Origin of the sequence: Castellaniella sp. (assembly GCF_049650445.1) — a bacterium.
Classification (GTDB): domain Bacteria; phylum Pseudomonadota; class Gammaproteobacteria; order Burkholderiales; family Burkholderiaceae_B; genus Castellaniella.
Genome location: NZ_JBASAD010000038.1, coordinates 56,753 through 114,423, shown reverse-complemented (window position 1 = coordinate 114,423; position 57,671 = coordinate 56,753). Strand labels below are relative to the sequence as shown.

The 57,671-nt window shown below is 66.0% G+C and carries 48 protein-coding genes (2 of these 48 running past the window's edge); 21 read left to right on the top strand and 27 right to left on the bottom strand.

Annotated elements, in window-relative coordinates; translation table 11 throughout:
* The 6 genes from WA983_RS14210 to WA983_RS14185 all read right to left on the bottom strand — a co-directional run.
* Positions 1-485 carry the 5' portion of an iron transporter gene (locus WA983_RS14210; protein WP_424252236.1) on the bottom strand. It extends 52 nt beyond the left edge of the window, so only the first 485 of its 537 coding nucleotides appear in the window; the start codon lies at positions 483-485; the stop codon falls past the left edge of the window.
* Positions 486-624: 139 nt separating this feature from the next.
* Positions 625-1,197, bottom strand: coding sequence for a polyhydroxyalkanoate synthesis repressor PhaR (gene phaR, locus WA983_RS14205; protein WP_424252238.1), 573 nt, complete (start codon positions 1,195-1,197; stop codon positions 625-627).
* Positions 1,198-1,199: 2 nt separating this feature from the next.
* Positions 1,200-1,937 (bottom strand): acetoacetyl-CoA reductase, encoded by a 738-nt coding sequence (gene phbB, locus WA983_RS14200; protein WP_376814278.1) that lies wholly within the window; start codon positions 1,935-1,937, stop codon positions 1,200-1,202.
* Between the two features lie 35 nt (positions 1,938-1,972).
* Entirely contained in the window at positions 1,973-3,595 is a 1,623-nt protein-coding gene (gene phaC, locus WA983_RS14195; RefSeq protein ID WP_424252240.1) for a class I poly(R)-hydroxyalkanoic acid synthase, read from the bottom strand.
* A 173-nt stretch (positions 3,596-3,768) separates the two neighbouring features.
* Complete coding sequence (gene pgeF / locus WA983_RS14190) at positions 3,769-4,554, bottom strand: peptidoglycan editing factor PgeF (protein WP_424252242.1); 786 nt, start codon at positions 4,552-4,554, stop codon at positions 3,769-3,771.
* Complete coding sequence (locus tag WA983_RS14185) at positions 4,535-5,401, bottom strand: RluA family pseudouridine synthase (protein WP_424252250.1); 867 nt, start codon at positions 5,399-5,401, stop codon at positions 4,535-4,537. Before WA983_RS14185 ends, pgeF begins: the two co-directional genes overlap by 20 nt.
* Before the next feature lie 199 nt (positions 5,402-5,600).
* On the opposite strand from WA983_RS14185, the gene WA983_RS14180 reads away from it, so the two are divergent.
* Positions 5,601-6,407: an outer membrane protein assembly factor BamD gene (locus WA983_RS14180; protein ID WP_424252252.1), complete on the top strand. Its 807-nt coding sequence runs from the start codon at positions 5,601-5,603 to the stop codon at positions 6,405-6,407.
* A gap of 33 nt (positions 6,408-6,440) precedes the next feature.
* On the opposite strand, the gene WA983_RS14175 is transcribed toward WA983_RS14180, so the two are convergent.
* The gene (locus tag WA983_RS14175) at positions 6,441-8,432 is read right to left on the bottom strand and encodes an ATP-dependent DNA helicase (RefSeq protein WP_424252244.1); all 1,992 of its coding nucleotides are present in this window, start codon (positions 8,430-8,432) and stop codon (positions 6,441-6,443) included.
* Between the two features lie 114 nt (positions 8,433-8,546).
* Here WA983_RS14175 and WA983_RS14170 point away from each other — a divergent pair, with 114 nt between their 5' ends.
* Positions 8,547-10,913: a Tex family protein gene (locus WA983_RS14170; RefSeq protein WP_424312219.1), complete on the top strand. Its 2,367-nt coding sequence runs from the start codon at positions 8,547-8,549 to the stop codon at positions 10,911-10,913.
* Positions 10,914-10,926: 13 nt separating this feature from the next.
* On the opposite strand, the gene WA983_RS14165 is transcribed toward WA983_RS14170, so the two are convergent.
* Positions 10,927-11,592 carry a TetR/AcrR family transcriptional regulator gene (locus WA983_RS14165; RefSeq protein WP_424248755.1) on the bottom strand — a complete coding sequence of 222 codons (666 nt, stop codon included), beginning with the start codon at positions 11,590-11,592 and terminating at the stop codon, positions 10,927-10,929.
* A gap of 212 nt (positions 11,593-11,804) precedes the next feature.
* Here WA983_RS14165 and WA983_RS14160 point away from each other — a divergent pair, with 212 nt between their 5' ends.
* From WA983_RS14160 to WA983_RS14110, 11 genes are read left to right on the top strand one after another with little or no spacing between them, the layout of a single operon-like run.
* Positions 11,805-13,280: an efflux transporter outer membrane subunit gene (locus WA983_RS14160; protein WP_424312218.1), complete on the top strand. Its 1,476-nt coding sequence runs from the start codon at positions 11,805-11,807 to the stop codon at positions 13,278-13,280.
* Positions 13,281-13,285: 5 nt separating this feature from the next.
* Positions 13,286-14,362, top strand: coding sequence for an HlyD family secretion protein (locus WA983_RS14155; protein WP_424312217.1), 1,077 nt, complete (start codon positions 13,286-13,288; stop codon positions 14,360-14,362).
* Between the two features lie 4 nt (positions 14,363-14,366).
* Complete coding sequence (gene rbbA / locus WA983_RS14150; RefSeq protein ID WP_424312216.1) at positions 14,367-17,159, top strand: ribosome-associated ATPase/putative transporter RbbA; 2,793 nt, start codon at positions 14,367-14,369, stop codon at positions 17,157-17,159.
* 1 nt (position 17,160) lies between these two features.
* The gene (locus WA983_RS14145; RefSeq protein ID WP_424312215.1) at positions 17,161-18,291 is read left to right on the top strand and encodes an ABC transporter permease; all 1,131 of its coding nucleotides are present in this window, start codon (positions 17,161-17,163) and stop codon (positions 18,289-18,291) included.
* A 22-nt stretch (positions 18,292-18,313) separates the two neighbouring features.
* The gene (locus WA983_RS14140; protein WP_424246872.1) at positions 18,314-18,445 is read left to right on the top strand and encodes a hypothetical protein; all 132 of its coding nucleotides are present in this window, start codon (positions 18,314-18,316) and stop codon (positions 18,443-18,445) included.
* A complete protein-coding gene (locus WA983_RS14135) occupies positions 18,442-19,647 on the top strand; it encodes an acetate/propionate family kinase (protein WP_424246874.1) in 1,206 nt (401 codons plus the stop codon). Before WA983_RS14140 ends, WA983_RS14135 begins: the two co-directional genes overlap by 4 nt.
* 51 nt (positions 19,648-19,698) lie before the next feature.
* A complete protein-coding gene (locus tag WA983_RS14130; RefSeq protein WP_424246876.1) occupies positions 19,699-19,866 on the top strand; it encodes a hypothetical protein in 168 nt (55 codons plus the stop codon).
* Positions 19,867-19,920: 54 nt separating this feature from the next.
* Positions 19,921-20,532 carry a TetR/AcrR family transcriptional regulator gene (locus WA983_RS14125; RefSeq protein ID WP_424248900.1) on the top strand — a complete coding sequence of 204 codons (612 nt, stop codon included), beginning with the start codon at positions 19,921-19,923 and terminating at the stop codon, positions 20,530-20,532.
* Entirely contained in the window at positions 20,529-21,683 is a 1,155-nt protein-coding gene (locus tag WA983_RS14120) for an efflux RND transporter periplasmic adaptor subunit (protein ID WP_424248898.1), read from the top strand. The genes WA983_RS14125 and WA983_RS14120 overlap by 4 nt, the downstream gene beginning before the upstream one ends.
* Entirely contained in the window at positions 21,680-22,882 is a 1,203-nt protein-coding gene (locus WA983_RS14115; protein WP_424248896.1) for an ABC transporter permease, read from the top strand. Before WA983_RS14120 ends, WA983_RS14115 begins: the two co-directional genes overlap by 4 nt.
* 5 nt (positions 22,883-22,887) lie before the next feature.
* Positions 22,888-23,598 (top strand): ABC transporter ATP-binding protein, encoded by a 711-nt coding sequence (locus WA983_RS14110; protein ID WP_424248894.1) that lies wholly within the window; start codon positions 22,888-22,890, stop codon positions 23,596-23,598.
* A gap of 36 nt (positions 23,599-23,634) precedes the next feature.
* Here WA983_RS14110 and WA983_RS14105 read toward each other — a convergent pair whose 3' ends face one another.
* From WA983_RS14105 to WA983_RS14080, 6 genes are all read right to left on the bottom strand, one after another.
* Positions 23,635-24,588, bottom strand: coding sequence for an FAD:protein FMN transferase (locus WA983_RS14105; RefSeq protein WP_424312214.1), 954 nt, complete (start codon positions 24,586-24,588; stop codon positions 23,635-23,637).
* Positions 24,569-26,779, bottom strand: coding sequence for a PepSY domain-containing protein (locus WA983_RS14100; protein ID WP_424248890.1), 2,211 nt, complete (start codon positions 26,777-26,779; stop codon positions 24,569-24,571). The genes WA983_RS14105 and WA983_RS14100 overlap by 20 nt, the downstream gene beginning before the upstream one ends.
* 5 nt (positions 26,780-26,784) lie before the next feature.
* Positions 26,785-27,261: a DUF2271 domain-containing protein gene (locus WA983_RS14095; protein ID WP_424248888.1), complete on the bottom strand. Its 477-nt coding sequence runs from the start codon at positions 27,259-27,261 to the stop codon at positions 26,785-26,787.
* A 35-nt stretch (positions 27,262-27,296) separates the two neighbouring features.
* Positions 27,297-27,731 carry a PepSY domain-containing protein gene (locus WA983_RS14090; protein WP_424248886.1) on the bottom strand — a complete coding sequence of 145 codons (435 nt, stop codon included), beginning with the start codon at positions 27,729-27,731 and terminating at the stop codon, positions 27,297-27,299.
* A 222-nt stretch (positions 27,732-27,953) separates the two neighbouring features.
* Entirely contained in the window at positions 27,954-29,231 is a 1,278-nt protein-coding gene (locus WA983_RS14085) for a CaiB/BaiF CoA transferase family protein (RefSeq protein ID WP_424248884.1), read from the bottom strand.
* Positions 29,232-29,236: 5 nt separating this feature from the next.
* Positions 29,237-30,424, bottom strand: a complete 1,188-nt coding sequence (locus WA983_RS14080; RefSeq protein WP_424248882.1) for an acyl-CoA dehydrogenase — start codon at positions 30,422-30,424, stop codon at positions 29,237-29,239.
* 116 nt (positions 30,425-30,540) lie between these two features.
* On the opposite strand from WA983_RS14080, the gene WA983_RS14075 reads away from it, so the two are divergent.
* On the top strand, positions 30,541-31,482 hold the full coding sequence (locus WA983_RS14075) for a LysR substrate-binding domain-containing protein (RefSeq protein WP_424248880.1): 942 nt from the start codon (positions 30,541-30,543) through the stop codon (positions 31,480-31,482).
* Positions 31,483-31,519: 37 nt separating this feature from the next.
* Here WA983_RS14075 and WA983_RS14070 read toward each other — a convergent pair whose 3' ends face one another.
* The gene (locus tag WA983_RS14070; RefSeq protein ID WP_424248878.1) at positions 31,520-32,881 is read right to left on the bottom strand and encodes an aspartate aminotransferase family protein; all 1,362 of its coding nucleotides are present in this window, start codon (positions 32,879-32,881) and stop codon (positions 31,520-31,522) included.
* Positions 32,882-32,943: 62 nt separating this feature from the next.
* On the bottom strand, positions 32,944-34,431 hold the full coding sequence (locus tag WA983_RS14065; protein WP_424248876.1) for a PLP-dependent aminotransferase family protein: 1,488 nt from the start codon (positions 34,429-34,431) through the stop codon (positions 32,944-32,946).
* A gap of 630 nt (positions 34,432-35,061) precedes the next feature.
* Between WA983_RS14065 and gabT the strand changes: the two genes are divergently transcribed.
* The 5 genes from gabT to WA983_RS14040 all read left to right on the top strand — a co-directional run bounded on the left by gabT (position 35,062) and on the right by WA983_RS14040 (position 40,713).
* Positions 35,062-36,321 carry a 4-aminobutyrate--2-oxoglutarate transaminase gene (gene gabT, locus WA983_RS14060; protein WP_424248875.1) on the top strand — a complete coding sequence of 420 codons (1,260 nt, stop codon included), beginning with the start codon at positions 35,062-35,064 and terminating at the stop codon, positions 36,319-36,321.
* 69 nt (positions 36,322-36,390) lie between these two features.
* Positions 36,391-37,482, top strand: a complete 1,092-nt coding sequence (locus WA983_RS14055; protein ID WP_424248873.1) for an ABC transporter ATP-binding protein — start codon at positions 36,391-36,393, stop codon at positions 37,480-37,482.
* A gap of 35 nt (positions 37,483-37,517) precedes the next feature.
* The gene (locus tag WA983_RS14050) at positions 37,518-38,561 is read left to right on the top strand and encodes an ABC transporter substrate-binding protein (RefSeq protein WP_424248871.1); all 1,044 of its coding nucleotides are present in this window, start codon (positions 37,518-37,520) and stop codon (positions 38,559-38,561) included.
* A gap of 66 nt (positions 38,562-38,627) precedes the next feature.
* Positions 38,628-39,863, top strand: coding sequence for an ABC transporter permease (locus WA983_RS14045; RefSeq protein WP_424312213.1), 1,236 nt, complete (start codon positions 38,628-38,630; stop codon positions 39,861-39,863).
* Positions 39,864-39,873: 10 nt separating this feature from the next.
* A complete protein-coding gene (locus WA983_RS14040) occupies positions 39,874-40,713 on the top strand; it encodes an ABC transporter permease (RefSeq protein ID WP_424247773.1) in 840 nt (279 codons plus the stop codon).
* 49 nt (positions 40,714-40,762) lie between these two features.
* On the opposite strand, the gene WA983_RS14035 is transcribed toward WA983_RS14040, so the two are convergent.
* The 6 genes from WA983_RS14035 to WA983_RS14010 all read right to left on the bottom strand — a co-directional run bounded on the left by WA983_RS14035 (position 40,763) and on the right by WA983_RS14010 (position 49,582).
* Positions 40,763-41,446, bottom strand: coding sequence for a TorF family putative porin (locus WA983_RS14035; RefSeq protein ID WP_424312212.1), 684 nt, complete (start codon positions 41,444-41,446; stop codon positions 40,763-40,765).
* Positions 41,447-41,504: 58 nt separating this feature from the next.
* Positions 41,505-42,845, bottom strand: a complete 1,341-nt coding sequence (locus WA983_RS14030; RefSeq protein ID WP_424312211.1) for a tryptophan--tRNA ligase — start codon at positions 42,843-42,845, stop codon at positions 41,505-41,507.
* A gap of 33 nt (positions 42,846-42,878) precedes the next feature.
* Positions 42,879-43,970: a cell division protein ZapE gene (gene zapE / locus WA983_RS14025; RefSeq protein WP_424250924.1), complete on the bottom strand. Its 1,092-nt coding sequence runs from the start codon at positions 43,968-43,970 to the stop codon at positions 42,879-42,881.
* A 10-nt stretch (positions 43,971-43,980) separates the two neighbouring features.
* Positions 43,981-45,408, bottom strand: coding sequence for a dihydrolipoyl dehydrogenase (gene lpdA / locus WA983_RS14020; protein ID WP_424250922.1), 1,428 nt, complete (start codon positions 45,406-45,408; stop codon positions 43,981-43,983).
* Between the two features lie 61 nt (positions 45,409-45,469).
* Positions 45,470-46,663, bottom strand: coding sequence for a 2-oxoglutarate dehydrogenase complex dihydrolipoyllysine-residue succinyltransferase (gene odhB, locus WA983_RS14015; protein WP_424312210.1), 1,194 nt, complete (start codon positions 46,661-46,663; stop codon positions 45,470-45,472).
* Between the two features lie 39 nt (positions 46,664-46,702).
* Entirely contained in the window at positions 46,703-49,582 is a 2,880-nt protein-coding gene (locus tag WA983_RS14010; protein WP_424247248.1) for a 2-oxoglutarate dehydrogenase E1 component, read from the bottom strand.
* A 327-nt stretch (positions 49,583-49,909) separates the two neighbouring features.
* Here WA983_RS14010 and WA983_RS14005 point away from each other — a divergent pair, with 327 nt between their 5' ends.
* Entirely contained in the window at positions 49,910-52,204 is a 2,295-nt protein-coding gene (locus WA983_RS14005; RefSeq protein WP_424312209.1) for an NADP-dependent malic enzyme, read from the top strand.
* A 91-nt stretch (positions 52,205-52,295) separates the two neighbouring features.
* Here the strand turns inward: WA983_RS14005 and WA983_RS14000 are convergent, their stop codons facing one another.
* Positions 52,296-53,258, bottom strand: coding sequence for a GlxA family transcriptional regulator (locus tag WA983_RS14000; RefSeq protein ID WP_424247245.1), 963 nt, complete (start codon positions 53,256-53,258; stop codon positions 52,296-52,298).
* 148 nt (positions 53,259-53,406) lie between these two features.
* On the opposite strand from WA983_RS14000, the gene WA983_RS13995 reads away from it, so the two are divergent.
* On the top strand, positions 53,407-54,066 hold the full coding sequence (locus tag WA983_RS13995) for a cysteine hydrolase family protein (protein WP_424247243.1): 660 nt from the start codon (positions 53,407-53,409) through the stop codon (positions 54,064-54,066).
* A 70-nt stretch (positions 54,067-54,136) separates the two neighbouring features.
* On the opposite strand, the gene gltA is transcribed toward WA983_RS13995, so the two are convergent.
* The 4 genes in view from gltA to sdhA are tightly spaced (at most 17 nt apart) and all read right to left on the bottom strand, a layout consistent with a single transcriptional unit that may run on beyond the window.
* On the bottom strand, positions 54,137-55,432 hold the full coding sequence (gltA, locus tag WA983_RS13990; RefSeq protein ID WP_424312208.1) for a citrate synthase: 1,296 nt from the start codon (positions 55,430-55,432) through the stop codon (positions 54,137-54,139).
* Positions 55,433-55,449: 17 nt separating this feature from the next.
* Positions 55,450-55,713, bottom strand: a complete 264-nt coding sequence (locus WA983_RS13985; protein WP_424249562.1) for a succinate dehydrogenase assembly factor 2 — start codon at positions 55,711-55,713, stop codon at positions 55,450-55,452.
* A gap of 9 nt (positions 55,714-55,722) precedes the next feature.
* Positions 55,723-56,439, bottom strand: a complete 717-nt coding sequence (locus tag WA983_RS13980) for a succinate dehydrogenase iron-sulfur subunit (RefSeq protein ID WP_424249564.1) — start codon at positions 56,437-56,439, stop codon at positions 55,723-55,725.
* Positions 56,440-56,452: 13 nt separating this feature from the next.
* A protein-coding gene (gene sdhA / locus WA983_RS13975) for a succinate dehydrogenase flavoprotein subunit (RefSeq protein ID WP_424249566.1) crosses the window boundary here: on the bottom strand, positions 56,453-57,671 show its 3' portion. Its footprint extends 557 nt past the window's final position; only the last 1,219 of its 1,776 coding nucleotides appear in the window; its start codon lies off the right edge, out of view; it ends in the stop codon at positions 56,453-56,455.

The following is a 57,671-nucleotide window of genomic DNA, read 5'->3' as shown; positions in this document are numbered from 1 at the left end:
TCGAAGGGCTTGAACCACGGCGCGACACCGGTTTCCTTGTCGACGTGGCGACCGAAATGGTTGTTGTGCGCGGTTTCGGGCGAACCAACGATGAAGGTCAGATTGTATTTGCCCGGGCCTTCGAGCTTGACGTTGTCGCCGTAGTGCGGACCGTCGTTGGCCACCATGGGCATCAGGTCACCCTTCAGGACCTTGTCGCTGCCCTGCTTCTGCAACACGTACTGGATGTTCAGGTACGGTGCCCAGGCGCCTTCGGGCAGACCGTTCTTGTTGTCTGCCGTGGCGTGAATGTCGGCTTCCAGGTGGATGTCGGAGTCCTTCGCTGCGCGCATCATGCCGTCCGGTTCCATTTCGACCGGCTGCAAGTAGACCGCCGCCACTTCCAATCCATGGATCTCGCTCGGTTTGCCGATGGGATATTCGGCCGCCAGAGCGGAAGTGGCCAGGCCGATGCCGGCCAGTGCGACGAATAACTTGCTCACCATGAATGATCTCCGTGTTAGTAAGAAGAATGATTCTCGTTAATATAGCACCAGGAAACCGTCCAGCCATGAAGGTGGATCAAGAAAATTCGAGATCGGTTCGGAGATCGGGATGCGGCCGGGCGTTGCACCCGGCCTGCGATCACTTTTTCTTTTTTCCACCCTCGGGTGGCTGCCCGGGGAAAGGAAAGGCGGAGAACATGGAGCGCGTCTGGTCCTGCATCTGGTCCTGCATCTGGACGAACAGACTGCGGCTTTGCTCGATGTAGTTATTCATCATGTTCTGCAGGGCCGGCGTCTGCATGTTCATCAACTGGGCCCAGGCCTCGGGGCCGAAATGCTGCTGATACAGGCCCTGGGACTGTTCGGTCATCCGGTCCTGGATGTCCATCAGCACCTGGATGTTCTTTTCCAGGAACGTGCCCATCACGCCCTGCATGGCGTGGCCGTAGAAACGGATGATCTGCGCCAGCGCCTCGGCGGAAAACATGGGTACGCCGCCGGATTCCTCTTCCAGAATGATCTGGAGCAGGATGCTGCGGGTGAGGTCGTCGCCGGTCTTGGCGTCGACGACCTTGAACACCGTACTGTCCAGGACGAGCTGCTTGATGTCGGCCAGCGTGATGTAGGCACTGGACTGCGTATCGTACAGACGGCGGTTCGGGTATTTCTTGATCAGCCGTTCCGCCTGAGGGGGAGTCGTGTTCCGTGCCATGATCAGCCCATATGCAGGCCGCCATTCAGGGAGAAGTCCGCCCCGGTGGCAAAGCCTGAATCATCGGATGCCAGCCAGGCAACAATGGAGCCGATTTCTTCCGGCGTACCCAGACGCTTGACCGGGATGGTGGCGACGATCTTTTCCAGCACGTCGGGGCGGATGGCCCGGACCATGTCAGTGCCGATGTAGCCTGGGGAAATGGTGTTGACGGTGACGCCCTTGCTGGCGACCTCCTGGGCCAGCGCCATGGTGAAGCCATGGATGCCTGCCTTGGCGGTGGAGTAGTTGGTCTGGCCGAACTGGCCCTTCTGGCCGTTGACCGAACTGATGTTGATGATCCGCCCCCACTGGCGATCCACCATGTCATCGATGACCTGCTTGGTCACGTTGAACAGGCTGTTCAGGTTGGTGTCGATGACGGCGCGCCAGTCTTCCTGGTTCATCTTGCGAAAGAGGCCGTCGCGGGTGATGCCGGCGTTGTTCACCAGCACGTCGACCGGACCGAATTGTTCCTTGATCTTGACGAAGGCCTCGACCGTGGAATCCCAGTCGGACACGTTGCCGACCGAAGCGTTGAACTTGTAGCCCAGCGCAGCCTGCTCGGCCAGCCACTTGGCATGATCCCGGCTGGGTCCGCAACCGGCCACCACCGTGAAGCCTTCTTTTGCGAGACGCTGGCAGATCGATGTTCCGATGCCGCCCATACCCCCCGTCACGTAAGCCAGTTTGCCGCTCATGATGTTCTCCTGTTTGAATTGCTCTCGACTTGAATTCAGACTGCTTTGACCTTGACATAGCGCCCGGGTGCGGGCTCTATGGCTGGGTATTTGCGATTGCCCAGGGTACGGCGGGCTGCCCGCCAGACCCCGGAATGTCCGGCCAGCCAGTCCAGCCAATCGGGCCACCAACTGCCCTTGGCATGGTCCGCCTGCTCGAGCCAGGCCTCGGGATTGCCCGGCGGCGTGGCGCCCTGATTCCGGGACCAATACCCCCGCTTGCCGCGTTCGGGCGGATTGACCACCCCGGCGATGTGACCGGATTCACCCAGCACGAAGCGCAGCGGTCCGCTGAGCAAGCGAGTCGAAGCGTAAGCCGAGGTCCAGGGCACGATGTGGTCTTCGCGCGAAGCGTACAGATAGGCCGGCATGTCCAGGGCACGCAAATCGACCCGTTCGCCGCAGACGCGCAACTGACCGGTTTCCAGGCGATTTTCCAGGTAGGTGTTGCGGAAATACCAGGTGAAGAACGGTCCCGGCAGATTGGTGCCATCGGCGTTCCAGGACAGCAGATCGAAAGCGCGCGGCGATTCGCCCATCAGATAGTTGGAACCCACGTAGTTCCAGACCAGTTCCGAGGGCCGCAGGAACGAGAAGGTGGTGGACAGCTCACCCGCCGTCAGCAGGCCGCCCTCGCCCAGTTGCTGTTCACGCACGCGGGCATGTTGCTCGTCGACAAAGACGTCGAGGATGCCGGTCTCGCGGAAATCCAGGAACGTGGTCAGCAAGGTCAGCGCCGCCACCGGGTCTTCGCCCCGGGCGCGCGCCACGGCCAGCGCAGTGGACAGCAACGTGCCGCCGACGCAGAAGCCCAGGGCATTGATCTGCGACTGGCGGGTCACGTCGCGCACGACCTGGATGGCCTGCAGCACGCCGTCCTCGACGTAGTCGTCCCAGGTCTTGAGTTCGATGCCGTCCTGGTCTCCGTGCAGCGGATTGCGCCAGGACACCATGAAGACCTCGAAGCCGGCTTGCACGGCATGCTGCACCAGAGAATTGGCCGGCTGCAGATCCAGAATGTAGTACTTGTTGATGCAGGGCGGCACCATCAGCAAGGGCCGCTGGCGGACTTTCGCCGTCTGAGGCCGGTACTGGATGAGCTGGATCAGGGGATTTTCGTAGATCACCGTCCCCGGGGTCATGGCCAGGTTTTCGCCTGGCGCGAAGGCGGATTCGTCGGTCTGCGTGATGCGGCCCCGCGTCAGGTCGCGCATCAGATTGGCCAGCCCCCGCTGCAGGGATTCACCCCCGCTGTCGGCCATGGCTTTCAAGGCGTCAGGATTGGATGCCAGGAAGTTGGACGGCGACGCGGCCTCTATCCATTGCAAGACCGAAAATTTCAGGCGTTCGCGGGCGGTGTCTTCCAGATCGGCGGCCTGCGCCAGACGCTGCAATGCGTCGGCCATGATGAGATAGGCGTGCGCCGAGAAGAGCGCATGGGGATTGCCGGCCCAGGCGTCCGACGAGAAACGGCGATCGGTGGGCGGCGTCAACGCCCCCTGTCGGAACCGGTCCAGCAGCGACTGCCATGCCTGAGTGAATTCTGACTGAATGGCTGCCAATTGAGCGGGAGCGACCCCGGGCGCCGCACGCTTTTGTGTTGTGTTCCGATCAGCCATTCACCATCCCTTGTACCGCCAAGACCCCGAAATCGTCCGGAACCTACCGTTAGTCTATTCTGTCATTCTGGAAAATAGCGTCAATTCGGGTAAGTCGCTAGCCTGAACAAGCCCCCTGCCGGTACCGGCATCGATCAAATATTGATATAGATCAAAATGACGGCCGCCCAGAGTCACACCAGATACGCCAGGGTCGCCTGCCGGCCCGAACCCGGATCGCGTCGATGAGAAAAATATCGATCCGCTTGCGTCCAGGTGCATTCACCGCTGGACTCGACTCGGGCAACACCAGCCCGCAACAGACGGGCGCGCGCCAGGCCTGCCAAATCGGCCAGCCAACGCTCGTCATGCTCCGTTTGAAGCACAAAAAAATCTGCCGATCCGGCATCCTGGTCCAGGAAAGCGGCCCTCACTTCCGGGCCGACCTGAAAGGCCTGCGGCCCGATGCCCGGGCCGATCCAGGCGCGCCAGCCGCGCGCCTGGGGCGCCCGGCGGCGCAGGGCGTCCAGCGTGTTTTCCAGCACCCCGGCCACCAGCCCGCGCCAACCCGCGTGGGCGACACCCAGCACGGTGCCGGCTGCGTCCGCCAGCACCACCGGCAGACAATCGGCGGTCATGATCGCCAAGGGCCGGCCGCGCTGAGCCGTCACGGCGGCGTCGGCGCACGGAACGATGGCGACGTCGAAACCCGGGGTGGACGCGGCATTCGCATCGAACACGGCCGTGCCGTGCACCTGCTCCAGCCAGAGCGGCTCGTCCGGCAGGGCGCGCCGCAGCCGCGCGCGGTTTTCCCGCACGGCCGCCGGGTCGTCGCCGACATGCGTACCCAGGTTCAGACTGTCCCGAGGCGCCGGACTGACGCCGCCGACGCGCCAGGTCGAGAAATAGCGCACCCCGGTCCAGGGTTCACCGGTCACGCCCCGCAGACCGGGGGCGGGCTCAAGCAGCGTCGTCGCCATTGCGTTCCCAAAGAATGCCGTCCTGCACACGGCGGAAATCATCCGGCAGTTCCGCCGTATAGGCGCAGGACCGCCCGCTGACGGGATCGTCAAACCCCAGGGCGCGCGCATGCAGCATCTGACGCGTGGCGCCGGCCTCCAGCCGCCCGCCGTACAGGGTGTCGCCCAACAGCGGATGCCGCAAGCGGGCCATATGGACGCGAATCTGATGCGTGCGTCCCGTCTCCAGGCGACACAGCACCTGGGACACGACGAGCTCGCCGCAGCGCCCGATGCTCCGGGACGCGTAATGAGTGATGGCGGGCTTGGGCGCCACCGGGCGGTCCGAACTCATGCGGACCGGCACCCGGGCATCGCGGCCGATCGGCGCATCCACCGTGCCCTGCCCCGACAGCGCGCCATGCACCAGTGCGCAGTATTCGCGCCTGACCGTACGCGCCTGCAGCTGGCGCACCAACTGCGTCTGGGCGGTTTCCGTGCGGGCCACGACCAGCAGGCCCGAGGTGTCCTTGTCCAGCCGGTGGACGATGCCGGCGCGGGCCACGCGGGTCAGCTCAGGATAACGGAACAACAGACCGTTGAGCAGCGTGCCGTGCCAGTTGCCTGCGCCCGGATGGGTCACCAGACCAGCGGGCTTGTCCACCACGATCCAGTCCGGGGAATCATCCACGACGCGAAAGGCCACGTCTTCGGGAACGAAGGCCAGGTCCTCGGGCGCCTGTTGGGGCCAGACCCGGATCAGCGCGCCAGGCCCTACCCGGGTGCGGATCTTGCCCATGGCACCGTCGACCTCGACGTGTCCGTCCTCGATCCAGGACTGCAAGCGGCTGCGCGAATGCTGCGGCATCAGGCGCGCAAGCGTCTTGTCCAGCCGGTCCGGCAGGACCTCGAGCGGCAGGTGAAACACCTCGGGCGCGTCGGGGCCGGAGTCTTCGGTGGCGATATCCGTGTACGGCATGGCGACAAATCATATAATCTGCCGACAATGCTAACACCTTGATCAAGGACGTTCCGTGCCCGCGCATGCTTTCGTGTTCCCCAAAGCCCTGTCAACCCACCTCCGGCTGATCCTGGCTTGCCTGTGCATGGCCCTGGCGGCGGGCTGCAGTTCGACCAAAGGCAACGTCGATCCGACCGCAGGCTGGAGCGCAGAACGCCTCTACAGCCAGGCCCGTGCCGACATCAGTTCGGGTAGCTGGAGCGAGGCCCGCAAGAACCTGGAGGCCCTGGAGGCCCGCTATCCTTTCGGCATTTATGCGCAGCAGTCCCTGATCGATCAGGCCTACGTCAACTGGAAGGACGAGGAACCCGAACAGGCCAAGGCTGCGATCGACCGCTTCATGCAGCAATATCCGAACCACCCCGGCACGGACTACATGCTGTACCTGAAAGGCATGATCACCTTCACGCCGCCCAGCGCCGTCCTGTCGAGCTTCACGCGCCAGGACCCCAGCGAACGCGACCCCAAGGGCCTGCGCGAATCCTACGAAGCCTTCAACGAACTGATCAAGCGCTACCCTGACAGCCGCTACACGCCGGACGCCCGCAAACGCGCCGCCTGGCTGGTCAACACCATCGCCGAAAACGAAGTCCACATCGCCCAGTACTACTACGAGCGCGGCGCCTACGTGGCGGCGGCCAACCGCGCCCAGACCGTGGTCACCGACTTCGAAGGCGTACCCGTCGCTGAAAAGGCCCTGTACCTGATGATGCTCAGCTACGACAAGCTGAACCTGCCGGACCTGCGCGACGACGCCAAGCGCGTGCTCGACCACAATTTCCCGGACAGCAAGTACTACAAGCAGGGGCTGGACGAGTCCGTCAACCACTGGAACCCGATCAACTGGTTCTGAGGGTTCTTTGGACGAAGCAGTCGAACGGTCGAATTAATATTCGGCCGTTTTTTCTGCTGCAACGACCGGCGGATTCGCCAAAAATTCCAGCGCCACTCCGGCATCCCGGGTGCGGGCAAAAGGCGGCAGGCCCTGCCACAACAGCCGCCCATAGGGCTTGTCCACCAGACGGCCGTCGCCCACCATCAATACCCCCCAATCGGTTTCAGACCGGATCAGGCGCCCCGCGCCCTGCTTGAGCAGCAACGCCGCCTGCGGCAACTGGTATTCCATGAAGGGATTGCCCCCCTCGGTCCGGCAGGCGTTCAGGCGGGCTTCCAGCACCGGATCGTCGGGCGGTGCGAACGGCAGCTTGTCGATCGCCACCAGCGTCAGCGCATCACCCGGCACGTCGATGCCTTCCCAGAAGCTGGTGCTGCCCACCAGCACGGCATTGCCGGCCGATCGAAAACGGTCCAGCAGCACGCCGCGCGAGGCCTCGCCCTGGCGCATCACCGGCCGGTCCGAAGACAGCATGCCGCGCAGCAGGACGTCGGCGACGCGGTCGACCGCCCGCAAGGTGGTGCACAGCACCAGCACCCCGCCCGAGCAGGCGTCCACCAGCGGCAGCAGGGCCTGTGCAAAGGCCTCCGTGAAGCCGGGGTCGCTGGGCCAGGGCAGCGTCTTGGGCACGTACAGCAGGCCCTGCGCCGGATAATCGAAGGGCGAGGCCCAGCTTCGCGTTTCGGCGCTGCTCAGTCCCAACTGGCGCTGGAAGTGCTGAAAATCGCCACGTACCGACAGCGTGGCCGAGGCCAACACCCAGGACTGCCCCGGCCGCCGGAACCCGGAAAAGATCCGCGCCACCGACAAAGGCGCACGCTGCAAACGCACGGAGTGCGTGCTGTGCTCGATCCAGCGCACGGCGGCTTCGTCTTCCTGTTCAGCTTCGCCGCGCCCGGGATGCGCCCACTGCCACAGCCGGGCACGCAAGGTGCGCGCCGTGCGGGCCGCTGCCGCCAGGTCCGGGTGGCGTTCTTCCTGGGTGCCCAGGGATTCGGTCAACACATCCAGGGCCTGCGCCAGTCGGTCCAGAGACTGGTCGAAGGCCTCGGCCTCGGGGATCTGCTCGAAGGTCGCACGTCCACCCGGCAGCTTCCCCACCGGGGCGCTGACCAGGCGCAGGTCGCGCGCCGCTGCATCCAGCGCCTGGCACAGTTCGCTCCAGCGAACGGTTTCGCGCGCATGGGCCAGCCCGGCCGCCTCGGTCTGGCGAGCGCAGTCCAGCACCTGATGCAGCGACAGGCTCTGTCCCAGAAAACGGGTGGCGGTATCGGGCAGTTGATGCGCCTCGTCGAACACCACCAACTGGGTTTCCGGCAGCAGATCGGTGATGCCTTCTTCCCGCAGCGCCAGATCGGCCATGAACAAGGCATGGTTGACCACCACCACGTCGGCGTCCTGGGCGTGACGGCGCGCTTTCAGCAGAAAGCAATCGCGCACGAAGGGGCAGTCCTGGCCCAGGCAGTTTTCCCGGGTCGAAGTCACCCGGCTCCAGATGTCGGCGGTTTCCGGCACCTCTGGCAGATCTGCACGGTCACCGCTATCGCTTTCCCGGGTGAAGCGGCGGATGGCGCGCAACTGGGGCATCTCGTCACGCGATTTCAGGCCGCGCTCATCCTGCTCCAGGCGCTCCAGGTGGTAGTGGCAGACATAATTGCCACGTCCCTTGAGCAGCGCCACATCTACCGGCAGGGCCAGGGCGGCCCGCAGGCGCGGGATGTCGCGACGGAACAATTGGTCTTGCAGCGTCCGGGTGCCGGTGGACACCAGCACCTTGCCGCCCGACAGAAAGGCCGGTGCCAGATAGGCCCAGGTCTTGCCCGTGCCCGTGCCGGCCTCGGCGATCAGCACGCCGCTGCTGTCCAGGGTGTCGCGGATGGCCTCCGACAGTTCGAGCTGGGCCGCGCGCGGCACGTAGCCCGGCAACTGGCGGGCCAGCGGGCCGTCGGGGCCGAAGATTTCGGCAAGATCGTTGGAAAACATGGTGCGAGGCGCGGCGTGGAGACGGTTCAACCTCCGGATGATACGCCAGGCATTCCAATCCGGCGGGCCGGGTGTGGCAAAATGCGCCGCTTGTACCGGCACTTTGCGACACTCATGATGACCAGCCCCGACTCCCAGACCCATGCCGTCGATCCCGCCCGCATCCTGCGGCTGCTGACGGCGGAACTCGATGCCCGCCCCGCCCAGATCGCGGCGGCGGTGGACCTGCTGGATTCCGGCGCCACCGTGCCCTTCATCGCCCGCTACCGCAAAGAAGTCACCGGCGGGCTGGACGACACGGTGCTGCGTCAGCTGGAAGTGCGCCTGCTCTACATCCGCGAACTGGAAGGCCGCCGCGTGGCGATTCTGGACTCCATCGCAGGCCAGGGCAAACTGGACGACGCCCTGCGTGCACAGATTCTGGAAGCCGACAGCAAGCAGCGGCTGGAAGATCTGTACGCCCCCTACAAGCCCAAACGCCGCACACGCGCCCAGATCGCCCGCGAGGCCGGTCTGGAGCCCCTGGCCGACGCCCTGCTGGCCGACGCTGCAGCCGACCCCGAAACCCTGGCGGCGGGCTACCTGAACGCCGAGGCCGGCTTCGAGGACGCGCGTGCCGCCCTCAATGGGGCACGCGACATCCTGGCCGAACGTTTCGCGGAAAACGCCGCGCTGCTGGACACGCTGCGCACCGAACTCTGGAACGGCGGCCGGATCTATGCCCAGGTCGTAGCCGGCAAAGAGACCGAGGGCGCGAACTTCCGTGACTGGTTCGACTTCAACGAAGCCCTGCGCACCCTGCCCTCGCACCGCATCCTGGCCCTGCTGCGCGGTCGCCAGCAAGGCGTCCTGGATCTGCGTCTGGGACTGGATCCCGAGCGCGAGGCCGAGACGCCGCACCCCTTCGTCGCGCGCGTGGCCGGTCTGCTGGACCTGGACGCGCGCTTCGATGCCCGCGCCACGCCCCGCCAGCACTGGCTGGCCGAAGTCTGCCGCTGGACCTGGCGGGTCAAGTTGCTGACCGGCTTCGAGACCGAACTGATCGGCCGGCTGCGCGAAACAGCCGAGGCCGAGGCCATCCGCGTGTTCGCCGCCAATCTGAAGGACTTGCTGCTGGCCGCGCCCGCCGGGCCGAAGACCGTGCTGGGCCTGGACCCGGGCATCCGCACCGGCGTCAAGGTCGCCGCCATCGACGCCACCGGCAAGCTGCTGGAAACCGCCACCATCTACCCCTTCGAGCCACGCCGCGACGTCGAGGGCAGCCTGAAGACCCTGGCCGCCCTGGTCGCACGCCACAAGATCGACCTGATTGCCATCGGCAACGGCACCGCCTCGCGCGAGACCGAACGCCTGGCTGCCGCACTGCGCGAACGCCACCCCGAACTGACGTTCGAACGCGTCGTCGTGTCCGAGGCCGGCGCCTCGGTCTATTCGGCCTCCGAACTGGCGGCCCTGGAATTCCCCGAACTGGATGTCAGCCTGCGCGGCGCGGTCTCCATTGCCCGCCGCCTGCAGGACCCGCTGGCCGAACTGGTCAAGATCGAGCCCAAGGCCATCGGCGTGGGCCAGTACCAGCACGACGTCAACCAGCGCGAACTGGCCCGGTCCCTGGATGCCGTGGTCGAAGACTGCGTGAACGCCGTCGGCGTGGACGTGAACACGGCTTCGGCGCCACTGCTGACGCGTGTGTCGGGGCTGAACCAGTCCCTGGCGCGCAACATCGTGCAATGGCGCGAGGCCAACGGCGCCTTCCGCAACCGCAAGGCGCTGCGCGACGTGCCCCGTTTCGGCGACAAGGCCTTCGAACAGGCCGCCGGCTTCCTGCGGGTACCGGGGTCCGACAACCCCCTGGACGCTTCGGCCGTACACCCCGAGGCCTACCCCGTGGTCGAGCGCATCCTGCTTAAGGCCGGCCAGCCCGCCGCAGCTCTGATGGGCAACGCCGACTCCCTGAAAGGCCTGTCCCCGGCGGACTTCACCGACGAGCGTTTCGGCCTGCCCACGGTGCGCGACATCTTTGCCGAACTGGAAAAACCGGGCCGCGACCCCCGCCCCGAATTCAAGACGGCGAAGTTCAAGGAAGGCATCCAGGACATCAAGGACCTGGTCCCCGGCATGATGCTGGAAGGCGTGGTCAGCAACGTCGCCAATTTCGGGGCTTTCGTGGACATCGGCGTACACCAGGACGGTCTGGTGCACGTGTCCGCCCTAGCCGACAAGTTCGTCAAGGACCCGCGCGACGTGGTGCGCGTGGGCCAGACGGTGCAGGTGCGCGTGCTGGAAGTGGACGTGGCGCGCAAGCGCATCGCCCTGAGCATGCGCAAGGACGATCCCGAACCCCGCACCTCGGGCGGCCCTGCCGGCTCAGGCGCGGGACGGCCGGGCGGACGCCCCGGCGGCCCGCGTGGCGGACGCAACGACAAGCCGGTCAGCGCGCCTCAGGGCGCCATGGCCGAAGCCTTCGCGCGGCTGCGCAAGTAGGCGCCGACCGGCCTCAGGCCGGATCGGGCGTCAGCAGCTCCAGCAGCAGGCGGCGGTGGGCCGCCCGCAGCCGGGGCATGACGTCGCGCACGTGCTCGTCGCTCTGCAGCATCCTCAGGACGGCCGCCAGCAGAATGGGCGCATGGATGAGCTGCACCATATCGGTCAATGCGCTGTCGCGCAAAGCGCCGCCCTCGACCGCACGCCGCACCATGGCCTGCTGGCTATGAAGCAGCCGGAGATGGTCCGCGCGCCAGTCCTCGATGGCCTGCCGGACCCGCGGCCCCTCTGCGATCAGCAAGTGCAGCGTGCGGATGAAGCGATCATCTTCCAATCGCGCGTAGGCGTTTTCCAGGAAACCATCCACCAGCGCAGCCAGGGACGGCTGGGCGGGCGGGCGAACGTCGAACAGCAGGTTGGGCAGCAGCATGCGCCGCATCAGCGCCTGGAACACGGCACTCTTGCTGTCGAAATGCGCGTACAGGCCGCCCTTGGACAGGCCGGCCCGGGCGGCGATATCGTCCATCCGCGCCGCACCGAACCCCCGTTCCGAGAACTCATGCAAAGCCGCGTCCAGGATCTGGTCGCGGCGCTCGTGAGCGGGCAGGCGCCGGTTCCTGGGCGTACGGCGTGCGGCGCCCGACGGCTGGCCGGCGGCGTGCTGGGTCGGGGACGGCATGTTCGGCATAACGGTTGATTCTGGAAGGAAAGTTCGTCGGAGTCCTTGATCTTGATCAGGGCCGATCATCTAATTATCGACTAAAAAGTCGTTAAGGAGAATCGCCATGTCACCCTCTCCAGACATCCAAGCCACCGACACCCAGGCCGCCCGGCCCTGGGCGACGCCCCCGGGCGCTACGTACTGGAAACCTGACCCCCATGCCCCGCCCCATGCCAAACCGACTGAAACCGATCATCCGCACCCTGGGCGCCGCCAGCCTGCTGTTGGCCCTGACGGCCTGCGTCAACCTGGCTCCCCGGACCGAAACCCCGCCCCCGCCCGTGGCCGACGCCTGGCCGGACGACACAGAAACAGCTACCGTCCGCGCGCTGCACGACCTGAACTGGGCGAACTACTTCCAGGACAGCGACATGCGCCGGCTGATCGGCCTGGCGCTGGAGCACAACCGCGACCTGCGTCTGGCCGTGCTGCGCGTGCGCGAGGCCGAGGCCGCCTACCGCATCCAGCGGTCCGACCTGGCGCCATCGGTCGGCGCCCAGGGAAGCGTCGAACGCAGCCGCGTGCCGGGCGATCTCAACGTCACGGGCCAGTCCCGGGTCCAATCCCAAAACCAGGCCAGCATCGGCCTGACCCACTGGGAAATCGATCTCTGGGGCCGGATCCGCAATCTGCAAGAGGCCGCGCTGGACGACTGGCTGGCCACGGACGCGGCCCGGCAGGCCGTTCAGGTGGCGCTGGTGCGCCAGGTGGCCGATTCGGTGCTGGCGCTGCGGGAACTCGACCAGCGCGCCTTCCTGGCGGACGAGGCCGTGCGCAACCGCAGCCAGTCCCTGGACATTTTCCAGCAACGCAAGGCGGCCGGCTCATCCTCGGAACTTGAACTGACCCAGGTGCGGACCCTGCTGATCCAGGCCGAGTCCCTGAGGGTCCAACTGAAACAGGAACGGGCCGCCGCCGCACACGCCTTGACACTGCTGACGGGCACCTACCCCGGGATCGCGCCGACGCGCAGCATCGATCTGGAGGCCACCCGGCTGACCCGGCTGGAACCCGGCCTGCCCTCCGAAGTCCTGCTGGCGCGCCCGGACATCCAGGCCGCCGAGCATCGGCTGCGATCCGCGCACGCCCGCATCGGTGCGGCGCGCGCCGCCTTTCTGCCGCGCATCGCCCTGACGTCGGGCCTCGGGACGGCCAGCGCCGAACTCGACGGGCTGTTCGGTGCCGGCAGCCGGGCCTGGACCTTTGCGCCGGCCATCGAAATCCCGATCTTCACGGCCGGTCGCCTGCGGGCCAATCTGGATGTGGCCGAGGTCCGGCGCGACATGGCGGTGGCCGCCTACGAGCAGAACATCCAGACCGCCTTCCGCGAAGTGGCCGACGCCCTGTCGGCTCGCCAGGGACTGGCCGAGCAGATGGACATCCAGGCTCGCATGTCGCAGACCCAGGCGCAACGGGCGGATCTGGCCCAGTTGCGCTATGACAGCGGTGCCGCCCCCTATCTGGAAGTCCTCGATGCCCAGCGCGATCTGCTGACGGCCCAGCAGCAACTGGTCCAGAGCCGCCGCGCCTGGCTGTCGAGCCAGGTGGCCCTGTATGCCGCGCTGGGCGGCGGCGCCGGCCAGGGTCCGGGCACTGCCGCGACGGCCGCAGGCCACTCCGCCCCCTCCACCCACACCAACCCCTGAGCGACATGCACCTGACCGACACCCTCAAGAAATCCCTGCCGCTGATTCTGGTCGCCGCCGTGGCTGCCGGCGCCTACGGCGCGTGGCGCTGGTCCCAGGACCGCGGCCCCGGTCCCGGCTTCATGCAGGGCAACGGCCGCATCGAAGCGACGGAAATCGACATCGCCACCAAACTACCCGGCCGGGTCGACCAGATCCTGGTCGACGAGGGCGACTTCGTCAAGGCGGGCCAGACTCTGGCCATCATGAACCCTGATTCCCTGCAGGCGCAGTTCGACGAAGCCCGGGCCCGCCAGCGCCAGGCCGACCACGCCGTCGTCGCGGCCCAGGCGCAGGTCGCCCTGCGGGAAAGTGACGTCGCCACGGCGCAGGCCATCGTCAAGCAGCGCGAAAGCGATCTGTTCGCCGCCCGGCAGCGCCTGAACCGATCCAGTTCGCTGGTCAAGCGCGGCGGTGCCTCGCAGCAGGAGCTGGACGACGACCAGGCCCGGCTGCACAGCGCCGAGGCCGGCCTCGCCGCCGCTCGCGCCCAGGTGGTGTCGGCCCAGGCCGGCGTGTCGGCGGCCCGGGCCGATCAGGTGGGCGCCGAATCCGCAGTCACGGCGGCGGCCGCCACGGTGGCACGCATCCAGGCCGATCTGGAGGACAGCCGCCTCAAGGCGCCGCGCGAAGGCCGCATCCAGTTGCGCGTCGCCCAGCCCGGCGAAGTCCTCGGCGCGGGCGGCCGCGTCCTCAACATGCTGGACCTGGCCGACGTCACCATGACCTTTTTCATGCCCGAGGCCGCCGCCGGGCGCCTGGCAATCGGCAGCGAAATCCGCATCGTCCTGGACGCTGCCCCGCAGTACGTGATCCCCGCTGCGGTCTCTTTCGTCGCCAGCCAGGCGCAGTTCACGCCCAAGACCGTGGAAACCGCCAGCGAGCGCCAGAAGCTGATGTTCCGCGTCAAGGCCCGCATTCCGGCCGACCTGCTGCTGAAGCATCTGGAGCAAGTCAAGACCGGCCTGCCCGGCGTGGCCTGGGTCCGCACCGATCCGGCGCTGCCCTGGCCCGAATCCCTGACCGTCCGCCTGCCCGGGTGAGCACATGACATCGCCTGCTTTCGCGGCCCGGGTCCGGGGACTGGATCACCGGTACGGCCGGACTCGCGCGCTGGACGGGATCGACCTGGATGTGCCGTCCGGCCAGATGGTGGGGCTGATCGGCCCGGACGGCGTGGGCAAATCCACGCTGCTGTCGATCCTGGCGGGCGCCCGGGTCATTCAGCAAGGACAGGTGGAAGTCCTGGATGGGGACATGGCGCAACGAGCCCATCGGGATCGCGCCTGTCCGCGCATCGCCTACATGCCGCAAGGTCTGGGCAAGAACCTGTACCCCACGCTGTCGGTCGAGGAGAATCTGCAGTTCTTCGCCCGGCTGTTCGGCCACGACGCCGCCGAACGACGCCGGCGCATCGACGACCTGACCCGCAGCACCGGTCTCCATCCGTTCCTGTCGCGCCCGGCCGGCAAACTGTCGGGCGGCATGAAGCAGAAGCTCAGCCTGTGCTGCGCCCTGATCCACGATCCGGACTTCCTGATCCTGGACGAACCCACCACCGGCGTCGATCCGCTGGCCCGCGCCCAGTTCTGGGATCTGATCGCCCGCATCCGCGCCGGCCAGCCTCGCATGACGGTCATCGTGGCCACGGCCTACATGGACGAAGCGCAGCGCTTCGACTGGCTGGTCGCCATGGACCAGGGCCACATCCTGGCCACCGGCACGCCCGCCGAACTGCTGGCCGCCACTGGCCAGAAAACCCTGGAATCGGCCTTCATCCACCTGCTGCCGGCCGCCCGGCGCACCGGCTACGCCCCCGTAGAGATCCCGCCGCTGCCCGAGGACGGCGCGCAGGACATCGCCATCGAGGCGAACGATCTGACCATGCGCTTCGGCGATTTCGTCGCCGTCGATCACGTCAGCTTCCGCATCCGGCGCGGCGAGATCTTCGGCTTCCTGGGCTCGAACGGCTGCGGCAAATCGACCACCATGAAGATGCTGACGGGGCTGCTGCCCGCCAGCGAGGGCCGCGCCTGGCTGTTCGACCGCGAGATCGACCCCAACGACCTGGACGTGCGCCGCCGGGTCGGCTACATGTCCCAGTCGTTCTCGCTGTACGGCGAACTGACGGTCCGCCAGAACCTGGTCCTGCACGCCCGCCTGTTCCACGTCGCGCCGGAACGCATCGGCGAGCGCGTCCGGACCATGGCGGAGCGCTTCGACCTGGGCGAAGTACTGGACATGCTGCCCGACAGCCTGCCGCTGGGCATCCGCCAACGGCTGTCGCTGGCCGTGGCGATGGTGCACGAGCCGGAACTGCTGATCCTGGACGAACCCACGTCCGGCGTGGACCCCATTGCCCGCGACGACTTCTGGCGCCTGCTGATCACACTGTCGCGCCGCGACCGGGTGACGATCTTCATTTCCACCCACTTCATGAACGAGGCCGAGCGCTGCGACCGCATGTCCATGATGCACGCGGGACGCGTGCTCGACAGCGACCGGCCCGCCGAACTGGTGCGCAAGCGCGGTGCCGGGACCCTGGAGGAGGCCTTCATCGGCTACCTGCTGGAGGCCAGCGGCGAGTCCGCGACACCGCCCGGGACCGGCGCGCCCGGAACGCCCGGGACCGATGCACCGGCCACGCCGCCCGGCTCCGGCGGCCAGGAACCCGCCGTGCCGGCGCGGCCCATCACCCGCGCGTCCCGCATCCCGGCCTTCAGCCCGGCCCGCCTGCTCAGCACCATGCGACGCGAATCCATGGAACTGCGCCGCGATCCGGTGCGCGGCACGCTGGCCCTGCTCGGATCCCTGGTGCTGATGTTCGTCATCGGCTTCGGCATCAGCATGGATGTGGAGAACCTGCGCTTCGCCGTCCTGGACCGCGACGACAGCACCATCAGCCGCGACTACGTGCTGAACCTGTCCGGCTCGCGCTATTTCGTCGAGCATCCCCCCATCCTCGACGAGGCCGACATGGACCGCCGCATGCGCAACGGCGAACTGTCGCTGGCCATCGAGATCCCGCCCGGCTTCGGTGCCGACCTGCTGCATGGACGCACCGCCGACATCGCTGCCTGGATCGACGGCGCCATGCCGCAGCGGGCCGAGACCATCAAGGGCTACGTCCAGGGCATGCACCAGCACTGGCTGATGCAGCAGGCCCGCGAGCGCCTGAGCATGCCGGTCGGCCAGCCGGTCAGTCTGGAGACCCGGTTCCGCTACAACCCGGACGTACGCAGTCTGCCGGCCATGGTGCCGGTGGTGATCCCCCTGATGCTGATCATGCTGCCCGCCATGCTCACCGCCCTGGCCGTGGTGCGGGAAAAGGAAATCGGCTCGATCATCAATCTGTACGTCACGCCGGTGACCCGTGCCGAATTTCTGCTGGGCAAACAGATCCCCTATATCGGACTGGCCCTGGTGAATTTCGCCGCCATGTGCCTGCTGGCGGTGACGGTGTTCGGGGTGCCGATCAAGGGCAGCCTGTTCACGCTGGCGCTGGCGGCCACGGTCTTCTGCATCACCTCGACCGGTCTGGGCCTGCTGGCGTCGGCCATGACGCGCAGCCAGATCGCTGCCATGTTCTTCACCATGATCGCAACCCTGATTCCGGCGATTCAGTTTTCCGGGCTGCTCGACCCGGTCAGTTCCCTGGAGGGGCTGGGCCGGCTGATCGGCGAGACCTACCCGGCCGCCTACATGTTCACCATCAGCCGCGGCATCTTCAACAAGGCGCTGGGGTTCCGGGAACTCTGGCCGTCCATCTGGCCCCTGGCGCTGTCGATCCCGATCATCCTGGGCGGCGCGATCGCGCTCCTTCGCAAGCAGGACCGCTGACATGAAGCACCGATCCCTCGAAACGATCCTGCGACTGGGCGTCAAGGAACTCTGGAGCCTGTGGCGCGACCCGGTCATGCTCGTGCTGATCGCCTTTTCCTTCACAGTCTCGGTCTACACCGCCGCCACGGCCGTCCCCGAAACCCTGCACCACGTCCCGATCGCCATCGTCGACGAGGATCATTCCCCCTTGTCCCGGCAGATCGCCGACGCCTTCTATCCGCCGCAATTCATGGCACCCGCCATGATCGACCACGCCCAGGTCGATCCGGGCATGGACATCGGCCGCTATTCCTTCGTGCTGAACATTCCGCCCGATTTCCAGCGCGACGTGCTGGCCGGACGCCCTGCGGAAGTCCAGATCAACGTCGACGCCACCCGCATGAGCCAGGCCTTTACCGGCAACGGCAACATCCAGCGGATCATCCAGGACGAGATCACGGATTTCATGCGCGGGCGCGGCCGGGCCGTCAGTCCGCCCGTCGACCTGGTGCTGCGGGCGCGCTTCAACCCCAGCCTGGAAAACGCCTGGTTCGGCGGCCTGATGCAGATCATCAACCAGATCACCATGCTGTCGCTGATCCTCACCGGCGCCGCCCTGATCCGCGAACGCGAACACGGCACCATCGAACACCTGCTGGTGATGCCGGTCACGCCGGCCCAGATCATGCTGTCCAAGGTCTGGTCCATGAGTCTGGTCGTGCTGGTCGCCGCCGCCCTGTCGCTCAACGGCATCGTGCGGGGACTGCTGCACGTGCCGATCGACGGGTCCCTGCCGCTCTTCTTCGCGGGCGCGACCCTGCACCTGTTCGCCATGACCGCCATGGGCATCTGGCTGGCCACCCTGGCGCGCAACATGCCGCAGTTCGGCATGCTGATGATCCTGATCCTGCTGCCCATGCAGATGCTCTCGGGCGGGACGACCCCGCGCGAAAGCATGCCCCAACTGGCCCAGGACCTGATGCTGGCCGCGCCCACCACCCATTTCGTCGAACTGGGGCAGGCCATCCTGTACCGGGGCGCGGGCTTCGACGTAGTCTGGCCCTCGTTCCTGGCCCTGCTGGCCATCGGCTCTCTCATGTTCTATTTGTCGCTGCGACGGTTCCGGACGACCATCGGCAGCATGGCCTGACCCTCTACAGAAGGAATCCTTCATGCTTGATCCCGCCCTTGCCGTCCTGCGCAACCGGACCTTCGCGGAGCTCGCCGCGTGCGATCACGCCCGCATCACCTCATGCACCCTGGTCCTGATGCTGGCGCACCACGACCGGAGCACCCCTCTATGACCTGCGGCCAGACCTCCTCTTCCGGACAATCGCTGATCCTGGTCCTGAACTGCGGCTCATCGAGCATCAAGTTCGCTCTGTTCGACACGTCGGCCAGCCCACTGCCACGCCGCCCGGCCTGGAACGGAAAAGCTCAGGGCATCGGCGGCGCACATCCGGACTTCGGCGAAACCGGCGTCGCGCCGTTTGCGATCGATCTGGACCCGCAAACCCCTTACCGCGACGCCCTGGACCTGATCCTGCGGCGCGTGCAGACCCGCCTGGGCGACGGGCGCCTGGTGGCCGTCGCTCACCGCGTCGTCCACGGCGGCAGCAAATATTCCGCGCCGGTGCGCATCGACACCGGCGTCCTGGAAGACCTGCGCGACTACATCCCCCTGGCGCCGCTGCACCAGCCCTTCGCCCTGGATGCCATCGACATCCTGCTGCGCGAACGGCCCGACCTGCCCCAGATCGCCTGCTTCGACACCGCCTTCCACCATACGATCCCGCAGGTCGAGCAGATCCTGCCGCTGCCCTACGACACGTGGGAACGCGGCCTGCGCCGCTACGGCTTCCACGGCCTGTCCTACGAATATCTGTCCATCGCCCTGCCCGAACGCCACGGCGACCGGGCACGCGGGCGCCTCATCGCCGCCCACCTGGGCAGCGGCGCCAGCCTGTGCGCCATGCATGACCTGCGCAGCCAGGCCACGACCATGGGTTTTTCCGCCCTGGACGGCCTGATGATGGGCACCCGCACCGGCTCGCTGGACCCGGGGGCCGTGATCTACCTGATGGAGATCGAGCGGCTCAGCCTGCAGGAAGTCAGCCACATCCTGTATCACGAGTCCGGCTTGAAGGGCGTGTCGGGCATTTCCGCCGATCCCCGGGACCTGCTGGCCTGCGAGGCGAATGAGCCACGCGCCCGTCTGGCGCTGGACCTGTACGTGCGCCGCGTCGTACGCGAGATCGGCGCGCTGACGGCCGCGCTGGGCGGGCTGGACATGCTGGTGTTCACGGCCGGAATCGGCGAACACAGCGTCGAGCTGCGGCGACGGATCTGCGCAGAGCTGGCCTGGCTGGGCGTGCGCCTGGATGACGACGCCAACGCCGCCCAGGCAAGCTCGCTGTCAGCGCCCGGCAGCATCGTGCAGGTCGCCATGGAACCCACCAACGAGGAATGGGTCGCCGCCCGGCACGCTCTCGGCCTGTTGGGCTGAGGCCGGCCGGACCAGGCCCAGCCCTTTTCTTATCCAACGGAGCACTTCGCCATGTTCTTCCACAACAACACGCTTCTGGTCATTTTCATCCTCGGGGTGATCGCCACTTTCTTCGGCTTCGGGCTGCGCGACCGCAACCCGGGCATCATCCTGCTGAGTCTGGGGTTCCTGGCGATGCTCTTCGTCGTCATCCGCAAGGCGATCGACACATTCGGCTGAACGCCGCTTCTCATGATAAGATAGTAATTAATTACTATCTTTCAGGGAAATGGCATGCCGATACCTGCCCAGAAATACCTGCCGGCGGAAGAACGGCGGGCAGCCACCGTACAGGCCGTCATCGCATTGGCGGCCTGCGGCAACCCGTCCGACATCACGACGGCCGCCATCGCCCAGCACATGCGGCTGACCCAGGGCGCCCTCTTCCGGCATTTCCCGAACAAGGAAGCCATCTGGGATGCCGTGATGGCCTATACCAGCGAAGCGCTGCTGAGCCGCATCGATGCGGCCACCGCCCAAGCCGATGACCCGCTGGCGGCCTTGCAGGCCATGTTTCAGGCTCACGTGGATTTCATCATCGACCACCCGGGGGTGCCGCGCATTCTGTTTGCCGAATTGCAGCATGACCGGGAAACCCCCGCGAAGACCCGCGTGCAGGTTTTGCTGGATCATTACCGCGAACGACTGCTGACCCTGGCCCGCCAGGGCATCGCCCAGGGCGCGCTACGCGACACGCTGGACCTGAACGTCCTGCCCGTGCTGTTCGTGGGCATGATCCAGGGCCTGGTGATCCAGTCCATGCTGGCCGGCGACATTCAGCGCATGAAACACCAGGCCTGCGCGCTGTTCATCGAGTTCCGCCACGGCATCGAGGCCTGCCCATGAAGACCCCGTCCGTCAACCGGAAACAGGTGCTGCTGGCCGCGCTGGCGCTGGCCCTGCTGGGGCTGTTCCTGTACGTCGCCCTGCGCTCCGGACCGCTGGCCCGCATCCCGGTCACCACGGCTTCGGTCCAGGAGGCCTCCATCCGACCAGTACGCTTCGGCATCGGCACGATCGAAGCCCGCCAGATCCACCGGATCGGCCCGACGCTGACCGGGCGGCTGCTGCGGCTGGACGTGGAGGTGGGCGACACCGTGCGGGCTGGCCAGACGCTGGGGGAAATCGACCCCGTGGATCTGGATGACCGCATCCAGGCCCAGACGGCGGCGCTGGACCGCGCGCGCACCCTGACGCAGGAATTCCGCATCCGTCAGGATCGCGCCCAGGTTCAACTGCGCCGTTACGAAACCCTGCTGCGGGCATCGGCCATCAGCGAAGAAACCACCAGCGACAAGCGCCATGAACTGAAACTGGCGCAGTCCGCCCTGCAGGCCGCCACCCTGGACACCGAGCGGCTGCAGGCCGAACTGGCGGCACTGCAGACTCAGCGGCGCAATCTGGCGCTGGTGTCGCCCATCGACGGCCTCGTCCTCACACGCGAGGCCGATCCGGGCACGACCCTGATGGCCGGGCAGGCCATCGTCCAGGTGATCGCGCCCGACACGCTCTGGATCAATGCACGCTTCGACCAGGCCGGCCCCGCCGGGCTGGCCGAGGGCCTGGCAACCCGGATCGTGCTGCGATCCCGTCCGCTGCAGCCGGTCGAAGGCCGGATCGCCCGACTCGAACCGGTCGCCGACGCCATCACCGAGGAACTGCTGGCCAAGGTCGCCTTCGACACGCTGCCCGCGCCGCTGCCCGCCCTGGGCGAACTGGCCGAGACCACGGTGGAACTGCCCGCCACGGCACCGGGGCCGGTGATTTCCAATGCCGCCATCCGCCACCAGAACGGACAGCCCGGGGTCTGGCGCATCCAGGACGGGCGGCCGGTCTTCGCCCCGATCCGCGTCGGCGCCGCCGATGCCCGGGGCATGGTCCAGGTGCTGGACGGACTGCGGGCCGGAGACCCGATCATCGTCCATAGCGCCAGCCCCTTGACGGCCCGCAGCCGGGTCCGCAACACCGGCCCGGCGCCTGCGGAACCCTCGACATGATCAGTCTGGCCGGACGCGACATCCTGCATGCCTGGGGAAAATTCCTGTTCACCGGCATCGGCCTGGGCTTGCTGATCGGCGTCACGCTGATCATGGCGGGCGTCTACCGGGGTCTGGTGGCCGACGCGCGGGCCTTGCTGGACAACAGCGGCGCCGACCTGTGGGTCGTGCAGAAAGACACCCAGGGGCCGTATGCCGAAAACTCCAGTCTGCCCGACGACGCCTACCGCAGCATACAGGGGCTGGAGGGCGTGGATCAGGCGGCCAACGTCACCTACCTGACCATGCAGGCGCATCATCTCGGCCGCGACGTCCGCATCATGGTGGTGGGCGTGGCCCCGGGTGTTCCGGGCGCGACCCCGGGCTGGCCGCCCCACCTGGTGGCCGGCCGCCAGATCGTCCTGGGCCACTACGAAGCCGTGGCGGATGTGACGACCGGCTTCGCCCTGGGAGACCGGATCACCATCCGCCGCCATCAATACACCATCGTCGGCCAGACCCGGCGCACGGTCTCCTCCAGCGGCGACCCGATGGTCTTCATCCCCTTGAAAGACGCGCAGCAGGCGCAGTTCCAGAAAGACAATGACGCCATCCGGCAGAGCCGTCGGCGCACGGCAGCCAATCCCGGCCTGAACCTGCCCGGCAACGATGCGGCGCTGCGCGCGGTGCTCGACAGCCAGACGACCAACCCCTACGTCAACGCCGTGCTGGTGACGCTGGCCCCCGGAGCGGACGCCGACGCGCTGGCCGCCCGGGTTCGTCGCTGGACACGGCTGTCCGCCCACACGCGAGCCCAGATGGAAACCATCCTGGTGGACAAGCTGGTGGCCTCGTCGGCGCGGCAGATCGGCATGTTCCTGGCCATCCTCGCCCTGGTGAGCGCGGCCATCGTGGCCTTCATCATCTATACCCTGACCATGGACAAGATCCGCGAGATCGCCGTACTGAAGCTGATCGGCACACGCAACCGCACCATCGCCGGGCTGATCCTGCAGCAGGCCCTGGCCCTGGGCCTGATCGGTTTCATGGTGGGCACGATCGCAGCCACCTTCTCGGCCCCCATCTTTCCCAAATACGTGCTGCTGATGCCGGCCGATTCCATCGCGGCACTGATCACGATCCTGCTGATCTGCGCCCTGGCCAGCCTGGTGGCCATCCGCATCGCCCTGCGGGTCGATCCCGCCCACGCCATTGGATGAATGTCATGAGCGATTCCGGCATCCTGATCGAAGGGCTGAGCAAACGCTATGGCCAGGGCGATACGGCCGTCCTGGCCCTGCGCGACGTCAATCTGTCGGTCGCGCCCGGAGAGGTCGTGGGGCTGATCGGCCCATCGGGCTCGGGCAAGAGCACGCTGCTGAAATGCCTGGGGGCCGTGATCGACCCGACCGGCGGACGCATGACGCTGGGCGGCGAGCTCATCTACGACGATGGCTGGCGGGTCAAGGATCTGCGGGCGCTGCGCCGCGACCGGATCGGCTTCATTTTCCAGGCGCCCTATCTGATCCCGTTCCTGGACGTCACCGACAACGTGGCCCTGCTGCCGATGCTGGCGGGCGTCAGCACGCGCGAAGCCCGCGCCCGCGCGCTGGACGTGCTGGCCGCACTGGACGTCGACCACCGTGCGCGGGCCATGCCCCCGCAACTGTCCGGCGGCGAACAGCAGCGGGTCGCCATCGCGCGTGGACTCATCAACCGTCCGCCGGTCATCCTGGCCGATGAGCCGACGGCACCGCTGGACAGCGAACGCGCCCTGTCGGTCGTCCGCATCCTGCACCACATGGCGCAGCAATACCGGACCGCCATCATCGTGGTGACGCACGACGAAAAGATCATCCCGACCTTCAAGCGGATCTACCGTATCCGCGACGGAGCCACGCACGAGGAGGCAGGCGAAGGCCGGCCCTTTGAATGATCGCCGCGACGGCGGCCGGCGCTCATGCGGCAGCACTCACGAGGCAAAACGGCCCAGCCCGAACTCGACCAGCCGCCCTTCGCGCCGCAGCAGGAACAAGGCGTCCAGCCCCAGGCGCCGCGCCAGGGCCGGCCCTTCGTCCGGTCCGGCCACCAGCAGCGCCGTAGCCCAGGCATCCGCATCCATGCAGTCGGTCGCCAGCACCGTGACGGATGCCACCGGGTTGCGGACCGGCGCCGCCCGGCGGCCATCCATGGTATGCGCCAGGCGTTCGTCGCCGACCCGGACCCAGCGGCGGTAATCGCCTGAAGTCGCCACCGAGAGGTCGGCCAGCTCGATCACCCCGTGCGCCGCGCGGCAACCTTCCTGCGGGCTTTCCAGGGCCACGGCCCAGGGCCGGCCATCGTCCCGGGTGCCGCAGGCCCGCAGTTCGCCGTCCAGGCTGACCAGGGCGTGATCGATGCCATGCCGGTCCAGGACCTGGGCCATCCGATCCACGGCATAGCCCTTGGCGATCCCGCACAGATCCAGGCACAGGGGGGCCCGCTTGCGCGCCCGCCCCTGCGCCGGGTCGACGTCCAGCCAGAGATGGGCCGGACGATGACCGCCGGCCGCCCGCCGGATGGCGGCCGGATCGGGCGCATCCGCCGTCGCACCGAATCCCCAGGCGTTGACCAGGTCGCCGACGGCCGCATCATAGGCGCCACTGCTCAGGGCGCCGATCTCCAGCGCACGCGCCAGCACCTCCAGCATCGCTTCCGGCAGCGCCACCCACTGCCCCGGCTCGGCCCGGTTCAGGCGCATCAGGTCGCTATCCGGCTTCCAGGGCGACATCTGCGCATCCACCCGCGCCACGACCTGGGCCAGGCCGATCGACAGCGCCCCATGATCGAAGCCTGGCGGCGCCTGATATCGGACCGCCCAACGCGTGCCCATGGTCGGGCCGCTCAAGGTGGACTCGGCCACCGGATCAGAAGACGTCTTCGGCATAGCGCTCCCGTTCCCGCAACCGACGCACGTCCAGGCCGAGCGGACTCAGAATATCGTTCAACACCTCGACGACGCCATTCGCCATGGGCCGGCTGCCGCAGATCCGCAGCACGGCGCCCTCGGCGACCAAGGCCCGCAGGCGGTCCGCATCGCGGCGCAAAGCATCCTGCACGTAGCCGCCCCCCTCCTTGACCCTGGAGAAGGCCATGCTCAACGCGGACAGCCGCCCCTCGTCCAGCCAGCGGCGGATGGACGCGCCGAAATAGAAGTCTTCATCCGGATGACGCGCCCCGAAATACAGGAACATGGGCGTCTTGCGGGCGTTGCCGCGGATGAAGCCCGCCAGCGGGGCGATGCCGGTGCCTGCCCCGATCAGCACGACGGGACGGCGCGAGGCGTCCAGGGTGAAGCCCGGGTTGGGCTTGATGAAGGCCTGGACGCTGTCGCCGGGCCTCAGATCGTGCAGAAAGCCGGAACAGATCCCATCGGGCATCCGCCTCACGCAGATTTCCAGGAACCCATCGCGAAACCCCGAAGCAAGGGAATAGAAGCGGGGCACCGGACTGCCGGGCGGCACGACGCCCATCAGGTCGCCCGCTTTGAAATGCGGCATGCCACGGCCCGGCAGCCGCGCCAGCAGGCCGCTGTCCCGCCATCGCAGGCGCAGGATCGCGGTCGGGCCGACATCGCCGCCCGCATAGTCCTGCCGTTCCACCAGTTCCAGGGAAAAAGTCGGCGGAATGCGGGGCACATAGTCCAGCGTCAGCGTTTCACCCAAGGCCCGGGACAAGGCCGCGCCCCAGCGGTCGAACTGCTGCGGCGACTGCTGATGGATGCATTCCAGCGGCAGGATGTGCGGCCAGCCGGCCGCCCTCAGGGTCCGGTCCAGCGCCTCAGCGTAGCCGCAAAAGTCCGGAAACTGCCGGTCACCAAAGCCCAGCACCGACACCGGCACGGGCCCAGCCGCCAGGCCGGCGATCCGGTCAAGCGCCCGGACGGCATGCGCCGGCGCCTGGCCATCCCCATAGGTCGCGGCCAGGATGAACACTTGACGCGCCGATTCGGGCGTCTGAAACTGTTCCAGCGGCGCGGTATGGACCGCGTGGCCGTTGCGCGTCAGGGCGTCGTGCAGCGCCTGGGCGAAACCCCAGGTCGTGCCGCCCTCGCTGGCCACGAAGATCAGCGTGTCGGCCCGCTGCGCCGGGCGGTTGTCCGCCAGGCGCGGCACTCGAGCCCCGCCCTGCCGCCAGATCAGGAACCCGGAGGCCCAGAAGACCGGGATGCACAGGCCGGCCAGGCCCAGGATCAGCGCCCAAGCCCACAAGCCCTGTCCGGTATGCAGCGCGTAGACCCAGTCATACAGGGTGCGAGCGGCGGATGCCGGCCGCCAGGCCAGCACGTGGCCGCTGCGTCGGTCGATCCAGCCGTCACCGGCATCGGTGGAAACGGCCCAGGCGTCCTCCGGATCGTCCGCCGCCGGGAAATTCAGCTTGCGCAGGCCTTCGGCCGACAGGGCCTGCAACAGCGGCAAGGCCCCCACCGCCTGGTCCGGCTGCTCACCGGGGACGGATACGACGTCCGGTTCCTGAGCCGAATCGTCCGGTATGAGACCGAAGGTCGTTGCGCTCATGTAGAGCGCGGTCAGCGACGACAAGGCCAGGACCAGCGCAAGGATGCGGCCGCTGATCCCATGGATGCGCTGGGCTGGTGTTCCCCGAACGCGGCCGGACACGACATGGCGCCAGCCGCCCAGGCGCCGGGCCAGCATCAGGGTTCCGGACAGCGCCAGCAGCAACATGGCCAGCGCGACCCCGGCCGCGCCCAGGCGGCCCGGATCGTCCAGCATGAAAGAACGGTGCAGGTTGCGCACCCAGCGCTCGACGGCGGATGCCTGATAGTCGCCCAGCACCTGGCCGCTGGCCGGATCGATCCGGCTGGCGCGGGCCTGATCACCATCGAAGGAAAAGACGACGAACTCTCCCGAGGGCAGGCGGCGGATTTCCTCGACCCCGGAGATCCGGTCCGCCGCCCGCTGCGCGACGACCGCCACCGTCAGGCCGGGCTCGGCCTGGACGGCCCGCCAGGTGTCACGCACCGGGAAGAAAGCCAGGATCAGCCCGGTGAGCCCGACCAGCAGAGCCAGGGTACCGGCCCACAGGCCCAGCCAGCGATGAATCCGTCGCCATTGCATGAGGATCACTGCGCCCGATAGGTGAAAGACTGGATGAACCGGCGCCCCGCCGTGGACTGGCCGGCGCCGGCCGTGGTCAGCGGCACGCGGATTTCAGCCGGACTGTCGCGCATGTCCTCCACGGCGGCATCGACGCGGATCTCGTAACCGGCATCGAACAGGGCATCGGCCAGATCGGCGGTCACCTTCAGTGTCCGGCCCTCGCCCACGCTGGCGCCGGTCACGCCGTCGAGCCGGGCCGCATCCCCGGCCGACAACCGGTACCAGTCGCTCAGGTGCTTGTGGTACTTGGCCTTGCCGCCGGCCACCCACAGAGTGCCCGCATAAGCGCCCTGGGCGTCGGTCAAGTAGACCGCCAGGTAGGCGCCGTCGCCGCCGTAGTTTTTCAAAGCCGCGGACACAGTCACCGTGCGGGCCTGCGCCAGGGCAGGCACGGCCAGGGTCGTGGCGGCCAACAAGGCCGCGATCGAAAAAGTCTTCATGAACATGCTCCTGTGTAGGTTTCAGCCGGGACGGATCACTCGATCGAACCGCCGGAGACGGATATCGCAGTGGACGGCCTGTCCGCTGCGATCGCCGGCGCCGCGCCCGGCGCGGTGCTGCGAGAATCGCGCAAGTCGCGAGAGTCGCGGTCCCGGTCACGGCGACGGTCGCGGTCATGGTCATCGTGGTCGCGGTACTTGATCTTCACGACCTCCAGCGTCTCCGGATCCAGCTTGGCCTTGAAGGTACGGCCCTGGGCATCCGTGCCACGGACCTCATAGCAGCCATCGTCGATCTTGATGCGTTTCAGATCCCAGTTTTTCTCGCCGGCCATCCGGGTGACGGCCTCACGGGTCTGCCAGCGCTCGACGGGCACGTCGCAGTCATCGCCGGCCATGACCGGCGATACGGCCAGACCCAGCGACCCGGCCATCAGACAGGCGCCGAGCATGCTCCAGGGTTGCTTCATGATGGTTCCCTCATTCATCCGGCCGCCGGGCGGCGACCATCCATGTTTCCATCATAGGGAGGGAAACATTGACCTCAGATGAACAGGGGGATGAACCAGGTGCCGACGGAGCCGGACCTTGACGCCAGTCAAGCGCGCCGACGCGGACGCCGTGGCTGAGGGGCTACACGAGAGGGAGGTCAGGGAAACGGGCGGCCACGCCGGGCCGCCCACCGAGGCGTGCTAGACGACGCCGCGCGCCTGCAGGGCCTGGACCTCGTCCTGCGCCAGGCCCAGGACTTCGGTCAGCACGTCAGCCGTGTGCGCCCCCAGGGCGGGGGGCGGCAGACGGTAGTCCACCGGCGTGTCCGACAGACGGATCGGGCTGGCCACCAGCGGCACCGCGCCGGTTTCCGGATGCGGCATCTCGATGCGCAGGCCGCGCGCACGCACCTGGGCATCCTCGAACACCTGCTCGATCGCGTTGATCGGACCGCAGGGCACGGCGCGCGATTCCAGCGCCGCGACCCATTCGGCCGTGGTGCGGGCCGTGGTCAGGTGGCGCAGGATGGGGATCAGCTCATCCCGGTGTTCCACCCGAGCCCGGTTGGTGGCAAAGCGGACATCCTGCGCCAGATCCGTCCGACCGGCTTCCTCGCAGAAACGGGCGAACTGGCCGTCGTTGCCGATGGCCAGAATCATGTAGCCATCGGCCGTGGGGAAATCCTGATACGGCACAATGCTGGGATGGGCATTGCCCAGCCGTCCCGGACTGCGCCCGGTGGCCAGATAATTCATGGCCTGGTTCGCCAGGCAGGCGACCTGCACGTCCAGCAGCGCGGTGTCCACGTGCTGGCCGACGCCCGTGTGCTCGCGCGCTGCGAGCGCGGCCTGAATGGCGTTGGCGGCGTACAGGCCGGTCAGGATGTCGGTCAGCGCCACCCCGGCCTTCATCGGCCCACCGCCCGGCTCGCCGTCGGGCCGGCCGGTGACACTCATCAGACCACCCAGGCCCTGCACCAGAAAATCGTAGCCCGCGCGCGCCGCGTAGGGGCCGGTCTGGCCAAAACCCGTGATGGAGCAATACACCAGGCGCGGATTGATGGCGCGCAGACTGTCATAGTCCAGGCCGTAGCGCGCCAGCCCGCCCGCCTTGAAGTTTTCCACCAGCACGTCGGACTGACAGGCCAGGCGGCGGATCAGGTCCTGCCCCTCCGGACTGGCCATGTCCACCGTCACCGAACGCTTGTTGCGGTTGGCACACAGATAATAAGCCGCGATGCGCGAGTCCGCGCCCTGCTCGTCCGGCATCCACGGCGGCCCCCAGCCGCGTGTGTCATCCCCTTCGCCGGGACGTTCGATCTTGATCACGTCCGCGCCCAGGTCGCCCAGGATCTGCGTGGCCCAGGGGCCGGCCAGGATGCGCGACAGGTCCAGGACGCGGATGTGCGACAGCGCGCCCCGGGGCGCAGCGCCCGGGGCGGCCGCATGCCCGGCGGCGCCGGTGTGTGCTTGCGCCATGGCCGTCAGTTGGCGAAGGCGGCGATGCCGGTGATGGCCCGCCCCAGGATCAGGGCGTGCACGTCGTGCGTGCCCTCGTAGGTGTTGACGACTTCCAGGTTGACCAGGTGACGGGCGATGCAGAACTCGTCGGAAATGCCGTTGCCGCCCAGCATGTCGCGCGCCGTGCGGGCGATGTCCAGGGCCTTGCCGCAGGAATTGCGCTTGATGATGGAGGTGATCTCCACCGGTGCCAGATCCTCGTCCTTGAGGCGGCCGACGCGCAGCACGGACTGCAGACCCAGAGTGATCTCGGTCAGCATGTCGGCCAGCTTCTTCTGGATCAACTGGTTGGCGGCCAGCGGGCGGCCGAACTGCTTGCGGTCCAGCACGTACTGGCGGGCGGTTTCGTAGCAGGCCTCGGCCGCACCCAGCGCCCCCCAGGCGATGCCGAAGCGCGCCGAATTCAGGCAGGTGAAGGGGCCCTTCAGGCCACGCACGTCCGGGAAGATGTTTTCTTCGGGCACGAAGACTTCGTCCAGCACGATCTCGCCGGTGATCGAGGCGCGCAGGCCGACCTTGCCGTGGATGGCGGGAGCGGACAGGCCCTTCCAGCCTTTTTCCAGGATGAAGCCGCGAATGTCACCGGCCTCGTCCTTGGCCCAGACCACGAACACGTCGGCGATCGGGCTGTTGGTGATCCAGGTCTTGGCGCCCGTCAGGCTGTAGCCGCCCGGCACCTTCTTCGCGCGCGTCGCCATGGAGCCCGGGTCCGAGCCGTGGTCGGGTTCGGTCAGACCGAAGCAGCCGATCCATTCGCCCGAAGCCAGCTTGGGCAGATATTTTTGCTTTTGCGCTTCGGTGCCGAAGGCATTGATGGGCACCATGACCAGAGAACTTTGCACGCTCATCATCGAGCGGTAGCCGGAATCGACCCGCTCGACTTCACGGGCGATCAGGCCGTAGCAGACGTAATTCATGCCCGCGCCACCGTACTGTTCGGGAATCGTGGCGCCCAGCAGACCCAGTTCACCCATTTCACGGAAGATCGCCGGATCGGTCTTTTCATGACGGAAGGCTTCCTGGACCCGGGGCAGCAGACGGTCCTGAGCATAGGCGCGGGCAGCGTCGCGCACCATGCGCTCGGTTTCGCTCAGTTGCTGGTCCAGCAACAGGGGATCAAGCCATTGAAACTGGGAACGGGAAGCGGACATGAGGGTCTCCGGAAAAGAATAGGACTAAATCAGTGATATTCACGCATCCTAACGGGATATTTTTCAACATACAAACGATATAAACTACGCTATTCGTGATTTTTACTCATTCCGATATGCGTAAACGCTTGCCCAGCACCCAGGCCCTCCAGGCTTTCGAGGCCGCCGCGCGGCACGAAAGCTTCACCCGTGCCGCGCAGGAACTGTCCCTGACCCAGGGCGCGATCTGTCGTCAGGTCGCCGGGCTGGAAGCCCTGGTCGGCGTACCGCTGTTCCAGCGCGCGCGCCGGGGCGTGCGCCTGACCGACGCGGGCGAACGCTACAGCCGCGTGGTGCGCCGGCAACTGGACACGCTTGAACGCGACACCCAGGCGATCATGGCCCACCAGGGCGGCGGCGTCCTGGAACTGGCCGTGGTGCCGACCTTCGCCACCCGCTGGCTGCTGCCGCGCCTGACGGCGCTGCGCACCGAACGCCCCGGCCTGCAAATCAATATGGCGACCCGCACGCATCCCTTTCTGTTCGAGGACACCGAGTTCGATGCCGCCATCTATTCGGGCGATCCGCGCTGGCCGGGCACCCAGGCCTATTTCCTGCTGCGGGAAAATCCCGTGCCGGTCTGCAGTCCCCGTCTGGCCGCAGGTCCGCTGGACGCGGCCGGCATCGCCACCCTGCCTCTGCTGCAGCAAAGCACCCGGCCCACTGCCTGGCGCGAATGGTTCGCTTCGGCCGGCGTCGCGGCGCCCGCCGCCCTGGCGGGCATGCGGCTGGAACTGTTTTCCATGCTGTCCCAGGCGGCGGGCGATGGATTGGGCGTGGCGCTGATCCCGCCCTTCCTGATCCGGAGGGAGCTGGCTCAGGGCACCCTGGCCGTGCTGAATCCGCACAGCGGCCCGGGCCAGCGGGCCTTTCACCTGATCGTCCCCGAACGCAAGGCTACCCTGCCCGCCCTGGCACATTTCCGCGACTGGCTGGTCGGGCAGGCGCAGGACGATGAAGCGGGCATCGAGGGCGCACCGACGGACGGCACGCGGGCGGGCGCGACTGCCCTCGTCTGAACGCAGCCGCGCACGGTGCCCCGACCCGGGGACCGGGTTACATCGTCTTCGCCACCTCGTCCAGCGACTGCGCGAAGCGATCCGCCAGCGTCTCGACCTGGGCTTCAGTGATGATGAGCGGCGGGCAGAAGGCCACACTGTCCTGGATGCCGCGCAGGATCAGACCATTGTCCTGCGCCTGACGCACGACCTGGGCGCCGACCTTGCCCAGAGGATCGAACGGCGTCTTCAAGGCCTTGTCGGCCACCAGTTCCACGGCCGCGATCAGACCGATGCCCCGCACCTCGCCCACCAGCGGATGATCCGCCAGTTCCCGCAACCGGCGCTGCAGCACGGCGCCCGCTGCGGCCGCGTTGTCCACCAGTCCGCGCTCCTCGATGATGCGGATGTTCTCCAGCGCCACGGCCGAGGCCACCGGATGGCCGCTGGCGGTGTAGCCATGACCGAAGGTGCCCAGTTCACCGCTGTGGCGGGTGAGCACCGAGGCCACGCGCTCGTTCATCAGCACGGCGGCCAGGGGCTGGTACGAAGACGTGAGCTGCTTGGACAGGGTCATGAAATCGGGCTCGATGCCGAACAGGTCCGAGGCGAACATCCGCCCCGTGCGCCCGAAGCCGGTGATGACCTCGTCGGCAACCAGCAACACGTCGTACTTGCGGCACACGGCCTGCATCTTCGACCAATAGGTCTCGGGCGGCACGACCACCCCACCCGCACCCATGACGGGCTCGCCGATGAAGGCCGCCACCGTCTCCGGGCCCTCGGCCAGGATCAGCGCCTCCAGTTCGGCCGCCAGCCGGTCGGCAAAGGCGGTCTCGGTCTCGCCCGGCAGGCCTTCACGGTACCAGTGCGGGCAGCGCGTGTGCAGGATGCGCGGCAAAGGCAGGTCGAAGCTGCGGTGATTGCCCGCCAGGCCCGTCAGGCTGGCCGAGGCGACCGTCACCCCGTGGTAGCCGCGCTGGCGGGCAATGATCTTCTTCTTTTCCGGACGACCCAGGGCGTTGTTGTAATACCAGACCATCTTGACGATGGTGTCATTGGCTTCCGACCCGGAATTGGTGAAAAAGGCCTGTGCCATGCGCCCGCCCGTCAGGCCGATCAGCTTCTCGGCCAACTGGATGGACGGCACGTTCGCCTTGTGGGTGAAGGTATGGTAGAAGGGCAGACGCTGCATCTGCTCATAGGCCACCTGCGCCAGCCGGGGCTCGCTGAAGCCCACCGCCACGCTCCACAACCCCGCCATGCCCTCGATATATTCCTTGCCCTCGGTGTCGTACACGTGGATGCCGTTGCCGCGATCCATGATGCAGGGGCCCTCCTCGTGATGCCTCTGGGCATTGGTGTAAGAGTGGAACTGATAGGCCACATCGCTGCGTGCCAGGGTGTCGTTCTGCGTCATATCCAGGTTTCCTTCAGGTACGGTCTTCTATCGGTCAAAAATCAAAAGAGCAGCCCTACTCGTCAGACGTAGCGGCGGATCACGCGCGCCAAGGCCTCGAAGGCGGGCCGGATTTCATCCGGGGTCGCTCCCGCGTACCCCAGCAGCAAGCCGGGCCGGGCATGCGCCCGGTCCATGTAATAGGTGCTCAACGGACGCGTCACCACGCCGCCTTGCTGCAAGGCGTCCCGTTCGACCATGATGTCGTCCACGCCATCGGGCAGGGCCAGGATCAGGTGCAGGCCCGCGTCATCGCCCACGATCTCCAGCGTGTCGCCGAAATGTCGGTGGATTTCTTCAATCAAACAGGCGCGCCGTTCCGCATACCGGCGCCGGACCCGGCGGATATGCGATCCGAGGTGGTCCTCGCGGATGAATTCCGCCAGGACCGCATGCGTCATCATGTTGCCCTCGCGGTAGAGTTCGGCCACCGCATTGGCAAAAGCCGCGGCAAGCGCCTCGGGCACGACGAGGAAACCGACCCTCAGGCCCGGGCACAGGGTCTTGCTGAAACTGCCGGCGTACAGCACGCACCCGTCCTCGTCCATGCCTTGCAGAGACGGCAGGGGACGGCTGCCGTAGCGAAATTCGCTGTCGTAGTCATCCTCCAGAATCCAGCAGGCGTGCTGGCGCGCATAATCGAGCAGCATGCGCCGGCGCGCCAGGCTCATCACCATGCCCAGAGGATATTGGTGCGAAGGCGCCACCACGATCAGGCGCGGCGGGCGGGAGTGCTCGATCTCGCCCAGCCCCAGGCCTTCGTCGTCGACCGGCAGCGGCACGAGCTTCAGGCCGGCGGATGCCAGCAGATTGCGCACCCCCCAATAAGCGGGCTCCTCGATCCAGACAGTATCGCCCGGGTCGCACAGCAAGCGGATGGTGACGTCGATGCCCTGGTGGATGCCCGTGGTCATGATGACCTGGGCGGCCGTGCTGCGCACGGAACGCACACTGCCGAGATAATCGGATAAAGCCTGACGCAGGGGGCCGTAGCCGCCCGCCGGCGCATAGCGCATCAGATCCCAGGGCCCTTCGCGCCACTGGCGGTTCTGGATGCGTGCCCAGGTCTTCAGCGGGAACTCGCGCACATCCGGAATGCCCGGCATGAAAGCACCCGACTGGCGATTGGAAAACCCCAGATGCGACAGCAGTGTGCTGCCGCGGCGCGACAGGTGCTGCGCTGGACCCGAAGCAGCCTGGGCATCGTCGGCCTCGCCCTGCGCGGGGACTTCGAGCACGTCCTGGCTGATGTCCTGCACATAGGTTCCCCGCCCTACCCCTGCATGCACATAGCCTTCTTCGGTCAACTGATCGTAGACCTGCAGCACGGTATTGCGCGCAATGCCCAGATCGGCGGCCAGATCACGCGTGGAGGGCAGGCGCGCGCCTGCGGCCATACGCCCCTCAAGAATGGCCCTACTGATCATCACATAGAGGCGTTGATAAGCAGGACTATCGCCCGTGGGAGCGAAGTGCTGCTGTAGCCACTCTGATAGAACAAAGGATTCCAAATTGGCCCCATTGATTTTTAATAAAATGGTTTAAACAAAGAACCATATGCACAGTATAGGGGAAACCGCCTTCTGGGGAAATAGGCATGCGAGATCCTGACAGCGTTGTTCGCGCAACATCCACACATTGTCCCCTGGGTGTCCATTTTCTCCGGGGCCAAATCCTGAGTCCAGGGAACCAGGCGCCGCCTGCGACTACAACAACGCCCTCTTCGGCGACCGGCCCGGAATGATCCTGGCCTCTTTCTCGGCCTCCGCCATGTTCATTGTCTCCTCAGCCATGCATGCGCTCGTTGCTGATGCGAATTCCGGATTGCATCAGTCCAGCCTAGAATGAGAGACATCGGGAATCCCCGGGGGGCCCTCAAGGCCCTCGTGGCGCCCCTTCGGCCCCCGCCACTATCAGGGGCTCCCCTACAAGCCTCACAATTGGCCCCCGTTGATCATCGAAGATAAGGGAAAATCCCAGGTCCATACGCTACCGTCTGAATTTCCAAGGAAATTCCTTGAAAGCCCCTGATTCTGATTAATTGGCCCCATTAATAATAATCAAATGGACCTATTTATCAAACCAAAATGACAGTATATTAGCCAAAAAAGAAGAACCATCCCCTCTCAGCGGAGACATTCGTGACTGGACTGAATCAGCAATTGCAGGCCCGCAAGAACGCGGCCATTCCCGACGGCATCGGCATCACCTGCGATTTCTACGCCGACCGCGCCCTGAACGCCGAACTGTGGGACGTGGAAGGCCGGCGCTACATCGACTTTGCGGCCGGCATCGCCGTGGCCAACACCGGCCACCGCCATCCGCGCATCGTCGAAGCCATCCGCGCACAACTGGACTCTTTCACCCACACGGCTTTCCAGGTCGCGCCCTATGGCTCCTACGTGGAACTGGCCGAGCGCATCAACCGCCTGACGCCCGGCGATCATCCCAAGAAAACCGCCTTCTTCACGACCGGCGCCGAGGCCCTGGAAAACGCCGTCAAGATCGCGCGCGTTGCCACCGGGCGCACCGGGGTCATCGCCTTTTCCGGCGCATTCCACGGCCGCACCTTCATGGGCATGGCCCTGACCGGCAAGGTCGCCCCCTACAAACAGGACTTCGGCCCGCTGCCGGCCGAGGTCTACCATATCCCCTTCCCCAACCCGCTGGACGGCATCACCACGCAGGACGCCCTGCGCGCGCTGGATCTGCTGTTCAAGGCCGACATCAGCCCGAACCGGGTGGCGGCCATCGTCATCGAGCCGGTCCAGGGCGAAGGCGGTTTCAACGTCGCCCCGCCGGAACTGCTGCGGGCCTTGCGCGAACGCTGCGACACCCACGGCATTCTGCTGATCGTCGACGAAGTCCAGACCGGTTTTGCCCGCACGGGCAAGATGTTCGCCATCGAGCATTCCGGCGTGATGCCGGACCTGATCACCATGGCCAAGAGCCTGGCCGGCGGCATGCCGCTGTCCGGCGTCTGCGGCCGGGCCGAACTGATGGACGCCGCACCGCGCGGCTCGCTGGGCGGCACCTATGCAGGCAACCCGCTGGCCATCGCCGCCGCCCTGGCCGTACTGGACGTGATCGACGAAGAACAACTGATCGCACGCGCCGAAAGCCTGGGTGCGCGCCTGCGCCAGGCCCTGGCCGGCTTCGCACACCCGCACGTGGCCGAGATCCGTGGCCTGGGCGCCATGGTCGCCGCCGAGTTTCGCCATCCCGACGGTCGTCCCGACCCCGACAGCGCCGTCCGCATCCAGCGCCGCGCATTGGAGCACGGCTTGATCCTGCTCACCTGCGGCGCTTACGGCAACGTCATTCGATTCCTGTTTCCCCTGACAATCCCGGATGGCCTGCTGGAAGAAGGTTTGGCTATCCTCAAGGAAGCCATGGCCTAGCAGGGTCCCGCGCCCCCCAGCCCCTGACCCGTTCTGGCTCCCCTTCATCCATTCCGGAGGTTGCTCCCGATGTCCGCAGTTCCCGCCCCCGAACCCCTGGTCCGCTTCCAGGGCGTTCAGAAATCCTACGATGGCAGCAACCTGGTTGTCCGTGATCTCAATCTGGACATCCACCCCGGCGAGTTCCTGTCCCTGCTCGGTCCCTCCGGCTCGGGCAAGACCACCTGTCTGATGATGCTTGCCGGCTTCGAATCCCCGACGCGGGGCGACATCGTCCTGGAAGGACGCCGCCTGAACGACGTCCCGCCGCACCACCGCAACCTGGGCATGGTGTTCCAGAATTACGCGCTGTTCCCCCACATGACGGTCGAACGCAATCTGGAATACCCCCTGAAGGTCCGCAAGATGCCCGCCGCACAACGTGCGCAGCGCATCCACGAAGCCCTGTCCATGGTGCAGATGCAGGACTTCGCCAAACGCTACCCCGCCCAACTTTCAGGTGGCCAGCAGCAGCGCATCGCCCTGGCGCGTGCGCTGGTCTTCCAGCCCAAGATCGTCCTCATGGACGAACCACTGGGCGCGCTGGACAAGCAGTTGCGCGAACACATGCAGCTCGAACTCAAGGCGCTGCACCGGCAACTGGGCATCACCTTCGTCTACGTCACCCACGACCAGAGCGAAGCCCTGACCATGAGCAACCGCATCGCGGTGTTCAACCAGGGCGTCATCCAGCAGGTCTGCGCCGCCGACACGCTGTACGAGACCCCGTGCAACCGCTTCGTCGCGGGCTTCGTGGGCGACAGCAACCAGTTCCCCGGCACCGTGCGCGCCATCGAAGGCGAACTGTGCCAGGTCGAACTGGCCGGCGGCACGCTGCTGCGCGGTCTCAACGTCCAGGGCCTGCAGGCCGGCGCCCCCTGCGTCGTGGCGATGCGCCCGGAACGCGTCATGCCCGCTCCGCCGGGCAGCGACAACGGATTCCAGGCCCAGACGGTCGACGAGGTCTACTTCGGCGACCACGTCCGCCTGCGCTGCCGCCTGGACGGCGGTGACACCTTCTTCGTCAAAATGCCCCTGGCCGCGGACGCCGGGTCGCATGCACCCGGAACCCGAATCCCTCTCCGGATCGATCCCGGGCACGTCCGCGTTTTCCTCCCCTGATATTCCTATTCCTACGACAACACAGGAGACATCCCATGAAAAACCAGACTCTGCTGACGGCTCTGGCCCTCGCGCTACCCCTGGCACTGGCCCAGGCGCCCGCCCAGGCCCGCGACCTGACGGTCGTGAACTTTGGCGGCGCCAACGGCGACGCCCAGAACGCCGCTTTCATCCAGCCCTACGAAAAAGAAACCGGCAAAAAGGTCATCCCCGTGGCCTATAACGGCGAGCAGGCCAAGGTCAAGGCCATGGTCCAGTCGAAAAACGTCGTCTGGGACGCCGTCGAAGTCGAGACCGGCGATCTGGGTCGCGGCTGCGACGAGGGCTTGTACGAGAACATCGACTGGGGCACCATCCTGAACAAGGCCGACATGGTGCGCGGCGCCCTGAAATACTGCGGCGTGGGCACCTTCGTCTGGTCCACCGTCCTGGCCTACAACGCCGACACCCTGAAGACCCCGCCGACCGGCTGGGCCGATTTCTGGGATGTGAAGAAATTCCCCGGCAAGCGCGGCCTGCGCAAGGGCGCACACTACAACGTCGAATTCGCCCTGATGGCCGACGGCGTGCCGCCGCAGGACGTCTACAAGGTGCTGGCGACGCCCGAAGGCGTGGACCGCGCCTTCAAGAAGCTCGACGAAATCAAGCCCCACGTCCAGTGGTGGGAAGCCGGCGCCCAGCCGCCGCAGATGCTGTCGGCCGGCGACGTCGTCATGTCCGCCGCCTACAACGGCCGCATCGACGCCGCGCAGCGCGAAGGCCGGCCCCTGAAGGTCGTCTGGGCCGGCAGCGTCTACGACTTCGACTACTGGGTCATCCCCGCCGGCTCGCCGAACAAGGACCAGGCGATCGAGTTCATCCGCTACGCCAGCTCACCCAAGGCGCAGGCGTCCTATTCGGAGCACATCGCCTACGGACCGGTCAGCAAAGAGGCCATCGGCATGCTCAAGCCCGAGGTGCTGGCCAATGTGCCCAATTCTCCGGCCAACGCCCGCAACGCCCTGTTCAACGATCTGGAATTCTGGACCGACCACGGCGAAGAACTTGAACAGCGCTTCACGGCCTGGGCCGCCCGCTGATCTGTTGATTCGCCTGGGGGCCGGCTGGGCGCCGGCCCCCAGCGCTTGACCAAGGAAAACCCTGCCATGGACACGACCTTAGACGACCCCGGTGCCATCCGGCGCTCGATGCGCGCCACGCAGCGACGCGAGACCGGGCGCGCCCTCCTGCTGGTCGGGCCCCTGGCCCTGTTCCTGCTGGCGATCTTCGTGATCCCGATCGCGGCCCTGTTGACACGCGCCGCCGACAATCCCGAAGTCATCGACACCCTGCCCCATACCCTGCAGGCGCTCTCCCAATGGGACGGCCAGGCCACGCCGCCTGACACGGCCTTCCAGGCGCTGGCCCAGGACCTGACAAACGCCAAAAGCTCTCCTGCTGCAGGCGAACTCGCCCGCCGCCTGAACTACGAGATCGCCGGCTACCGCTCGCTGATCTTCAAGACCCTGCGCCATATGCCGATCCAGGCGGCCGACGCCGCCGACGCCCGCGCACAACTGACCGATCTGGACAAACGCTGGGCCGAACCCGCCTACTGGCGGGTCATCGCCAACAACGACAAGGCCTGGACGCCCTACTACCTGCTGGCGTCTCTGGACCTGAAACTCGACGAGAACGGCTCGATCGTGGCGGCGCCCGAGGGCACCTCCGCCTTCCAGGAAATCTTTTCGCGCACCTTCATCATGAGCCTGGTGGTCACCCTGGTCGCCCTCGCACTGGGCTACCCCCTGGCCTACTGGATCACGCGTCTGCCCAAACGGCGCGCCAACCTGGTCCTGATCTGCATCCTGATCCCCTTCTGGACCTCGGTGCTGGTGCGCATCGCCGCCTGGGTGGTGCTGCTGCAGCGCGAAGGCCTGATCAACAGCGCCCTGGGCGACCTGGGCCTGATCTCCGAACCCCTGCCCCTGCTGTTCAACCGCCTGGGCGTCTACATCGCCATGGTCCACATCCTGCTGCCCTTCATGGTGCTGCCCCTGTACAGCGTCATGCAGTCGGTGCCCCCCAGCTATCAGCGCGCCGCCATCTCTCTGGGCAGCCATCCGTTCGCCGCTTTCTGGCGCGTGTACGTGCCGCAGACCTACCCCGGCATCGCCGCCGGATCGCTGCTGGTGTTCATCATCGCCATTGGTTACTACATCACGCCGGCCCTGCTGGGCGGTGCCGGCGACCAGATGATCAGCTACTACGTCGCCTACTTCACCAACCAGACCATCAACTGGGGCATGGCCAGCGCGCTGGGCCTGATCCTGCTGGTGGCCACCCTGCTGCTCTACGCCCTGTACCGCCGAATCTCCGGCAAGGAACTGGCCCTGAACTGAGAGGACAGACATGTTCAAGACCGAATTCCCGCCCTACCTGTCGCTGACCGAGCGCACCTGGCACTACACGCTGCGCATCCTGTGTGTGCTGCTCCTGGTGTTCCTGCTGCTGCCGATCCTGGTGATCGTCCCGCTGTCGTTCAACCAGAGTTCGATGCTGCTCTACCCCATCGAGTCCTTCTCGCTACGCTGGTACGAAGCCCTGTTCCAGTCGGACGACTGGGCCCGGGCGACCACCAACAGCTTCATCGTTGCCCCCGCCGCCACCCTGCTGGCCACCGTTCTGGGGACGCTGGCCGCAGCCGGCCTGCATCGCGCTCAATTTCCCGGCAAGGGCCTGCTGATGGCGGTGCTGATTTCGCCGATGATCGTGCCGCTGGTGGTGACCGGCCTGGGCATCTACCTGTTCTTCGCGCCCTACGGCCTGGTCAACAGCTACGGCGGCCTGATCCTGGCCCTGGCCGCGATAGGCGCCCCCTTCGTGGTCACCACCGTCTCGGCCACCCTGCAGGGCTTCGATCCCAACCTGCTGCGCGCCAGCTACAGCCTGGGTGCCGGCCCCGTCCAGTCCTTCTTCCGCGTGACGCTGCCCATCATCGCACCCGGCGTCATCGCCGGCGCCCTGTTCGCCTTCGCCACGGCATTCGACGAAATCGTGATCACGCTGTTCCTGGCAGGCCCCGAGCAGGTCACGCTGCCGCGCCAGATGTTCACCGGCATCCGCGAGAACATCAGCCCGGTGATCGCCGCCGTGGCCACCATCCTGATCCTGTTCTCGACGGCGCTGCTGCTGGCCCTGGAATGGCTGCGCGGCCGCGTCGAGGCCAAGACCGTACGGCTGGACAACTGAGCGGTCCGAGCGCCGGTCCCCGGGGACCGGCGTGGCCCGGCCGCGCCCGTCAGAAGCGGGCGCCGGCCCCCACGATGAAGCGCGCATCGCGCGAGCCATCATCCACATCGTGTCGGCGGTTGGCGCCCACCACTGTCCCCGACAGGGTCAGATGCTTGCCCAGGGTGTAATCCATGCCGACGCCGTAGTCGAGCTTGTTTCGCAGATTGGACGCGTCATAGGTCTGGTAACCCGCGCCCAGCCGCAGGTCGAGCCTGTCCATCAGAGGATGGGTATAGCTCACCTTGTAGTACATGTCGTTCTTGTTGACGTCTTCGCGCATGCCGCGATAGACCTTGAACCCGAGCCGCTGGTAGTTCAGGCCCGCATAGACCTCGCCCGCATTGCGCGAGCCTTCACCCGGATAGAAATAATGGATGTAGCCGGCATCCAGCCCGAGGTCCTTGGACAGCTGTGCCCGATAGCCGCCATAGGTGTCCATTTTCAAGTCTGCGTTGCCGAAACGGCCAGTCGAATTCCAGTTGCCGACATAGAAGCCGCTGTCGAAATCGTAATCCACCCCGCCCTGGACGGCCGGACGCACCGATTCGTTGCGATCATTCTGATCCACGCCCCGGTCCTTGTACAAAGACACTGCGCCAAGATTGAAACGCGCCGACCCGGCCTGGACCGGCAGAGATGCGGACAATACCGCAGCGGCCAGAACAGCCGCAAAGCACCCACTCGACTTCATTCGAAACACATCCTCTCTATCAAACTCGTGAAACCCTGATGCGCAGGCGCGCCCGCGCTCAAAGTTGTGCCAGGGCTTGCCGAACCGCCGCCAGGCGATCCGCGGGAACATGAGCCCAACACAGGCTGTCGGCCTCCAGCGTGACCAGACCATCGGCTCCGGGCACCAGACCCGACAGGTCCCGTCCGGCGAAAGACCGGCCCAGGGCGTTCAAGGCCTTGGGGTCACCGAAGGGCTCGGACAGCAGCAGTTCGGTGCCATCGGCACCGAACAGACGCTGGCGGAACCGGCCGTCCTCGTCGCGGAAAGACACGATCCGGGCGCGGCTCGCGCGCGCGGCGCCGGACGCCCCTGCCGCATGTGCGGCGCCGGTCCCTGCAGTCATGCGCAAGCCCACGGCCTCGCGCAAACGCGCCATCATCGGCGTCGCAATGCGCCGGGCCTTGGCCGCGCCGGCCTGCAGAATGTCCTCGATCCGCTCGGGATGGGCCATCAGGTCCGCATAGCGTTCACGCATCGGACCGATCTGCGTCTCGATCTGCTCACACAGCGCCTGCTTGGCCTCGCCCCATCCCAGACCACCTTCCAGGGCCGCACGGAACGCCACCGTCTGCGCGGGCGTGGAGAAAGCCTGATACAGCATATACAGGTGCGAACCCTCGGCGTCCTTGGGCTCGCCGGGCAGACGCGAATCGGTGACGATCCGCGCCACGGTCGACTTCAGCGCCTTGGTCCCGCCCTCGAACAAGGGAATGGTGTTGTCGTAGCTCTTGGACATCTTGCGGCCGTCCAGGCCCGGCAGCGTGGCGACGGCCTCGTCGAGCTGGACTTCCGGCAGCACGAACAGGTCCTCGCCCCGGCCGTAGAGGTGGTTGAAGCGCTGAGCGATGTCGCGCGCCATTTCCAGGTGCTGGACCTGGTCGCGCCCCACCGGCACGCGGTGGGCGTTGAACATCAGAATGTCGGCGGCCATCAGCACCGGGTAGGAAAACAGCCCCATGGTCACGCCGTCGTCCGGTTCGACGCCCTTGGCGGTGTTGGCATCCACGGAGGCCTTGTAGGCGTGCGCCCGGTTCATCAGGCCCTTGGCCGTGACGCAGTTCAGCATCCAGCACAGTTCCGGGATTTCCGGGACGTCCGACTGACGGTAGAAAGTCGTCCGATCCGTATCCAGGCCGGCCGCGATCCAGGTCGCAGCGATCTCCAGCCGCGAGCGCGCGATGCGCGCCGGATCGTCGCACTTGATCAGCGCGTGATAATCGGCCAGGAAGAAGAAGGCGTCCACGCCCGGCTCGGTGCTGGCCTGGATCGCCGGGCGGATGGCGCCGGCGTAATTGCCCAAGTGGGGAGTGCCCGACGGGGTGATGCCGGTCAGGACGCGGGTGGCGGGTGTGCTCATGGGATTTCCAGACGACAAGGGCGTGTCCCGCCCCTACAGGACGACCGAGGCCCGGCGCGTTTCGGCCAGGTATTCGCGCGACTGCATTTCCATCAGGCGCGACACGGTACGGGAGAATTCATTCGACATCGGCCCTTCAGTATAGAGGGCATCGGCCGGGCACTGCGCCGACAGGATCAGCTTGACCTTGTGGTCGTACAGCACGTCCACCAGCCAGGTGAAGCGGCGCGCCTCGGACGCCTGGCGCGGGCTCATGCGCGGCACGTCGGACACGATCACGGTCTGGAAGCGGTCGGCCAGATCCAGGTAGTCGTTCTGCGAGCGCGGAGTACCACACAGGGCCTGGAAACTGAACCAGACCACGGTCCCGGCCAGTGCCACCGCCTGGACCTCGCGGTTCTCGATCCGCAGGACGGGCTTTTGTTCAGCCGTATCGGCCAGACGATCGAAGGCCGAGCGCAGCTCGTCATGCGTCGCGGCCACGATCGGCGTGATATAGGTGCGCAGTTGCGCCAGGGTGCGGCGCCGGTAGTCCACGCCCGCATCGACGTTCATCACGTCCATCCGTTCCTGGATCAGAGCGATGGCCGGCAGGATGCGGTCACGGTGCAAGCCGTCCGGGTAAAGCGTGGACGGCTCGTAGTTCGACGTCATGACGAAGGACGTGCCGTGCTCGAACAGGCGCATCAGCAGCCGGTACAGAATCATGGCGTCTGCCACGTCCGAGATGTGGAACTCGTCGAAGCAGATCAGGCGATAGCGGGCGGCGACCTTGCGCGCCACGTGGTCCAGCGGATCGGCCTCGCCGCTGACGGCCCGGATTTCCCGGTGGACCCCGCGCATGAATTCGTGAAAGTGCAGGCGCACCTTGCGCTTGACGGGTACGGTCAGGTAGAACGCATCCATCAGAAAGCTCTTGCCGCGCCCGACACCGCCCCACAGGTAGACCCCGCGCGGCACGGCCGGGCGCAGGAACAGCTTTTTCAGGCCGTTCGAGCGCTGACGCTTGAACTCGATCCAGTCGTCATAGTATCGCTGCAGGCGCTCGACCGCTGCGCGCTGGGCTTCGTCAGCGACGAAGCCCCGCTCGCTCAGGGCTTGCGCGTAATACGCGCTGACATCCATCGTCAGCGGCTTACAGGTTCAGCGTGCGCTTGTCGACGGCCAGGGCGGCTTCCTTGACGGCTTCGGACAGGGTCGGGTGCGCATGGCAGATGCGCGCGATGTCTTCGGCGGCGCCGCGGAATTCCATGATGGTCACGGCCTCGGCGATCAGTTCGGAGGCCATCGGGCCCACGATGTGCACGCCCAGGACTTCGTCGGTCTTGGCGTCAGCCAGGATCTTGACGAAACCGGTGGTGTCGCCCAGTGCGCGCGCACGGCCATTGGCCATGAAGGGGAAGCTGCCCGCCTTGTAGTCGCGCCCCTCGGCCTTGAGCGCCTGTTCGGTCTTGCCGACCCAGGCGACTTCGGGCGAGGTGTAGATGACCCAGGGGATGGTGTCGAAATTGACGTGCCCGTGCTGGCCGGCAATGCGCTCGGCCACCGCCACGCCTTCTTCTTCGGCCTTGTGCGCCAGCATCGGGCCGCGCACCACGTCACCCACGGCCCAGACGTTGGGCAGGTTGCTGCGGCAGTCTTCGTCGACGACCACGAAACCACGCTCGTCCAGCTTCAGGCCCACCACGTCGGCACCCAGCCCCTGGGTGTTGGGCACCCGGCCGATCGACACGATCAGGTGATTGACGGCCAGCTTCTGTTCGGCGCCGGCCGCGTCCGTGTACTGGACGTTGACACCCTTGGCGGAAGTCTTGACCTCGCCGATGCGCACGCCGGTCTGGATGTCCAGGCCCTGCTTGGCAAGCGCCTTCTGGGCTTCCTTGGCCACGTCGCGGTCCACCGCACCGAGGAACTCGGGCATGGCTTCCAGGATGGTGACCTCGGCGCCCAGCCGGCGCCAGACGCTGCCCATTTCCAGGCCGATGACACCCGCGCCGATGACGCCGAGTTTCTTGGGGACGGCTGGGATGCGCAACGCGCCGTCGTTCGACAGAACGAGTTCTTCGTCAAAGGGCAGGCCGGGCAGCTCACGTGCGCTGGAACCGGTGGCGACGATCACGTGTCGGCCTTCCAGGTCCTCGTCGGTCTTGCCGGCGACCTTCACCGACCAGCCGAAGTCCGTCTTGGCGGCCAGGGTGCCGGTGCCGTGGAAGAAGGACACCTTGTTCTTCTTGAACAGGAACAGGATGCCGGCGTTGTTCTGCTGAACCACCGTGTCCTTGCGGCCGATCAGCTTGGCCAGATCCAGGCTGACGCCCTTGGCGGTGATGCCATGGTCGGCGAAGTGATGATTCAGTTGCTCGTAGTGCTCGGACGATTGCAGCAGAGCCTTGGACGGGATGCAGCCCACATTCGTGCAGGTGCCGCCGGGGGCGGGCTTGCCAGCGGCGTCGGTCCAGGCGTCCACGCAGGCCACGGCCAGGCCCAGTTGGGCGGCGCGGATGGCGGCGATATAGCCGCCGGGGCCGGCACCGATCACGATTACATCAAATTGTTTTGCCATGTTCTTCTCTCAAAACGACGCACCCCGAAGGGTGCGTACTGGATTACATCAAAGCCGCCGATCAGACGCTCAGCAACAGGCGTTGCGGGTCTTCCAGGGCTTCTTTCATCGCGACCAGCGCCAGCACGGCCTCGCGCCCGTCGATGATGCGGTGGTCATACGACAGCGCCAGATAGTTGATCGGACGAATCACGATCTGGCCATTTTCCACGACCGGACGGTCCTTGGTCGCGTGAATGCCCAGAATGGCCGATTGCGGGGGGTTGATGATCGGAGTGGACAGCATCGAGCCAAACACGCCGCCGTTCGAGATCGAGAAAGTCCCGCCGGTCAGTTCGTCCAGCGTCAGCTTGCCGTCCTGTGCGCGGCGACCGAAATCGGCGATCTGCTTTTCGATGTCGGCCAGCGACAGTTGATCGGCATTGCGCAGGACAGGCACCACCAGGCCGCGCGGGCTGCCGACGGCCACGCCGATGTCGAAATACCCGTGATAGATGATGTCCTTGCCATCCACCGAGGCGTTGACCACCGGATAACGCTTGAGCGCTGCGACAGCCGCCTTGACGAAGAAGGACGTGAAGCCCAGCTTGACGCCGTGTTCCTTTTCGAAAACGTCCTTGTATTTCTTGCGCAGGTCCATGATGGCCTGCATATTGACTTCGTTGAAGGTCGTCAGGATGGCGTTTTCGGACTGCGACTGAATCAGGCGCTCGGCCACACGGGCGCGCAGACGGCTCATCGGCACGCGCTGTTCCGGGCGGCCGTCCAGGCTGACCGGCACCGGGGCGGACGGGGTCGCGGCGGCCGGGGCCTGCGCGGCACCCAGGGCGTCGCCCTTGGTCACGCGACCGCCACGGCCCGTGCCTTCGACGGAGGCAGGATCGATGCCCTTTTCGGACAGGATCTTGCCGGCGGCCGGGGACACCACCGACGACTTGGTGGCGGGCTTGGCAGCCTCGGCGACGGCCGGCGCGGGCGCGGCAACAGCGGCCGGAGCCGCAGCGGCGGCCTTGGCGGCGGTGTCGATGCGGGCCAGGACTTCGCCCGAGGTCACGGTGCTGCCGTCGCCCTTGACGATCTCGGACAGCACGCCCGAGGCGGGGGCCGGCACTTCCAGCACGACCTTGTCTGTTTCGACTTCGATCAGGATCTCATCGGCTTCGACGGCTTCGCCGGGCTGCTTCTTCCAGTTGAGCAGAGTGGCCTCCGACACCGATTCGGAGAGCTGCGGAACGAGGACTTCGGTAATAGCCATAATATTTTTCCGTGTTGTCTGTATTTGAGGGAAATCGGATTACTTGATCAGCGAGAAACTTTTCAGTTTGGGGGCGAAGGCCTGCTCGATCAGGGCGCGTTGCTGCTCCTGATGCTTTGCCATATAGCCTACTGCCGGCGAAGCCGACGCCGGGCGACCGGCATAACCCAGTTTCTGACCATCATTCATGTTTTCGTACAGGTGATGCTGCACATAGAACCACGGCCCCTGGTTCTGGGGTTCGTCCTGCACCCAGACCAGTTCCGTGACGTTGTCGTATTTCTGCAGTTCAGCCTGGAAAGACTTGTGCGCAAACGGATAGAGCTGCTCGATGCGCAGGATGGCGACGTCCTTGCGGCCTTGTTCTTCGCGGGCATGGACCAGGTCGTAGTAGACCTTGCCGGAACACACCAGCACGCGCTTGACGTCTGCCGGCACGATGTCGGCGTTGGTTTCGCCGATGACGGGCTGGAACGTGCCTGTCGCCAGATCGTCCAGCGCAGAAGTCGCCGCCTTGTTGCGCAAGAGCGACTTGGGCGTCATGATCACCAGCGGCTTGCGGAAGGGGCGGATCATCTGGCGGCGCAACACGTGGAAGATCTGCGCCCCGTTGGTGGGCTGCACGACCTGCATATTGTTGTCCGCGCACAGTTGCAGGAAACGCTCGATCCGCGCGGACGAGTGTTCCGGCCCCTGGCCTTCGTAGCCGTGCGGCAGCATCAGCACCAGACCGCAGGCGCGGCCCCACTTGGCCTCGCCAGACGCGATGAACTGGTCGATGACGACCTGCGCGCCGTTGGCGAAGTCGCCGAACTGGGCTTCCCAGATGGTCAGCACATTGGGCTCGGCGGTGGCGTAGCCGTATTCAAAGCCCAGCACGGCGGCTTCGGACAGCACGGAGTCGATCACTGTGAACGGCGCCTGGCTCTCGGACACGTTCTGCAGAGGCACGTAGGTGCCGTCATCCCAGCGTTCGCGCTTTTGGTCGTGCAGCACGGCGTGGCGATGGGTGAAGGTGCCACGGCCGGAATCCTGGCCGGTGATGCGGATGGCGTAGCCGTTGGCCACCAGGGTGGCGAAGGCCAGGTGCTCGCCCATGCCCCAGTCCACGGGGTGTTCGCCGCGCGCCATCGCCAGACGGTCGGCCAGCAGTTTATTGACCAAGGGGTGGACCGTGAATCCGTCCGGCACCTGGGTCAGTTTTTCGCCGATGCGGGTCAGTTCGGCCAGCGGCACGCCGGTATCGGCATGATCGGTCCATTTGGCGCCCAGGAAGGGCGACCAGTCGGTGGCATACTTGTTCTTGTAGTCGGTCAGGACGGGCTCAACCGTGCGCTGGCCGTCTTCCATCAACTGACGGTAATCCTTGACCATCTGATCGGGTTCGCCTTCGGCCAGGGCGCCCTGGGCGACCAGGCGATCCGCATAGAGCTTGCGGGTGCCCGGATGGACGCCGATGCTCTTGTACATCAGCGGCTGCGTCAGGGACGGCGTGTCCTGTTCGTTGTGGCCCAGCTTGCGGAAGCAGACGATGTCCACCACGACGTCATGCCCGAACTGCTGGCGATAATCCAGCGCCAGCTTCGTCACGAAGACCACGGCTTCAGGGTCGTCGCCATTGACGTGGAAGACCGGGGCTTCGATCATCTTGACCACGTCCGTGCAGTACAGCGTGGAACGCGTGTCGCGCGGGTCGGAAGTCGTGAAGCCGATCTGGTTGTTGATGACGATGTGCAGGGTGCCGCCGGTGCCGTAGCCGCGGGTCTGCGCCAGGTTCAGGGTTTCCATGACCACGCCCTGGCCGGCGAAGGCTGCGTCGCCATGCACCAGCACCGGCAGCACCTGATCGCCCCGTTCGTCATTGCGGCGGTCCTGACGGGCGCGCACGCTGCCCTCGACCACCGGGTTCACGATTTCCAGGTGCGACGGGTTGAACGCCAGAGACAGGTGGACCGGGCCACCGCGCGTGGACAGATCGCTGGAAAAGCCGTTGTGATATTTGACGTCGCCGTCGCTGAGTCCCTGGGCGTGCTTGCCCTCGAATTCGGCAAACAGATCGCCGGGCATCTTGCCCATGATGTTGACCAGCAGATTCAGGCGGCCCCGGTGGGCCATGCCGACGACGATTTCCTGGACGCCATTTTCACCGGCGTGATTGACGACCTCGTCCATGGCGGCGATGAAGCTTTCACCGCCTTCCAGAGAGAAGCGCTTCTGGCCGACGTATTTGGTGTGCAGGAAGCGTTCCAGGCCTTCGGCCTCGGTCACCTGCTGCAGGATGTTGCGTTTCTGCTCGACGGTGAATTCCGGCACGCCCAGGGTGGATTCCAGGCGTTCCTGAATCCAGCGCTTCACCGCCGGATCGGCGATGTGCATGAATTCGGCGCCGATGTTCTGGCAATACGTGTCGCGCAGGGCCTTGAGGATGTCCCGCATGGTCATCGTATCGGCCTTGGTGAAATACGTGTTCGTGGCCGAATAGATCTGGTCCAGATCGGCCTCGGTCAGGCCGTAGAAGGCGGGGTCCAGTTCCGGGATGTCCGGACGGTCGCGGCGCTTCAGCGGATCGAGCTGGGCGATGCGGGACCCCAGCGAGCGATAGGCGGCGATGATGGACTGGACATAGACCTGCTTGCCGGCGATAGCCAGGGACTGGTCGGAAGCTTGCGCGGGGCGGATCTGGAAGGCGTTTTCTCGGGCGCGCTGAGCGAAAGAGGCGACGATCGGAGCGTGAGCCTGGTCGCGTGTGGCCTCACGGCCATCTGCGGCGGGCAAATGCTGCAACTGATCGAAGTAGGTGCGCCACTGGTCCGGAACGGAACCCGGGTCGTTCAGATAGGCTTCGTAGAGGTCTTCTACGTAGGGCGCATTGGCGCCAAACAAATAGGAATTGGACTGGAGTTCTTGTTCCGTGGACATTGTGCGCTTCACCTGACGGGTGCTTCACCCGAACGATGCAGATTGAGAAACCTTCCGCGACTCGGCCAGACCGATGAGCGGATAGCAGGGGCAGAAGGCAATGGTACGACGCCTTGCATAAGCCGTATTAAGGGGAAAGTATACCCGTCCGGCGGCATGGGTTTAAACTGACCGGCCGAAAACGCCCATTCCAGGCTGCTTTTCGCCCGATTGACGTTGGGATTAACAAACACTTCAAGCAATACTCGGGCAGAATGGGGTTTGCCGAAGCCATACCCTCGCGGCAATACAAACGATACAAAACAACCAGCAGGAGCACAGGTAGTCATGGACCTGAAAGACGATCGCGCCAAGATGGCGCTCGATTACCACGCATTCCCCACCCCCGGCAAAATCTCCGTCGTCCCGACCAAACCCCTGGCCAACCAGGACGACCTGAGCCTGGCCTATTCCCCGGGCGTGGCAATCGCCAGCATGACAATTCACGCCGAGGGCGAGTCTGCCGCAGCCAAGTACACCTCGCGCGCCAATCTGGTGGGCGTGGTCACCAACGGCACCGCCGTGCTCGGCCTGGGCAACATCGGCCCTCTGGCAGCCAAGCCCGTCATGGAAGGCAAGGGCTGCCTGTTCAAGAAATTCGCCGGCATCGACGTCTTCGACATCGAACTGAACGAAAACGATCCGGACAAGCTGGTCGACATCATCGCCGCGCTGGAACCGACGCTGGGCGGGATCAATCTGGAAGACATCAAGGCGCCGGAATGCTTCTATATCGAGAAGAAGCTGCGCGAACGCATGAAGATCCCCGTCTTTCACGACGACCAGCACGGCACCGCCATCATCTCCTCGGCCGCCGTCCTGAACGGCCTGAAGGTCGTGGGTAAAGACATCGCTCAGGTCAAGCTGGTGTGTTCGGGCGCAGGCGCCGCCGCCATCGCCTGCCTGGACCTGATGGTCAAGCTCGGCGTCTCGCAAAAGAACATCTATGTGGTCGATTCGCGCGGCGTGATCTGGCAGGGCCGCGATGAAAAGATGGAAGCCAACAAGGCCCGCTACGCTCAACAGACCGACGCCCGCACCCTGGCCGACGTCTGCAAGGGCGCCGACGTGTTCCTGGGGTGCTCGGCCCCCGGCGTGCTGACCCAGGACATGGTGCGCTCCATGGCCGACCGCCCGCTGATCCTGGCCCTGGCCAACCCCGATCCGGAAATCCGTCCCGAGGACGCCAAGGCCGCCCGCCCCGACTGCATCGTCGCCACCGGCCGTTCGGACTATCCGAACCAGGTCAACAACGTCCTGTGCTTCCCCTTCATCTTCCGCGGCGCGATGGACTGCGGCGCCACCGTCATCAACGAAGAGATGAAGCTGGCCTGCGTCAAGGCCATCGCCGAACTGGCACAGGCTGAAAGCAGCGCCGAAGTCGCGAGCGCCTACGCCGACCAGGATCTGTCCTTCGGCCCGGAATACATCATTCCCAAGCCCTTCGACCCGCGCCTGATCGTCAAGATCGCCCCGGCCATCGCTCAGGCCGCTGCAGATTCCGGCGTGGCCCGCCGCCCCATCGAGGACATGGACGCCTACCGCCAGTCCCTGATGAGCATCGTCTACCACTCCGGCCAGTTGATGCGTCCCCTGTTCCATCAAGCAAAATCCGCGCCCAAGCGCGTGATCTACGCCGACGGCGAGGACGAGCGCGTGCTGCGCGCCGCCCAGACAGTGCTGGACGAAGGCTTCGCCCAGCCGATCCTGATCGGCCGTCCCGCCGTGATCGACATGCGCATCCAGAAGTTCGGCCTGCGCCTGGTGCCCGGCAAGAACGTGGAAATCGTCAATCCCGAGGACGACACGCGCTTCAACGAAACCTGGAGCGCCTACTACAAGCTGCGCGGCCGCGAGGGTGTCACGCCCGACATCGCCAAGGCCATGGTACGCAAGCACAACTCCCTGATCGGGGTGATGCTGCTGCAGCGCGGCGACGCCGACGCGATGATCTGCGGGGTGGCCAGCCGCTTCGACAATCAGTTGAAATACGTCGAAGAGGTCATCGGCCTCAAGCCCACGGCCCGCACCTACGCGGCCATGAACGTGCTGATGCTGCCGACCCAGACCCTGTTCATCTGCGACACGCACGTCAACGAAGACCCCACCGCCGAACAGATCGCCGACATGACGATCCTGGCCGCCGAGGAAGTCCGCCGCTTCGGCATCGTACCCAAGATTGCCCTGCTCTCGCACTCCAACTTCGGCAGCCGCCCTACGGCGTCCTCCCGCAAGATGGCCGAAGCGCGTCGCCTGATCGAACAGCGCGCGCCCGAACTGGAAGTCGACGGCGAAATGCACGCGGACTCGGCCCTGTCCGAAACCATCCGCGTCCATGCCTACCCCGACACGCAACTGAAGGGACCGGCCAATCTGCTGATCATGCCCAATCTGGACGCGGGCAACATCACCTACAACATGCTGAAGATGACCGGCAGCCACGGCGTGGCCATGGGTCCGGTGCTGCTGGGCGCTGCGCGCCCGGTGCACATCCTGACCACCAGCTCCACGGTGCGCCGTATCGTCAACATGACGGCCCTGGCCGTAGTGGACGCCCAGCAGGAAGCGGGCCAGGCAGTCTGATCGCCCTGCCCCACGGGAAGACCGGCCGTCCTTCGGGGCGGCCGGTTTTTTTGCAGCCGGACGCCTCAAGGTGAAAGCCTCCCGGGGGACATCACATCTGTGAAAACAGCGCGCGGTATGCGCTGGGCGACGTCCGATACGCCTGACTGAAATGCTGGCGCAACGATGCCGCACTGCCGAAACCCGCCTGCTGCGCGACGGTTTCCACGGGCTGATGCGTGGTCTCCAGCAAGCGCTGCGCATAGGCCAGGCGCTGCCCCAGCAGCCATTGTCCGACCGTCGTGCCGGTCAGGTCCCGGAACCGGCGCGTGAAATTTCGGCGGCTCATGGCGACGCGCCCGGCCAGGGAATCGAGCGTGTGCGGTTCGGACGGATGGGCCGCCACCCAATTCAGCAGATCGGACAGGCGGTCACCGCCCGGCGCGTCATGCAAAGGCTGCTCGATGTATTGTGCCTGCCCGCCCTGCCGGTGCGGGGCCACCACCAGCCGCCGCGCCACGAGGTTGGCCACGTCTGCGCCATGCCAGCGGCGCAACAGATCCAGGCAGCAGTCCAGGCCGGCGGCCGTGCCGGCGGACGTCACCAGACGGCCCTCGTCGGCATCCTGGTACAACACGTCGGGCATCAGTTTCACACGCGGGTAACGCCGTGAGAACGTCTCGACGGCGCTCCAGTGCGTGGCCGCCTCGTGACCATCGAGGATGCCTGCTTCCGCCAGCACGAACGCCCCCAGGCACAGGCCGACCACGGTCGCGCCGCGCGCGTGGGCCGCGCGCACGGCATCGACCATCGGCGCGGGCGGACATTCGTCCGGATCGCGCCACGACGGCACGATCAGCACGTCCGCCTGCGCGGCGTCCGCCAGAGTCAGGCTGGTTTGCACAGTGAACCCGGCGGTCGTGCGCAGGCCGCCCCTGGGGACGGGCTCTCCCGCGCAGATCCATAGTTCGTGTGCGGGCTGGCCGATGCGGTTTTCAAACACCAGGCACGGCACGGAAAGGTGAAACGGACTGATGCGATCAAAGGCCAGAACGGCGATTTTCCGAGGCAACATGGTAGTGGTGCGAGTTTGGCCCGATTCTTTCGATAGCTGTTATTCAGGACACTTGTTGGAAGGATAGCCGTGCGCGAAGATGCTGTCCATGGGCGTTCGTCACGCCCACTCTCACATACCGATCCCATCGATTTCCAGGAGTCCCGCCATGACTGCCCACACCGCCCCGAAGCGCGCCTTGATCGTCATCGACGCACAAAACGAATATTTCACCGGAGAGCTGCCGATCGAATATCCGGACCCGTCGCTCACCATCGCCAATGTCGGCCTCGCCATGGACACGGCGCAGGCGGCCAAAATCCCGGTGATCGTGGTGCAGCAGACCTCGCCCGCCCGTTCGCCGCTGTTCGCCATCGACACCGAGGGTTGGCAACTGCATCCAGTGGTCGCCGCCCGTCCACACGATCATTACCTGCGCAAGACGCTGCCCAGCGCCTATCCGGAAACCGATCTGGCTGCCTGGCTGCAGGCGCGCGGCATCGACACGCTGACGGTGGTCGGCTATATGACGCACAACTGCGATTCCTCGACCATCAACCACGCCCTGCACAACGGCACCGCAGTCGAGTTTCTGCACGATGCCTCGGGCGCGGTGTCCTACCGCAATCAGGCCGGACTCGCGAGCGCCGAAGACATCCACCGCGTATTCAGCGTGGTGCTGCAATCGCGTTTCGCGGCGGTGATGTCCACCCGGGACTGGGTCGACAGCGTCAAGACCGGCGCGCAGCCGGTGCGCGACAACATCTACCTGTCCAACCAGCGGGCGCGCGATCTGCTGCACGACGCGGCGACGCAGCAAGCCGCCTGAGCGGCCCGCGCGGAGCCAAAGGAAAACGGGCCTCGCGGCCCGTTTTCCATCCTGCGACGAAACGGAAGAATTACTTCACGTCGCGCACCGCAGCGCCGGTGTACAACTGGCGCGGGCGGCCGATCTTGTAGTCGGGGTCGGACAGCATTTCGTTCCACTGGGCGATCCAGCCCACCGTGCGGGCCAGGGCGAAGATCGCCGTGAACAGCGACGTGGGGATGCCGATGGCGCGCTGCACGATGCCCGAATAGAAGTCCACGTTCGGGTACAGCTTGCGATCCACGAAGTACTTGTCTTCCAGCGCGATGCGTTCGACTTCCATCGCCAGCTTGAACAGCGGATCGTTATGCAGACCCAGCGCGTCCAGCACTTCGCGGCAGGTTTCCTGCATCATCGTGGCGCGCGGATCGTAGTTCTTGTAGACCCGGTGGCCGAAGCCCATCAGGCGCACACCCGAGGTCTTGTCCTTGACCTTTTCCATGAACTCGCCGACCTTGGCGACGCCACCGTTGGCCTGGAGGCCTTCCAGCATGTTCAGGCAGGCTTCGTTGGCGCCGCCGTGCGCCGGACCCCACAGGCAGGCCACGCCGGCCGCAATCGCCGCAAACGGGTTGGTGCCGGAGGAACCGCACAGGCGCACCGTGGAGGTGGAGGCGTTCTGCTCGTGATCCGCATGCAGAATGAAGATGCGATCCAGGGCGCGCTCGACGACCTCGTTGACCTGGTAGTCATCGCAGGGCGTGGCGAACATCATGCGCAGGAAGTTGCCCGTGTAGGACAGGTCGTTCTTCGGGTAGATGAAGGGCTGGCCCAGGGAATGCTTGTACGCCATGGCGACCAGGGTCGGCAGCTTGGCGATCAGGCGGATCGCGGAGACCTCGCGGTGACGCGGGTTGGTGATGTCGGTGGAGTCATGGTAGAAGGCCGACAGCGCGCCCACCAGGCCCGTCAGCACCGCCATCGGGTGCGCGTCGCGGCGGAAGCCCTGCAGGAAGGTGTGCATCTGCTCGTGCACCAGGGTGTGGTGCGTGACCAGATCGTCGAAGTCATGCTTCTGCTGCGGCGAAGGCAGTTCGCCGTTCATGATCAGGTAGGCGACCGACAGGAAATCGCAGTTCGTCGCCAACTGGTCGATCGGGTAACCGCGATACAGCAGTTGGCCCTTGTCGCCATCGATGTAGGTGATGGCGGATTCGCAGGAGGCCGTCGCCATGAAGCCGGGGTCATAGGTGAACATCCCCGTCTGACCGTAGAGCTTGCGGATGTCGATCACGTCCGGGCCAACCGTGCCCTGGTACACCGGGAATTCGACCGAGGGGCTGCCGTCGGAGAACGAGAGCGTGGCTTTTTTATCGGATAGCTGCATGTGAATCTTCCTTTAAGTTACAGCGCTTTCATCTGCTCGACGAGCCGGCGGATGTCGGGATCGTCGTAGGGACCCGACAGGTCCGCGCGTCCCAACAGGACGTCGAGCAATTCGGTATCGACCATTTCGAAAAGCTGCGTCAAGGCCCGCACGTCGTTCTCAGTCAACTGCGCTTCGTGGGCATCCAGGAAGCGCGTGATGATGAGATCGTTCTCGAGCAGGCCGCGACGTGCCCGCCAGCGCAGGCGGGCGCGATCCAGAACGGTCAGGTCGCCAGACATGTCCGAATCCTAGACCGTGCGGCGCACGAGCATTTCCTTGATCTTGCCGATCGCGGCCGACGGATTCAAGCCCTTGGGGCAGACATCCGTGCAGTTCATGATCGTATGGCAGCGGAACAGGCGGTACGGGTCTTCCAGATTGTCCAGACGTTCGCCGGTGGCTTCATCGCGCGAATCGGCGATGAAACGGTAGGCCTGCAGCAGGCCGGCCGGGCCGACGAACTTGTCCGGATTCCACCAGAAGGACGGACAGGCGGTGGAGCAGGAGCCGCACAGGATGCACTCGTACAGGCCGTTGAGTTCCTCGCGTTCCTCGGGGGACTGCAGGCGTTCCTTTTCGGGCGGCGGCGTGTCGTTGATCAGGAAAGGCTTGACCGAATGGTACTGGTCGAAGAAGAAGGTCATGTCCACGATCAGGTCGCGCACCACGGGCAGGCCGGGCAGCGGCTTGAGGACGATGGGCTCCTTGAGCTCGAGCAGGTTGGTCGTGCAGGCCAGGCCGTTCTTGCCGTTGATGTTCATGGCGTCGGATCCGCACACGCCCTCGCGGCAGGACCGGCGCAGGGCCAGGCTGTCGTCGAGCTCGTTCTTGATGCGCAGGATCGCGTCCAGCAGCATCTTGTCGGTCGGCTGCAGCTCGACCTCGAACTTCTGCATGTACGGCCGTTCGTCCTTGTCCGGATCGTAGCGGTAGATCTCGAATTTCACGATGCGTTTTTGACTCATGACGATATCCAGATTAGAAGGTACGCGGCTTGGGCGGGATGCTGTCCACGGTCAGGGGCTGCATGCGCACCGGGGAGTATTCGAGGCGGTTGTCCTCGGCGAACCACAGCGTGTGCTTGAGCCAGTCCACGTCGTCGCGTTCCGGGTATTCCTCGAGGGCGTGGGCGCCGCGCGATTCCAGGCGGGCGGCCGCCGAGGTCGTCGTGGCGCGGGCCACCTCGATCATGTTGGAGACTTCCAGGGCCTCGATGCGGGCGGTATTGAAGACCTTGGACTTGTCGGCGAAATAGATGTCCTGGACTTCCGGCACCAGGTCAGCGATCATTTCCGCGCCTTCCTTGAGCAGATCCAGCTTGCGGAACACGCCGCAGTGAGCCTGCATGGTCATGCGCATCTTGTTGGCCACGTCCTGGGCCTTTTCGCCCGAGGTGCGGGTTTCCAGACGGTTGACGCGATCCAGCGAGGCATTGATGTCGGTGTCCGGCAGCGGCTGGTGGCTGTGCGTACGTTCCGGGTGCTGGTCGACGATGAAGTTGCCGGCCGAGCGGCCGAACACGATCAGGTCCAGCAGGGAATTGGTGCCCAGGCGGTTGGCGCCGTGCACCGAAGTCGCCGCGCATTCGCCGACGGCGTACAGACCGTTGACGATCTTTTCCTGGCCGTTGACGCGGGTGACGACCTGACCATGATAGTTGGCCGGAATGCCGCCCATCTGGTAGTGGATCGTCGGCACGACGGGGATCGGGTCCTTGATCGGGTCGATGTTGGCGAACTTGATGGCGATTTCGCGGATCGAAGGCAGACGCTTCTGGATGGTTTCTGCGCCCAGGTGGTCGAGCTTCAGCACCACGTAGCTGCCATCGCCGCAACCGCGGCCTTCCTTGATTTCCTGGTCCATCGAACGCGAGACGAAGTCACGCGGCGCCAGGTCCTTGAGTTGCGGCGCGTAGCGTTCCATGAAGCGCTCGCCGTCCTTGTTCAGCAGGATGCCGCCTTCGCCGCGCACACCTTCGGTGATCAGCACGCCGGCCCCGGCCACGCCGGTGGGGTGGAATTGCCAGAATTCCATGTCCTGCAGCGGGATGCCGGCGCGCGCGGCCATGCCCAGGCCGTCACCGGTGTTGATGAAGGCATTGGTCGAAGCCGCCCAGATCCGGCCTGCGCCGCCGGTGGCCAGCACGGTGTGCTTGGCTTCCAGGACGTAGATTTCACCGGTTTCCATTTCCATCGCG

Excerpts from the sequence above, each read along its gene's own strand:
- phaR (WP_424252238.1), bottom strand. The coding sequence starts at position 1,197 with ATGGCACGGAACACGACTCCCCCTCAGGCGGAACGGCTGATCAAGAAA.
- phbB (WP_376814278.1), bottom strand. The coding sequence starts at position 1,937 with ATGAGCGGCAAACTGGCTTACGTGACGGGGGGTATGGGCGGCATCGGA.
- phaC (WP_424252240.1), bottom strand. The coding sequence starts at position 3,595 with ATGGCTGATCGGAACACAACACAAAAGCGTGCGGCGCCCGGGGTCGCT.
- pgeF (WP_424252242.1), bottom strand. The coding sequence starts at position 4,554 with ATGGCGACGACGCTGCTTGAGCCCGCCCCCGGTCTGCGGGGCGTGACC.
- WA983_RS14185 (WP_424252250.1), bottom strand. The coding sequence starts at position 5,401 with ATGCCGCAGCATTCGCGCAGCCGCTTGCAGTCCTGGATCGAGGACGGA.
- WA983_RS14175 (WP_424252244.1), bottom strand. The coding sequence starts at position 8,432 with ATGTTTTCCAACGATCTTGCCGAAATCTTCGGCCCCGACGGCCCGCTG.
- WA983_RS14170 (WP_424312219.1), top strand. The coding sequence starts at position 8,547 with ATGATGACCAGCCCCGACTCCCAGACCCATGCCGTCGATCCCGCCCGC.
- WA983_RS14165 (WP_424248755.1), bottom strand. The coding sequence starts at position 11,592 with ATGCCGTCCCCGACCCAGCACGCCGCCGGCCAGCCGTCGGGCGCCGCA.
- WA983_RS14160 (WP_424312218.1), top strand. The coding sequence starts at position 11,805 with ATGCCAAACCGACTGAAACCGATCATCCGCACCCTGGGCGCCGCCAGC.
- WA983_RS14155 (WP_424312217.1), top strand. The coding sequence starts at position 13,286 with ATGCACCTGACCGACACCCTCAAGAAATCCCTGCCGCTGATTCTGGTC.
- rbbA (WP_424312216.1), top strand. The coding sequence starts at position 14,367 with ATGACATCGCCTGCTTTCGCGGCCCGGGTCCGGGGACTGGATCACCGG.
- WA983_RS14145 (WP_424312215.1), top strand. The coding sequence starts at position 17,161 with ATGAAGCACCGATCCCTCGAAACGATCCTGCGACTGGGCGTCAAGGAA.
- WA983_RS14140 (WP_424246872.1), top strand. The coding sequence starts at position 18,314 with ATGCTTGATCCCGCCCTTGCCGTCCTGCGCAACCGGACCTTCGCGGAG.
- WA983_RS14135 (WP_424246874.1), top strand. The coding sequence starts at position 18,442 with ATGACCTGCGGCCAGACCTCCTCTTCCGGACAATCGCTGATCCTGGTC.
- WA983_RS14130 (WP_424246876.1), top strand. The coding sequence starts at position 19,699 with ATGTTCTTCCACAACAACACGCTTCTGGTCATTTTCATCCTCGGGGTG.
- WA983_RS14125 (WP_424248900.1), top strand. The coding sequence starts at position 19,921 with ATGCCGATACCTGCCCAGAAATACCTGCCGGCGGAAGAACGGCGGGCA.
- WA983_RS14120 (WP_424248898.1), top strand. The coding sequence starts at position 20,529 with ATGAAGACCCCGTCCGTCAACCGGAAACAGGTGCTGCTGGCCGCGCTG.
- WA983_RS14115 (WP_424248896.1), top strand. The coding sequence starts at position 21,680 with ATGATCAGTCTGGCCGGACGCGACATCCTGCATGCCTGGGGAAAATTC.
- WA983_RS14110 (WP_424248894.1), top strand. The coding sequence starts at position 22,888 with ATGAGCGATTCCGGCATCCTGATCGAAGGGCTGAGCAAACGCTATGGC.
- WA983_RS14105 (WP_424312214.1), bottom strand. The coding sequence starts at position 24,588 with ATGCCGAAGACGTCTTCTGATCCGGTGGCCGAGTCCACCTTGAGCGGC.
- WA983_RS14100 (WP_424248890.1), bottom strand. The coding sequence starts at position 26,779 with ATGCAATGGCGACGGATTCATCGCTGGCTGGGCCTGTGGGCCGGTACC.
- WA983_RS14095 (WP_424248888.1), bottom strand. The coding sequence starts at position 27,261 with ATGAAGACTTTTTCGATCGCGGCCTTGTTGGCCGCCACGACCCTGGCC.
- WA983_RS14090 (WP_424248886.1), bottom strand. The coding sequence starts at position 27,731 with ATGAAGCAACCCTGGAGCATGCTCGGCGCCTGTCTGATGGCCGGGTCG.
- WA983_RS14085 (WP_424248884.1), bottom strand. The coding sequence starts at position 29,231 with ATGGCGCAAGCACACACCGGCGCCGCCGGGCATGCGGCCGCCCCGGGC.
- WA983_RS14080 (WP_424248882.1), bottom strand. The coding sequence starts at position 30,424 with ATGTCCGCTTCCCGTTCCCAGTTTCAATGGCTTGATCCCCTGTTGCTG.
- WA983_RS14075 (WP_424248880.1), top strand. The coding sequence starts at position 30,541 with ATGCGTAAACGCTTGCCCAGCACCCAGGCCCTCCAGGCTTTCGAGGCC.
- WA983_RS14070 (WP_424248878.1), bottom strand. The coding sequence starts at position 32,881 with ATGACGCAGAACGACACCCTGGCACGCAGCGATGTGGCCTATCAGTTC.
- WA983_RS14055 (WP_424248873.1), top strand. The coding sequence starts at position 36,391 with ATGTCCGCAGTTCCCGCCCCCGAACCCCTGGTCCGCTTCCAGGGCGTT.
- WA983_RS14050 (WP_424248871.1), top strand. The coding sequence starts at position 37,518 with ATGAAAAACCAGACTCTGCTGACGGCTCTGGCCCTCGCGCTACCCCTG.
- WA983_RS14045 (WP_424312213.1), top strand. The coding sequence starts at position 38,628 with ATGGACACGACCTTAGACGACCCCGGTGCCATCCGGCGCTCGATGCGC.
- WA983_RS14040 (WP_424247773.1), top strand. The coding sequence starts at position 39,874 with ATGTTCAAGACCGAATTCCCGCCCTACCTGTCGCTGACCGAGCGCACC.
- WA983_RS14035 (WP_424312212.1), bottom strand. The coding sequence starts at position 41,446 with ATGAAGTCGAGTGGGTGCTTTGCGGCTGTTCTGGCCGCTGCGGTATTG.
- WA983_RS14030 (WP_424312211.1), bottom strand. The coding sequence starts at position 42,845 with ATGAGCACACCCGCCACCCGCGTCCTGACCGGCATCACCCCGTCGGGC.
- zapE (WP_424250924.1), bottom strand. The coding sequence starts at position 43,970 with ATGGATGTCAGCGCGTATTACGCGCAAGCCCTGAGCGAGCGGGGCTTC.
- lpdA (WP_424250922.1), bottom strand. The coding sequence starts at position 45,408 with ATGGCAAAACAATTTGATGTAATCGTGATCGGTGCCGGCCCCGGCGGC.
- odhB (WP_424312210.1), bottom strand. The coding sequence starts at position 46,663 with ATGGCTATTACCGAAGTCCTCGTTCCGCAGCTCTCCGAATCGGTGTCG.
- WA983_RS14010 (WP_424247248.1), bottom strand. The coding sequence starts at position 49,582 with ATGTCCACGGAACAAGAACTCCAGTCCAATTCCTATTTGTTTGGCGCC.
- WA983_RS14005 (WP_424312209.1), top strand. The coding sequence starts at position 49,910 with ATGGACCTGAAAGACGATCGCGCCAAGATGGCGCTCGATTACCACGCA.
- WA983_RS14000 (WP_424247245.1), bottom strand. The coding sequence starts at position 53,258 with ATGTTGCCTCGGAAAATCGCCGTTCTGGCCTTTGATCGCATCAGTCCG.
- WA983_RS13995 (WP_424247243.1), top strand. The coding sequence starts at position 53,407 with ATGACTGCCCACACCGCCCCGAAGCGCGCCTTGATCGTCATCGACGCA.
- gltA (WP_424312208.1), bottom strand. The coding sequence starts at position 55,432 with ATGCAGCTATCCGATAAAAAAGCCACGCTCTCGTTCTCCGACGGCAGC.
- WA983_RS13985 (WP_424249562.1), bottom strand. The coding sequence starts at position 55,713 with ATGTCTGGCGACCTGACCGTTCTGGATCGCGCCCGCCTGCGCTGGCGG.
- WA983_RS13980 (WP_424249564.1), bottom strand. The coding sequence starts at position 56,439 with ATGAGTCAAAAACGCATCGTGAAATTCGAGATCTACCGCTACGATCCG.